This window comes from Streptomyces sp. NRRL F-5727, assembly GCF_000719555.1.
In the GTDB taxonomy this organism is placed as follows: domain Bacteria; phylum Actinomycetota; class Actinomycetes; order Streptomycetales; family Streptomycetaceae; genus Streptomyces.
Window position 1 is genome coordinate 56,800 of record NZ_JOGX01000008.1, and the last position, 55,220, is coordinate 112,019.

Annotated in this window: 55 protein-coding genes and 1 pseudogene (2 of these 56 only partly in view); 34 read left to right on the forward strand and 22 right to left on the reverse strand. The window is 74.4% G+C overall.

Features of this window, described 5'->3' with window-relative positions; genetic code table 11:
* The 3 genes in view from IF73_RS0108655 to IF73_RS0108665 are tightly spaced (at most 10 nt apart) and all read left to right on the forward strand, a layout consistent with a single transcriptional unit that may run on beyond the window.
* Positions 1-535 carry the 3' portion of an ABC transporter ATP-binding protein gene (locus IF73_RS0108655; protein ID WP_031005230.1) on the forward strand. Its footprint begins 260 nt before the window's first position, so 535 of the gene's 795 nt are visible here — the last part of the coding sequence; its start codon lies off the left edge, out of view; it ends in the stop codon at positions 533-535.
* On the forward strand, positions 522-1,409 hold the full coding sequence (locus tag IF73_RS0108660; RefSeq protein ID WP_031005232.1) for an ABC transporter permease: 888 nt from the start codon (positions 522-524) through the stop codon (positions 1,407-1,409). The genes IF73_RS0108655 and IF73_RS0108660 overlap by 14 nt, the downstream gene beginning before the upstream one ends.
* 10 nt (positions 1,410-1,419) lie before the next feature.
* The gene (locus IF73_RS0108665; protein WP_031005234.1) at positions 1,420-2,178 is read left to right on the forward strand and encodes a sirohydrochlorin chelatase; all 759 of its coding nucleotides are present in this window, start codon (positions 1,420-1,422) and stop codon (positions 2,176-2,178) included.
* A 3-nt stretch (positions 2,179-2,181) separates the two neighbouring features.
* On the opposite strand, the gene IF73_RS0108670 is transcribed toward IF73_RS0108665, so the two are convergent.
* Positions 2,182-2,736, reverse strand: coding sequence for a DUF1697 domain-containing protein (locus IF73_RS0108670; RefSeq protein WP_031005236.1), 555 nt, complete (start codon positions 2,734-2,736; stop codon positions 2,182-2,184).
* 196 nt (positions 2,737-2,932) lie between these two features.
* Here IF73_RS0108670 and IF73_RS0108675 point away from each other — a divergent pair, with 196 nt between their 5' ends.
* Complete coding sequence (locus tag IF73_RS0108675) at positions 2,933-3,790, forward strand: phosphotransferase enzyme family protein (RefSeq protein WP_031005238.1); 858 nt, start codon at positions 2,933-2,935, stop codon at positions 3,788-3,790.
* A 53-nt stretch (positions 3,791-3,843) separates the two neighbouring features.
* Complete coding sequence (locus IF73_RS0108680) at positions 3,844-4,674, forward strand: alpha/beta fold hydrolase (RefSeq protein ID WP_031005240.1); 831 nt, start codon at positions 3,844-3,846, stop codon at positions 4,672-4,674.
* Here the strand turns inward: IF73_RS0108680 and IF73_RS0108685 are convergent.
* The 3 genes and pseudogenes from IF73_RS0108685 to IF73_RS41925 all read right to left on the reverse strand — a co-directional run.
* Complete coding sequence (locus IF73_RS0108685) at positions 4,658-5,389, reverse strand: 3'-5' exonuclease (RefSeq protein WP_031005242.1); 732 nt, start codon at positions 5,387-5,389, stop codon at positions 4,658-4,660. The genes IF73_RS0108680 and IF73_RS0108685 overlap by 17 nt on opposite strands.
* 87 nt (positions 5,390-5,476) lie before the next feature.
* Positions 5,477-6,760 (reverse strand): SAV2148 family HEPN domain-containing protein, encoded by a 1,284-nt coding sequence (locus IF73_RS0108690; protein ID WP_031005245.1) that lies wholly within the window; start codon positions 6,758-6,760, stop codon positions 5,477-5,479.
* A gap of 131 nt (positions 6,761-6,891) precedes the next feature.
* Positions 6,892-7,092: pseudogene (locus IF73_RS41925) on the reverse strand (copper amine oxidase); the annotation flags it as partial.
* A gap of 419 nt (positions 7,093-7,511) precedes the next feature.
* Between IF73_RS41925 and glgX the strand changes: the two are divergent.
* The 3 genes from glgX to IF73_RS0108705 all read left to right on the forward strand — a co-directional run bounded on the left by glgX (position 7,512) and on the right by IF73_RS0108705 (position 12,532).
* Entirely contained in the window at positions 7,512-9,632 is a 2,121-nt protein-coding gene (glgX, locus tag IF73_RS0108695) for a glycogen debranching protein GlgX (protein ID WP_031005247.1), read from the forward strand.
* A gap of 290 nt (positions 9,633-9,922) precedes the next feature.
* Positions 9,923-12,274: a malto-oligosyltrehalose synthase gene (gene treY / locus IF73_RS0108700; protein WP_031005249.1), complete on the forward strand. Its 2,352-nt coding sequence runs from the start codon at positions 9,923-9,925 to the stop codon at positions 12,272-12,274.
* Between the two features lie 39 nt (positions 12,275-12,313).
* The gene (locus IF73_RS0108705) at positions 12,314-12,532 is read left to right on the forward strand and encodes a hypothetical protein (RefSeq protein WP_031005251.1); all 219 of its coding nucleotides are present in this window, start codon (positions 12,314-12,316) and stop codon (positions 12,530-12,532) included.
* Between the two features lie 40 nt (positions 12,533-12,572).
* Here the strand turns inward: IF73_RS0108705 and IF73_RS0108710 are convergent, their stop codons facing one another.
* The 3 genes from IF73_RS0108710 to IF73_RS0108720 all read right to left on the reverse strand — a co-directional run bounded on the left by IF73_RS0108710 (position 12,573) and on the right by IF73_RS0108720 (position 15,028).
* Entirely contained in the window at positions 12,573-13,076 is a 504-nt protein-coding gene (locus IF73_RS0108710) for a hypothetical protein (protein ID WP_031005253.1), read from the reverse strand.
* Between the two features lie 90 nt (positions 13,077-13,166).
* Entirely contained in the window at positions 13,167-14,225 is a 1,059-nt protein-coding gene (locus IF73_RS0108715; RefSeq protein ID WP_031005255.1) for a cytochrome P450, read from the reverse strand.
* A gap of 254 nt (positions 14,226-14,479) precedes the next feature.
* Positions 14,480-15,028, reverse strand: a complete 549-nt coding sequence (locus tag IF73_RS0108720) for a DUF1707 and FHA domain-containing protein (protein ID WP_031005257.1) — start codon at positions 15,026-15,028, stop codon at positions 14,480-14,482.
* 151 nt (positions 15,029-15,179) lie between these two features.
* Here IF73_RS0108720 and IF73_RS0108725 point away from each other — a divergent pair, with 151 nt between their 5' ends.
* Complete coding sequence (locus IF73_RS0108725; RefSeq protein ID WP_031005259.1) at positions 15,180-16,148, forward strand: GNAT family N-acetyltransferase; 969 nt, start codon at positions 15,180-15,182, stop codon at positions 16,146-16,148.
* Between the two features lie 68 nt (positions 16,149-16,216).
* Positions 16,217-17,968, forward strand: coding sequence for a malto-oligosyltrehalose trehalohydrolase (treZ, locus tag IF73_RS0108730; protein ID WP_031005261.1), 1,752 nt, complete (start codon positions 16,217-16,219; stop codon positions 17,966-17,968).
* Between the two features lie 7 nt (positions 17,969-17,975).
* Here the strand turns inward: treZ and IF73_RS0108735 are convergent, their stop codons facing one another.
* The 5 genes from IF73_RS0108735 to IF73_RS0108755 all read right to left on the reverse strand — a co-directional run bounded on the left by IF73_RS0108735 (position 17,976) and on the right by IF73_RS0108755 (position 22,577).
* Positions 17,976-19,106: an aminopeptidase P family protein gene (locus IF73_RS0108735; RefSeq protein ID WP_031005263.1), complete on the reverse strand. Its 1,131-nt coding sequence runs from the start codon at positions 19,104-19,106 to the stop codon at positions 17,976-17,978.
* A gap of 85 nt (positions 19,107-19,191) precedes the next feature.
* Positions 19,192-20,151, reverse strand: coding sequence for a hypothetical protein (locus IF73_RS0108740; RefSeq protein ID WP_031005265.1), 960 nt, complete (start codon positions 20,149-20,151; stop codon positions 19,192-19,194).
* 79 nt (positions 20,152-20,230) lie between these two features.
* Positions 20,231-20,767 (reverse strand): tetratricopeptide repeat protein, encoded by a 537-nt coding sequence (locus IF73_RS0108745; protein ID WP_031005267.1) that lies wholly within the window; start codon positions 20,765-20,767, stop codon positions 20,231-20,233.
* A 20-nt stretch (positions 20,768-20,787) separates the two neighbouring features.
* Positions 20,788-21,876, reverse strand: a complete 1,089-nt coding sequence (locus IF73_RS0108750) for a hypothetical protein (RefSeq protein WP_031005269.1) — start codon at positions 21,874-21,876, stop codon at positions 20,788-20,790.
* Positions 21,877-21,950: 74 nt separating this feature from the next.
* Entirely contained in the window at positions 21,951-22,577 is a 627-nt protein-coding gene (locus IF73_RS0108755; RefSeq protein WP_031005271.1) for a nucleoside/nucleotide kinase family protein, read from the reverse strand.
* A gap of 187 nt (positions 22,578-22,764) precedes the next feature.
* Between IF73_RS0108755 and IF73_RS0108760 the strand changes: the two genes are divergently transcribed.
* From IF73_RS0108760 to IF73_RS0108780, 3 genes are all read left to right on the forward strand, one after another.
* Complete coding sequence (locus IF73_RS0108760) at positions 22,765-23,187, forward strand: VOC family protein (protein ID WP_031005273.1); 423 nt, start codon at positions 22,765-22,767, stop codon at positions 23,185-23,187.
* Between the two features lie 526 nt (positions 23,188-23,713).
* A complete protein-coding gene (fusA, locus tag IF73_RS0108775) occupies positions 23,714-25,732 on the forward strand; it encodes an elongation factor G (protein WP_031005275.1) in 2,019 nt (672 codons plus the stop codon).
* Positions 25,733-25,812: 80 nt separating this feature from the next.
* Positions 25,813-26,169, forward strand: coding sequence for a hypothetical protein (locus tag IF73_RS0108780; RefSeq protein WP_031005277.1), 357 nt, complete (start codon positions 25,813-25,815; stop codon positions 26,167-26,169).
* Here the strand turns inward: IF73_RS0108780 and IF73_RS0108785 are convergent.
* Positions 26,156-26,599 carry an ATP-binding protein gene (locus IF73_RS0108785; protein ID WP_031005279.1) on the reverse strand — a complete coding sequence of 148 codons (444 nt, stop codon included), beginning with the start codon at positions 26,597-26,599 and terminating at the stop codon, positions 26,156-26,158. The genes IF73_RS0108780 and IF73_RS0108785 overlap by 14 nt on opposite strands.
* A gap of 148 nt (positions 26,600-26,747) precedes the next feature.
* Between IF73_RS0108785 and IF73_RS0108790 the strand changes: the two genes are divergently transcribed.
* The 3 genes from IF73_RS0108790 to IF73_RS0108800 all read left to right on the forward strand — a co-directional run bounded on the left by IF73_RS0108790 (position 26,748) and on the right by IF73_RS0108800 (position 28,678).
* Positions 26,748-27,581: a helix-turn-helix domain-containing protein gene (locus IF73_RS0108790; protein ID WP_031005281.1), complete on the forward strand. Its 834-nt coding sequence runs from the start codon at positions 26,748-26,750 to the stop codon at positions 27,579-27,581.
* Positions 27,578-27,817, forward strand: a complete 240-nt coding sequence (locus IF73_RS0108795) for a DUF397 domain-containing protein (protein WP_031005282.1) — start codon at positions 27,578-27,580, stop codon at positions 27,815-27,817. Before IF73_RS0108790 ends, IF73_RS0108795 begins: the two co-directional genes overlap by 4 nt.
* 84 nt (positions 27,818-27,901) lie before the next feature.
* The gene (locus IF73_RS0108800) at positions 27,902-28,678 is read left to right on the forward strand and encodes an SDR family NAD(P)-dependent oxidoreductase (RefSeq protein ID WP_031005284.1); all 777 of its coding nucleotides are present in this window, start codon (positions 27,902-27,904) and stop codon (positions 28,676-28,678) included.
* Positions 28,679-28,740: 62 nt separating this feature from the next.
* Here the strand turns inward: IF73_RS0108800 and IF73_RS0108805 are convergent, their stop codons facing one another.
* The gene (locus IF73_RS0108805; RefSeq protein WP_031005286.1) at positions 28,741-29,958 is read right to left on the reverse strand and encodes an endonuclease/exonuclease/phosphatase family protein; all 1,218 of its coding nucleotides are present in this window, start codon (positions 29,956-29,958) and stop codon (positions 28,741-28,743) included.
* A gap of 84 nt (positions 29,959-30,042) precedes the next feature.
* Between IF73_RS0108805 and IF73_RS0108810 the strand changes: the two genes are divergently transcribed.
* Both IF73_RS0108810 and IF73_RS0108815 read left to right on the forward strand, forming a co-directional pair.
* The gene (locus tag IF73_RS0108810) at positions 30,043-30,750 is read left to right on the forward strand and encodes an SDR family oxidoreductase (RefSeq protein ID WP_031005288.1); all 708 of its coding nucleotides are present in this window, start codon (positions 30,043-30,045) and stop codon (positions 30,748-30,750) included.
* Positions 30,751-31,099: 349 nt separating this feature from the next.
* Positions 31,100-32,140, forward strand: a complete 1,041-nt coding sequence (locus IF73_RS0108815) for an SGNH/GDSL hydrolase family protein (RefSeq protein ID WP_051716625.1) — start codon at positions 31,100-31,102, stop codon at positions 32,138-32,140.
* A 23-nt stretch (positions 32,141-32,163) separates the two neighbouring features.
* Here the strand turns inward: IF73_RS0108815 and IF73_RS37555 are convergent, their stop codons facing one another.
* A complete protein-coding gene (locus tag IF73_RS37555; protein ID WP_158821959.1) occupies positions 32,164-32,676 on the reverse strand; it encodes a GNAT family N-acetyltransferase in 513 nt (170 codons plus the stop codon).
* Between the two features lie 301 nt (positions 32,677-32,977).
* Here IF73_RS37555 and IF73_RS0108825 point away from each other — a divergent pair, with 301 nt between their 5' ends.
* Positions 32,978-34,015 carry an SGNH/GDSL hydrolase family protein gene (locus IF73_RS0108825; protein ID WP_031005292.1) on the forward strand — a complete coding sequence of 346 codons (1,038 nt, stop codon included), beginning with the start codon at positions 32,978-32,980 and terminating at the stop codon, positions 34,013-34,015.
* A gap of 65 nt (positions 34,016-34,080) precedes the next feature.
* Here the strand turns inward: IF73_RS0108825 and IF73_RS0108830 are convergent, their stop codons facing one another.
* Positions 34,081-34,734: a DsbA family protein gene (locus IF73_RS0108830; RefSeq protein WP_031005294.1), complete on the reverse strand. Its 654-nt coding sequence runs from the start codon at positions 34,732-34,734 to the stop codon at positions 34,081-34,083.
* 208 nt (positions 34,735-34,942) lie between these two features.
* Here IF73_RS0108830 and IF73_RS0108835 point away from each other — a divergent pair, with 208 nt between their 5' ends.
* The 9 genes from IF73_RS0108835 (at position 34,943) to IF73_RS0108880 (ending at position 46,154) form a co-directional block, all read left to right on the forward strand.
* Positions 34,943-35,260 (forward strand): GNAT family N-acetyltransferase, encoded by a 318-nt coding sequence (locus tag IF73_RS0108835; RefSeq protein ID WP_051716627.1) that lies wholly within the window; start codon positions 34,943-34,945, stop codon positions 35,258-35,260.
* 88 nt (positions 35,261-35,348) lie between these two features.
* A complete protein-coding gene (locus IF73_RS40930; RefSeq protein ID WP_031005298.1) occupies positions 35,349-37,556 on the forward strand; it encodes a hypothetical protein in 2,208 nt (735 codons plus the stop codon).
* Position 37,557: 1 nt separating this feature from the next.
* Positions 37,558-38,808 (forward strand): TRAFAC clade GTPase domain-containing protein, encoded by a 1,251-nt coding sequence (locus IF73_RS0108845; protein ID WP_031005300.1) that lies wholly within the window; start codon positions 37,558-37,560, stop codon positions 38,806-38,808.
* Positions 38,805-41,291, forward strand: coding sequence for a GTPase-associated protein 1-related protein (locus tag IF73_RS0108850; RefSeq protein WP_051716628.1), 2,487 nt, complete (start codon positions 38,805-38,807; stop codon positions 41,289-41,291). Before IF73_RS0108845 ends, IF73_RS0108850 begins: the two co-directional genes overlap by 4 nt.
* 7 nt (positions 41,292-41,298) lie before the next feature.
* Positions 41,299-42,903 carry a TRAFAC clade GTPase domain-containing protein gene (locus IF73_RS0108855; protein ID WP_031005311.1) on the forward strand — a complete coding sequence of 535 codons (1,605 nt, stop codon included), beginning with the start codon at positions 41,299-41,301 and terminating at the stop codon, positions 42,901-42,903.
* Complete coding sequence (locus IF73_RS0108860; protein ID WP_031005313.1) at positions 42,900-43,094, forward strand: hypothetical protein; 195 nt, start codon at positions 42,900-42,902, stop codon at positions 43,092-43,094. The genes IF73_RS0108855 and IF73_RS0108860 overlap by 4 nt, the downstream gene beginning before the upstream one ends.
* A gap of 74 nt (positions 43,095-43,168) precedes the next feature.
* Positions 43,169-43,843, forward strand: coding sequence for a vWA domain-containing protein (locus IF73_RS0108865; RefSeq protein WP_031005315.1), 675 nt, complete (start codon positions 43,169-43,171; stop codon positions 43,841-43,843).
* Positions 43,840-44,820, forward strand: coding sequence for a PP2C family serine/threonine-protein phosphatase (locus IF73_RS0108870; protein ID WP_234338193.1), 981 nt, complete (start codon positions 43,840-43,842; stop codon positions 44,818-44,820). Before IF73_RS0108865 ends, IF73_RS0108870 begins: the two co-directional genes overlap by 4 nt.
* Positions 44,817-46,154 (forward strand): protein kinase domain-containing protein, encoded by a 1,338-nt coding sequence (locus IF73_RS0108880; protein WP_031005454.1) that lies wholly within the window; start codon positions 44,817-44,819, stop codon positions 46,152-46,154. The genes IF73_RS0108870 and IF73_RS0108880 overlap by 4 nt, the downstream gene beginning before the upstream one ends.
* Before the next feature lie 230 nt (positions 46,155-46,384).
* Here IF73_RS0108880 and msrB read toward each other — a convergent pair whose 3' ends face one another.
* From msrB to IF73_RS0108905, 4 genes are all read right to left on the reverse strand, one after another.
* The gene (gene msrB, locus IF73_RS0108890; RefSeq protein ID WP_031005319.1) at positions 46,385-46,795 is read right to left on the reverse strand and encodes a peptide-methionine (R)-S-oxide reductase MsrB; all 411 of its coding nucleotides are present in this window, start codon (positions 46,793-46,795) and stop codon (positions 46,385-46,387) included.
* 15 nt (positions 46,796-46,810) lie between these two features.
* A complete protein-coding gene (gene murC / locus IF73_RS0108895) occupies positions 46,811-48,208 on the reverse strand; it encodes a UDP-N-acetylmuramate--L-alanine ligase (protein ID WP_031005321.1) in 1,398 nt (465 codons plus the stop codon).
* Positions 48,209-48,310: 102 nt separating this feature from the next.
* The gene (locus IF73_RS0108900) at positions 48,311-48,781 is read right to left on the reverse strand and encodes an indole-3-glycerol phosphate synthase (RefSeq protein ID WP_078867989.1); all 471 of its coding nucleotides are present in this window, start codon (positions 48,779-48,781) and stop codon (positions 48,311-48,313) included.
* Between the two features lie 106 nt (positions 48,782-48,887).
* Positions 48,888-49,673, reverse strand: a complete 786-nt coding sequence (locus tag IF73_RS0108905; protein ID WP_031005325.1) for a pyrimidine reductase family protein — start codon at positions 49,671-49,673, stop codon at positions 48,888-48,890.
* Positions 49,674-49,709: 36 nt separating this feature from the next.
* Between IF73_RS0108905 and zapE the strand changes: the two genes are divergently transcribed.
* The 5 genes from zapE to IF73_RS0108930 all read left to right on the forward strand — a co-directional run bounded on the left by zapE (position 49,710) and on the right by IF73_RS0108930 (position 54,717).
* A complete protein-coding gene (zapE, locus tag IF73_RS0108910; RefSeq protein ID WP_051716629.1) occupies positions 49,710-50,795 on the forward strand; it encodes a cell division protein ZapE in 1,086 nt (361 codons plus the stop codon).
* Positions 50,796-50,829: 34 nt separating this feature from the next.
* Entirely contained in the window at positions 50,830-51,255 is a 426-nt protein-coding gene (locus tag IF73_RS0108915; protein WP_031005329.1) for an OsmC family protein, read from the forward strand.
* Between the two features lie 136 nt (positions 51,256-51,391).
* Positions 51,392-52,765 (forward strand): alkaline phosphatase PhoX, encoded by a 1,374-nt coding sequence (locus tag IF73_RS0108920; protein ID WP_031005331.1) that lies wholly within the window; start codon positions 51,392-51,394, stop codon positions 52,763-52,765.
* Between the two features lie 89 nt (positions 52,766-52,854).
* Complete coding sequence (locus IF73_RS0108925; RefSeq protein ID WP_031005333.1) at positions 52,855-53,745, forward strand: PPK2 family polyphosphate kinase; 891 nt, start codon at positions 52,855-52,857, stop codon at positions 53,743-53,745.
* 93 nt (positions 53,746-53,838) lie between these two features.
* Positions 53,839-54,717 (forward strand): polysaccharide deacetylase family protein, encoded by an 879-nt coding sequence (locus IF73_RS0108930; protein WP_031005335.1) that lies wholly within the window; start codon positions 53,839-53,841, stop codon positions 54,715-54,717.
* Positions 54,718-54,739: 22 nt separating this feature from the next.
* On the opposite strand, the gene IF73_RS0108935 is transcribed toward IF73_RS0108930, so the two are convergent.
* Complete coding sequence (locus tag IF73_RS0108935; protein ID WP_031005337.1) at positions 54,740-54,928, reverse strand: hypothetical protein; 189 nt, start codon at positions 54,926-54,928, stop codon at positions 54,740-54,742.
* Between the two features lie 10 nt (positions 54,929-54,938).
* Positions 54,939-55,106: a hypothetical protein gene (locus IF73_RS40935; protein WP_158821961.1), complete on the reverse strand. Its 168-nt coding sequence runs from the start codon at positions 55,104-55,106 to the stop codon at positions 54,939-54,941.
* Between the two features lie 38 nt (positions 55,107-55,144).
* On the opposite strand from IF73_RS40935, the gene IF73_RS0108945 reads away from it, so the two are divergent.
* A protein-coding gene (locus tag IF73_RS0108945) for a peptidyl-tRNA hydrolase (protein WP_051716630.1) crosses the window boundary here: on the forward strand, positions 55,145-55,220 show its beginning. It continues 680 nt past the right edge of the window; the window shows 76 of its 756 coding nt (coding positions 1-76); its start codon is at positions 55,145-55,147; the stop codon falls past the right edge of the window.

Genomic DNA, 55,220 nt, shown 5'->3' on the forward strand with positions numbered 1-55,220 from the left:
CGCCCTGATGTTCCAGGAGCACGCCCTCTTCCCGTGGCTGACCGCGGGCAAGAACATCGAACTGGCCCTGCGGCTGCGCGGGATGCCGCGGGCCCTGCGCAAGGCGGAGGCCGAGCGGCTGCTCGAACTCGTCCGGCTCGGCGGCGCGTACGGCAAGCGGGTGCACGAGCTGTCCGGCGGCATGCGGCAGCGCGTGGCGCTGGCCCGGGCGCTGGCCCAGGACGGCCGGCTGCTGCTGATGGACGAGCCGTTCGCGGCGCTCGACGCCATCACCCGCGACGTGCTGCACGGCGAGCTCACCCGCATCTGGGAGGAGACGAACCTCTCGGTCCTCTTCGTCACCCACAACGTGCGCGAGGCCGTCCGGCTCGCCCAGCGGGTGGTCCTGCTCTCCTCCCGGCCCGGCCGGGTGGCCAAGGAGTGGACCGTGGACATCCCGCAGCCGCGTCGCATCGAGGACGCGGACGTGGCCGAGCTGTCCCTTGAGATCACTGAACACCTGCGTGGGGAGATCCGCCGCCATGGCCAGCACTGACACCGCCCCGAAGGGCAGGACGGACGACCTCGCCGGTCTGGAGGCCGGGCTCGACGCGCTCGACGCGGTCGAGATCCGCCGTACGCCGGTCCGCGAGGTCCTGGTCAAGAAGGTCCTCCCGCCCACCCTCGCCGTCGCCCTCGTCCTGGTCGTCTGGCAGGTCCTGGTCTCCGCGAAGATCACCGACGAGACCAAGCTGCCCGCGCCGTCCGCGGTCTGGGACGGTCTGACCGACATGTGGCTCCAGGGCACCCTGCTCGAAGTGATCTGGACCAGCGTCTCCCGCGGTCTGGCCGGCTTCCTGCTCGCCCTCGCCATCGGCACCCCGCTGGGTCTGCTGGTGGCCCGGGTGAAGTTCGTGCGCGCCGCGATCGGCCCGATCCTGTCCGGTCTCCAGTCGCTGCCGTCGGTGGCGTGGGTGCCGCCGGCCGTGCTCTGGTTCGGCCTGAACGACGCCATGATGTACACGGTGATCCTGCTCGGCGCCGTCCCGTCCATCGCCAACGGCCTGGTCTCCGGCGTGGACCAGGTGCCGCCGCTCTTCCTGCGGGCCGGCCGCACCCTCGGGGCCACCGGCCTCAAGGGCACCTGGCACGTGGTGCTCCCGGCCGCGCTGCCGGGGTACCTGGCCGGCCTGAAGCAGGGCTGGGCCTTCTCCTGGCGCTCGCTGATGGCGGCGGAGATCATCGCCTCCTCCCCCGACCTGGGCCTCGGCCTGGGCCAGCTCCTGGAGAACGGCCGCAACAACATCGACCTGCCGGGCGTCTTCCTGGCGATCCTGCTGATCCTGGTCGTCGGCATCGCCATCGACCTGCTCATCTTCAGCCCGCTGGAGCGCTGGGTGCTCCGCAGCCGCGGCCTCCTGGTGAAGTGAGCGACCGCCCATGACCCGCCCTGTCCTCCTCGTCATCGCCCACGGCAGCCGCGATCCGCGGCACGCGGCGACCGTCCAGGCGCTGGTGCGCCGGGCCGGCGCGCTGCGGCCGGGGCTGCGGGTGGAGACCGCGTTCCTGGACTTCAACCTGCCGTCGCCGGCGGGCGTCCTGGACCGGCTCGCCGCCGAGGGGGTACGGGACGTGGTGGCGCTGCCGCTGCTGCTGACCCGGGCCTTCCACGCCAAGGCCGACATCCCGGCCGTGCTGCGCCGGGCCCCGGCCGGGCTGCGGATCCGGCAGGCGGAGGTCCTCGGCCCGTCCCCGCTGCTCCTCGCGACGGTGGAACGGCGCCTGTACGAGGCCGGGCTGACGCCCGGCGACCAGAGCACCACCGGGGTCGTGCTGGCCTCGGCGGGCTCCACCGACCCGGAGGCGATCGCGGCGATCGCAGAAACGGCGCGGGAGCTGCGGCGCACCGGTTGGTGCTCCGTGCGACCCGCGTTCGCCTCCGCTGTGCAGGCCGGGGGTCTTCCCCGCACCGAGGACGCGGTACGGGCGCTGCGCGCCGAACCGGGCGTCCGCCGGGTGGCGGTGGCCCCGTACGTGATCGCGCCGGGCCGGCTGCCGGACCGGATCGCGGCCGGCGCGGCCGGGGCCGACGTCCTGGCCGAGGTCCTCGGCCCCTCCCCCGAACTGGCCCGGCTCCTCGTGGAGCGGTACGCGGAGGCGGTCCGCGCCCCGGAGCGGGTGGCGGTAGCGGCCGGCTGAGGGCTACCCCTCGGCGGTCATCTCGACCAGCTTGCGGACCGTGTTCCAGTTGCGCGCGGTCGCCACGACTCCCTTGTTGAGGGACGGGCGCAGCAGGGTCTCGGCGAGCTTGGAGCGGCCGAGGCCGTCGGGGGTGTGGAGGTACAGCACGCGGTCGCCGAGGGCGAAGGACTCGGGCGCGAAGGACTCCGCGTCGACCGAGGCGAAGCGGTCCGGGGTGACCGGCGCGGAGTAGTACACGGCGTGCAGCTGCTTCCCCTCCAGCTCGTCGGCGGGGAACGGGCAGGCGTCGGCGACGGCCGCGAGGTAGGCGCCGTCGCGGACCAGGCAGTCGCAGCGGAAGCCGAAGCGTCGCTCGATCGCCTCCTCGATCGCGGCCGCGAGCGTGTCCCCGGTGGTGTCCGCGTCGGTGGTGAAGACCGCGTTCCCGCTCTGGAGGTAGGTCCGCACGCCGGTGTGGCCGAGCTCTTCGAGGAGGGCGCGCAGTTCGGCCATGGGGAGCTTGCGGTGGCCGCTCACGTTGATGCCGCGGAGGAGGAGCGCGTACGTCGTCGTCATGCGGTCAGCGTAGAAGGCCACCGCGCCTCGTGGGGGGTGGCGCGGTGGCTGGTCCGAACCCTTCCCGATGGACGGCGGCCGGGGGAAGACCCTTCACTCATCTGTGACTTATTGAACAAGGTTTCGTAATGACGGGTGCCGCTGCCAGGGATGGGAGACTGCTCGCGCACACGTACCACCGGGTAGGGAGAGAGTGATGGACGAGGCGAGGGCCCGGGAGATCCTGGCCGCGGCGGGGCTGCCGGCCGGCGGGGCACGACTCCTCGCGCTGGGGGAGAACGCGGTCTTCGCCGTGGACGGTCTGGTCGTCAAGGTGGGCCGGTCCGCCGAGCTGTTCGAGCGGGCGGAGCGGGAGGTCGCGCTGGCCGACTGGCTCGCCGGGGCCGGGGTGCCGGCGGTGCGGGCCGCGGAGCGGAAGCCGCGGCTGGTCGAGGGCCATCCGCTGACCTTCTGGCATCCGCTGCCGGAGGCCGTCCGCCCGGCCGAGCCGCGGGACCTGGCGCCCCTCCTCGCCGCCGTGCACGCGCTGCCCGAGCCGGCCGGACTCACCCTGCCCCGGCGTGAGCTGCTGGGCGGCGTGGAGCGCTGGCTGCGGCTGGCCGGGGACGCGATCGACCCGGCGGACGCGGCCTTCCTGCGGGAGCGCCGGGACTCCTTCGCGCCGGCGGCCGCCGCGCTCACCCCGCACCTGCCCCCCGGCCCGATCCACGGCGACGCCCTGCCCCGGAACGTCCAGGTGGGCCCGGACGGGCCGGTCCTGATGGACCTGGAGACCTTCTCCTCCGACCTGCGCGAGCACGACCTGGTGGTGCTCGCGCTCTCCCGGGACCGGTACGGCCTGGACCCGGCGGCCTACGACGCCTTCACCGAGGCGTACGGCTGGGACGTGCGGGAGTGGGAGGGGTGCGCGGTGCTGCGCGGGGCGCGGGAGACCGCGAGCTGCGCCTGGGTGGCCCAGCACGCGCCGCACAACCCGAAGGCGCTGGCCGAGTTCGAGCGGCGGGTGGCCTCGCTGCGGGACGGCGATCCCGAGGTCCGCTGGTATCCGTTCTGACCGGGCTGACATCATGATCCCGTCGAACCGACCGAGGGGAACGGGGTGTTGAGATGCGGGTCGAGCTGACCGAGGTGACTCTGGACGTCGAGACGAGCGGCGAGGGACCGGTGGTCCTGCTGCTCCACGGCTTCCCCGACAGTCACGCGCTGTGGCGCCATCAGGTCCCGGCGCTGAACGCGGCCGGCTTCCGGACGGTCGCGCCGACCCTGCGCGGCTTCGGCGGCTCGGACCGTCCGGAGGGCGGCCACGAGGCGTACCACCCGGCGAAGCACGTCGGGGACATGCTGGAGCTGCTGGCCCGGCTGGAGGTGGACCGCTTCCATGTGGTGGGCCACGACTGGGGGTCGGGGGTCGCCCAGGGGCTCGCGTCGGTGGTGCCGGACCGGGTGCGGAGCCTGAGCCTGCTCTCGGTGGGGCACATCGGGGCGATCCGGGGTGCGGGCTGGGAGCAGCGGCAGCGCTCCTGGTACATGCTGCTGTTCCAGCTGGCGGGGCTCGCGGAGGACTGGCTCTCCCGGGACGACTACGCCCAGCTGCGCGAGATGCTGGCGGAGCACCCGGACGCGGAGTCCGTGATCGAGCCGCTGCGTGCCCCGGGCGCGCTGACGGCGGCGCTGAACATCTACCGCGCGGGCGTCCCGGCGGAGTCGCTGTTCGGTCCGGAGGGGCCGGTGGCACCGCTGCCGAAGGAGGTCCCGGTGATGGGTGTCTGGTCGACCGGGGACCGGTTCCTCACCGAGCGTTCGATGGCGGGGACGGGCGAGTTCACCGGCGGCCCGTGGCGGTACGAGCGGGTCGAGGAGGCGGGCCACTGGCTCCAGCTGGACCAGCCGGAGACGGTGAGCGAGCTGCTGCTCTCCTTCCTCAAGGAGCAGGGCTGACGGTCACCGGTTCGCCGCGCAGCGGCCACACCGGGTCGACGACCGCGTCCGGGTCGCCCTTGCGCCGCAGGAAGTCCTGGAAGTTCTCGGCCCAGGCGCGGTACCAGCCGATCTGCCGCTCGTGCAGTTCGGCCGGGTCGAGGGCGGCCACCTGCGGATGCCGGGCGGCTATCGCGAGGGCGACGCGGACGGCGGCGAGCGCGTCGGCGGACGCCTGGTGGGCGCTGGTGAGCTCGACGCCGTACTCGCCGCAGACCGCTTCCAGGGTCCGCTTGCCGCGCCGGTAGCGGTCGACGGCCCGGTCGATGGTGTACGGGTCGAGGACGGGCCCGATGCCGGCGCCGCCCCTCCGCTCGGCGAGCGAGGGCAGCCCGTGCCGCCGCAGCTCGGCGGAGAGCAGGGTGAGGTCGAAGGAGGCGTTGTAGGCGACGACGGGGACGCCCTGGGCCCAGTAGCCGGTCAGGGTGTCGGCGACCTCGTCGGCGACCTCGCGGACCGGGCGGCCCTCGGCGGCGGCCCGCTCGCTGCTGATGCCGTGGATGGCGGACGCCTGCTCGGGGATGCGGACACCGGGGTCGGCGAGCCAGTCCCGCTGCCGGACCACCGCTCCGCGGTGGACGCCGACGATCGACGCGGTGACGATGCGGGATTCGAGCGGGTCCGTCCCCGTCGTCTCCAGGTCGAAGCCGACCAGTGGTTCCCCATGCCAGGCCATCGGGTCCTCCTAACGTGATCTCCCCCGTGGTGCTCACACCCTCGCACGCGCCTCTGACAACGCGGCCGGAGGGGCGGGGCTCCGGGGTCAGGAAACGGGCCGGGAGTCCAGCCAGACGGACTCGAACTCCTCCCGGTAGGTCTCGAAGAGACCGTGGTCCGCGTCACGTCCGGGGCCGTCGGGGCGGACGACGGTCCGGCCGCCGCCGCGCAGCACGAGGACGGGGGCCTCCATGCCGCGGGCCCTGCGGAGGTAGGACTGGACGACGCCGACCCCGTCGGGGCCGTCGCCGTCGACGAGGTAGGCGGTGAAGCGGGGGGTCTCGTCGAAGACGTGGATCTGGAAGGCGTCGGGGTCGCGGAGCTTGGAGCGGACCCGGCGCATGTGCAGGATGTTCATCTCGACGGACCGGCTCAGCTCGCCCTTCCTGATGCCGAGCTCCCGCTCGCGGCGCTTGACGGCGCTGCTGGCGGGGTTGAGGAAGAGGAGCCGTATCCGGCAGCCGGACTCGGCGAGGCGGACCATGCGGCGGCCGGAGAAGTTCTGCACGAGCAGATTGAGACCTATGCCGGTGGCGTCGAGGCGGCGGGCGCCGCCGAAGAGGTCCTCGGCGGGGAGCTGGCGCTGGAGCCGGACGCGGTCGGGGTGGACGGAGACGACGTCGGCGTACCGGTCGCCGACGAGGTCCTCGACGGCGTCGACGGGCAGCCGGTCGGCGGAGGGGGCGCCGGCGCCGCTGCCGAGGATCTCCAGGATGCGGGCGGAGGCCCGTTCGGCCTGGGCGAGGACGGTGGGTGAGAGGGCCCGGTTGCGGGAGACGACGTTCCGGGTCACCTCCAGTTCGTCGAGGGCGAGTTCGACCTCGCGCCGGTCGTCGAAGTAGGGCTCGAAGCAGGGCCAGTGCTGCACCATCAGCTCGCGGAGCTGGGGCAGGGTGAGGAAGGAGAGGACGTTGTCGTCGGCGGGGTCGAGGAGGTAGCCCTTGCGGCGGGAGACCTCGCGGACGGCGACGGCCCGGCGGACCCATTCCTGGCCGGCCGGGCCGGCGGCGGCGACGACCCACTCGTCGCCGTGGACGGGTTCGTAGACCGGCCGGAGGACGGCGGCGACGACGGCCCGCATCCGCTGTTCGACGAGATTGAGCCAGATGTAGGCGCGGCCGGCGCGCTGGGCGCGGGTGCGGACCTCGCTCCACGCCTCGGCGCCCCAGTCGAGTTCGGCGCCGATCTCCACCGGGCGGACCACGGGGACCGCGCCGGGGGTGACGGTGCCCGGGGGGAGGATCACCGTGGGCGGCGCCTCTCCAGGGTCGGCCGGTCCCCCCTCGTGACCCGCGTCACCTGGGGGCAGCTCAAGACCTCCCGAGCTCACCCGCGCACCGCCTTCTGCTCTGGACGCGCCCGTCCCGATTCTTCCGACAAGATCAAGGAAGGGTACTCCGGGAGCGGGAGGCGGTGCAGCAGGATCGTCCGGCCGCTTGCCCAACTCGGCGTCGTCGGCCGTCCGTTCCGGGGGGCGAGATCGGGCGGAGTGAGGGGATTCATAGCGGTTGCGTCCCCGGGCGCGGGCTGGACGCCCTGCCGGTGGACGGGCATGGGCCGCCGGTCCTCGTCCCGGGCGACCGGGTGGAACCCGAAGTTGACCCATGCGGCCGGTTTGCTCGGAGTCTCCCCGTTGACCCATTTGTCCACGCCGTCAGCGGCGTTGGCGACGTTGGCCGGCGTTCGCCGAAGCGGACCCCGGGCGCCGCGGACCCTCCCGGCCGGGGACGGGGCGGGCGAGTCCGGCGCCGGTGCCGCGGTCGCCCTCGGCGGGGTCGCCCGTCGGCGCCGTCGGCGCCCTGCGGGGTGTCCGTCCCGCCGGCGGTGCGGGACGCGCCGGGCGCCCCGCGGGGAGGGGCGACACGCCCGCGGCGGCGGCCCCCGTCACCGCGGTGGCCGCTCCGGCCATCTCCTTCCCCAGGTGGCGGCGCGCTATTTCGTACACATTTCCCCCTCTATCCCCCGCTTGGCCCGCGGTCACCCGACAGGACGGGCGAGTTCCTGGGAGGTTGCGCCTCTTTCGGGCAGGATCTGGCCGAAGAGCACGCATGAACCCGGACAGAAGAGGAAGATTCGTATCCATGCAGGTCTGGCCGGGACAGGCGTACCCCTTGGGCGCCACCTATGACGGAGCGGGCACCAACTTCGCGGTCTTCTCGGAGGCGGCGCACCGCGTCGAGCTGTGTCTCATCGACGACGACGGCACGGAGACGTCCGTCGAACTGCGCGAGACGGACGCCTTCGTCCGGCACGCGTACCTGCCGGGCGTGATGCCCGGCCAGCGGTACGGCTTCCGGGTGCACGGGCCGTACGCGCCGGAGCGCGGGCTGCGCTGCAACCCGGCGAAGCTCCTCCTCGACCCGTACGCGCGGGCGATGTCGGGCTCGGTCGACTGGGGCGAGGCGGTGTACGGCTACCCCTTCGGGCGGCCCGACGCGCGCAACGACCTGGACTCGGCCGGGCGGACGATGACCTCGGTGGTGGTCAACCCGTACTTCGACTGGGGCGACGACCGGCGGCCGCGCACCGAGTACCACCACACGGTGATCTACGAGGCCCATGTGAAGGGCCTGACGATGCTCCACCCGGACCTCCCCGAGGAGCTGCGCGGCACGTACGCGGGGCTCGCGCACCCCTCGGTGATCGGCCATCTGAAGGAACTGGGCGTCACGGCCCTGGAGCTGATGCCGGTCCACCAGTTCGTGAACGACCACCGGCTGGTCGACGCCGGCCTCTCGAACTACTGGGGCTACAACACGATCGGCTTCTTCGCCCCGCACAACGCGTACGCCTCCTGGGGCGACCGCGGGCAGCAGGTCCTGGAGTTCAAGTCGGCGGTGCGGGCGCTGCACCAGGCCGGCATCGAGGTCATCCTCGACGTCGTCTACAACCACACGGCCGAGGGCAACCACCTGGGCCCGACGCTCTCCTTCCGGGGCCTGGACAACCCCTCGTACTACCGGCTCGCCGACGATCCCCGGTACTACATGGACACCACCGGCACCGGGAACTCGCTGCTCATGCGGTCCCCGCACGTACTCCAGCTGATCATGGACAGCCTGCGGTACTGGGTGACCGAGATGCACGTGGACGGGTTCCGCTTCGACCTGGCGGCCACCCTGGCCCGCCAGTTCCACGAGGTGGACCGGCTGTCGTCCTTCTTCGACCTGGTGCAGCAGGACCCGGTGGTGAGCCAGGTGAAGCTGATCGCGGAGCCGTGGGACGTCGGCGAGGGCGGCTACCAGGTGGGCAACTTCCCGCCGCTGTGGACCGAGTGGAACGGCAAGTACCGCGACTGCGTGCGGGACCTGTGGCGGGGCGAGCCGCGCACGCTGGCCGAGTTCGCCTCCCGCCTCACCGGCTCCTCCGACCTGTACCAGGACGACGGGCGGCGCCCGCTGGCCTCGGTCAACTTCGTGACCTGCCACGACGGTTTCACGCTGCGGGACCTGGTCTCGTACAACGAGAAGCGCAACGAGGCCAACGGGGAGGGCAACCGGGACGGCGAGAGCTACAACCGGTCCTGGAACTGCGGTCAGGAGGGCGAGACCGACGACGTCGGGATCATCGAGCTGCGGGCCCGGCAGATGCGCAACTTCCTGGCGACGCTGATGCTGTCGCAGGGCGTGCCGATGCTCAGCCACGGCGACGAGTTCGGGCGCACCCAGGGCGGCAACAACAACGCCTACTGCCAGGACAGCGAGATCTCCTGGGTGCGGTGGCCGAAGGAGAACAGCGAGGCGGAGGCGACGCTGCTGCGCTTCACCCGGGCGATGGTGCGGCTCCGCCGCGAGCACCCGGTCTTCCGGCGGCGCCGCTTCTTCCACGGCCGGCCGGTGGAGGGCACCCACGACGAGCTGACCGACATCGCCTGGTTCACGCCGGAGGGCGAGGAGATGACGGCCCGCGACTGGCAGGCGGCGCACGCCCGGGCGCTGACGGTCTTCCTCAACGGCAACGCGATCTCCGAGCCGGGGCCGCAGGGCGAGCGGATCGCCGACGACTCCTTCCTGCTGATGTTCAACGCCTCCTCGCAGGAGCTGGAGTTCGCGGTGCCGGACAGCCACGGGCGGTGCTGGCGGACGGTGGTGGACACCTCCGACCCGGAGGGGATGCCGCCGCAGGAGGGGCCGGAGATCGTGGCGGGCGAGCGGGTCACCCTCGCGCCGCTGAGCCTGACGGTGCTGCGCCGGCCGGCGTGACCGCCGCGGCCCGGAGGAGCGTCGTCACCCGGACGGCGTACGCGGGGCGGGCGGCCGCGTCCGTTCGGCGGCGCCCGTGCGGGTGGTGCTCGGCCTCCGGGCGGCGCCGGTCGCCGCATCTCCGTGTGGGCGGCCGTTCCGCGCGGGGCTGGGGGGACCCCCAGCCCCGGCGGAACGATCGCCCCCGACGAAGCGGCGGTGGCGGACGGCGGCCGGAAGCGGCGCGATGCACCCGAACGGGTGCATCGGGTGATGACACGGAGGCTTCCGTACGGGGTACGTACGTTCGCATGACGTCCCACCGCCACGCGCCCGCCGTCGTGCCCACCGCCACCTACCGGCTCCAGCTCCAGCCCGCGTTCCCGTTCGCCGCCGCCGAACGGGCCGTGCCGCACCTGGCCGGGCTGGGCGTCTCGCATCTGCACCTCTCCCCCGTCCTGGAGGCGGTGCCCGGCTCCGCCCACGGGTACGACGTCACCGACCACCGGTCGGTCCGGGCCGAGCTGGGCGGCGAGGCGGGGCTGCGCTCGCTCGCCGCCACCGCCCGCGCCCACGGCCTCGGCCTGGTGGTGGACCTGGTGCCCAACCACATGGCGGCCTCCCCGCGCCACAACCACGCGCTGCGGGAGGTCCTGCGGCACGGCCCGGACTCGCCGTACGCCCGCTGGTTCGACCTCGACCGGTCGGCCGGCGACGGCGACCGGCTGCTGCTCCCGGTGCTGCCCGCGCGGCTGTCGGAGGTACGGGACCGGCTGCGGGTGGAGGACGGCGTGCTGCGCCTGGACGGGCAGGAGTTCCCGCTCCGCGAGGGCACCGAGGGCCTGCCGCTGGACGAGCTCCTCGCCGCCCAGTGGTACCGGCTCGGCTGGTGGCGGCTGGCCCGCACCGAGCTGGGCTACCGGCGCTTCTTCACCGTGTCGGACCTGATCGGGGTGCGGGTGGAGGACCCGGAGGTGTTCGCGGCGAGCCACGCGAAGATCCTGGAGCTGGTCGCCGACGGGGTGATCGAGGGGCTGCGCATCGACCACCCGGACGGACTCGCGGACCCGCAGGGCTACCTGGAGCGGCTGGCGGAGGCGACCGGCGGCCGGTGCTGGACGGTGGTCGAGAAGATCCTCACCGGCCCCGAGACCCTGCCGGACGCCTGGCCGGTCGCCGGGACCACCGGCTACGACGCCCTGCGGCTGGTCGACGGCGTCCTCACCGACCCGGAGGGTGCCGCCGAACTCACCGACCTGTACCGGGAGTTCGCCGGCCGCTCGGCGGACCGGGGCGGCGAGTGGGAGGCGACCGCCCGGCGCGCCGCGTACGAGGTGGTGCGGCACGACCTGGCGGCCGAGACGGCCGTCCTGACCCGGGCGGCGGCCCGGCTGTGCGCCGCCGATCCGGCGCTCCAGGACCACGCGCCCTGGGCCCTGCGCACCGCGATCGAGGAACTGCTCGTCCGCGTGCCGGTCTACCGGCCCTACCGGACCGGCGCCGAGCGGGTGCTGACCCCCGAGGCGGCCCGGGGCGCGCGGGCCGCGTTCGCGGTGCCGGAGGAGGCCGCGGCCGTGGACACCGTCCGGGGCCTGCTCCTCGGCACCCACGGCGACTCCCCCGGACACCGGGCGTTCCGGGCCCGGTTCGCCCAGACGTCCTCGGCGCTGCGGGCCAAGTCCACCGAGGACACCGCCTTCTACCGGTACGCCCCGCTGCTCTCGGCCAACGAGGTCGGCGGCGATCCGGGCCGGCCTGCCGTCGGCGTCGCGGAGTTCCACGCCGCCTGCGCGCGGCTGGCCCGCGACTGGCCGGCCGGCGGCACGGTCCTCACCACCCACGACACCAAGCGCAGTGCGGACGTGCGGGCGGCGATCGCGGTGCTCGCCCAGTGTCCGGACGTGTGGGCCGGGTTGCTGGCCGAGGTCGCCGGGATCCCGGCGCCGGACCCGCACCTCGCCTGGACGGCCTGGCAGACCGCCTTCGGCTTCGGCACCCCGGACCCGGAGCGGATCGGCCCCGCGGTGCTCAAGGCGGTGCGGGAGGAGGGGCTGCGGACCTCCTGGACCGAGCAGGACCCGGCGTACGAGCGGGCGGTGGCCGACTTCGTCGCCGCCGGGCCCGGTCGCGTACCACTGCGGACGGCGTCCGAGGCGGCGTTCGCGCTGGAGCCGCACATCCGGGCGCACGCGGACGGCGCGGCGCTGGTCCAGCTGACCATGCCGGGCGTGCCGGAGCTGTACCAGCACACCGAGCGGGAGTACCGGGCGCTGGTCGACCCGGACAACCGGGCCCCGTTCGCGCCGGGCCCGGACGACGGGCGGACGGCGCTGGTCCGGGCCGCGCTGCGGCTGCGCCGGGAGCGTCCGGCGGCCTTCGGCCCGGGCGGGACCTATCTGCCGCTGGCGGCCGAGGGCCCGGGGGCCGCGCACTGTCTGGCCTTCGCCCGCTCGGGCGAGGTGGTCACCGCGGTGACCCGGCTCTCGCTGCGGCTCGCGGAGGCGGGCGGCTGGCGGGACACGGAGCTGGTGCTGCCGGACGGGCGGTGGGCCGATGTCCTCGACGGGGTACGGGAGTTCACCGGCGGCCCGGCGAGCGAGCTGAAGCTGGCGGAGCTGTTCGCGGACCGCCCGGTCGCCCTCCTCGCGCGGATCCGGTCCTGACCGCATACTGGCGAGCACGAGCAACAGGGGGGGAAGCCGATGGCGATGGGAATTCTGTTCGGGGTCCTGGGGGGACTCGTCGTGGTGCTGGTGGTGGTGCTGACGCGCCGCGGCAGGTCCACGACGGAGCACGCGGAGGGGCTGCGCATCGAGGAGCGGGCCCGCCTCCAGGCGTCCCAGGACCGCGTCTCGTACAACGCGTGGGCGGTGCACAACGCGCCGCCGAACCAGTCCGACGCCTACCGGCGGCGCGGCTGACGGGAGCGGGGCGGGGGCCCGAGGGCCCCCGCCGGTCGGGTCAGATGCGGCTGGCGCGCGTGACCTCGCACTTGGTGTACTCGGAGCCGTCGCCGGTGCCCGGGTACGGGGTGGTGAGCTCGGCGGTCTCGGAGGCGCCCGCCGCGACGGCGATGCCGGCCTTGAACGCGGTCGCGGAGGTCGCGCCGGCGCCGGTGAACTTCATGGTGACGGAGTAGTCGTAGTCGAGCGCTCCGTCGTTCTTCACCGTGATCCGGGCGGTGAGGTTCTTGGTCGCCGGGTCGTAGGCGCACTTGTCGATGGTGACGTCGCGGGACGCCTTGTCGGCGCTGCCGCCGCCGCCGGGGACGGAGCCGCCGGAGCTGGAGCCGGAGCCGTCGTTGTCGTGGCTGCCGCCGCTGGAGCTGGAGCTGGAGCTGGAGCTGGAGCTGGAGCTCGAACCGCTGCTGCCGTCGCAGCCGGCGCCGTTCGAACCGCGGGCGCCGGTGAGGGCGAAGACGGCGATGCCGAAGACGGCGATCGCGCGGGCATGACGAAGCTTCACTTGATCGTTCCCCGTTGGAAGTCGTGCGTGCGAAAAGGACTCGTTTGACGAGCGCACGTCACCCTAGCAGCGGGGCGGCACCGTGAAGAATCAGCCGTTCGGCAGGACCACCAGCGTGCGCGGGGCCCGGGTGATGAGCCCGGTCTGCGCCGGGCGGAAGCCGTCGGCCAGCCGCAGCCGGGGCATCGCCTGGAAGAGCGCGCGGACCGCGTACTCCGCCTCCAGGCCGGCCAGGATCACCGCCGGGCAGAAGCCGGGGCCGTAGGTGAGCTGGTGCGGGTCGTCGCGGAGCGGGTCGAAGCGGTCCGGCTCGCGGAACCGCTCCGGGTCCCGTCCGGCCGCGCCGATGAGCAGCGCGACCGAGGAGCCGCCGGGCAGCACCCCGCCGCTGACCGGCACGTCCTCGCGGGTGCGCCGGACGGCGATCTGCACCGGCGGGTCGCGGCGCAGCGACTCCGCCCACGCCCGGGCCACCAGGCCCGCCGGGGCGTCGCGCAGGGCGGCGACCTGGTCGGGGTCGGCGAGGACGTTGCCGAGGAAGGAGGCCAGCGCCTTCTCCCGGACCGCGATCTGCCCGCCGCACTCCCCGGCCAGCGCCGTCGCGGCCCGGCCCCGTACCAGCCGCATCATGTCCAGGTACGGGACGCCGACGGCGGCGGCGACGGTGCCGGCCGGCAGCCAGTGGCAGAAGTCGGCCACCAGGTCGGCCCGTTCGCGGCCGGCGATCCGGCGGGCCAGCACGAAGGCGGTGCGTTCCGCCACGGACCGCAGCTCGCCGAGGTCCACGTCGGTGTGGGCCCGGGCGCAGGCCGGGTCGCCGGGCCGGTGGCCGTGGGTGAAGCGGGGGTCGGTGAGGGCGGTGGCCACGTCGGCGTACCGGCTGAGGACCCAGGCCCGCAGCAGCGGGTCGTAGGTGAGCGGGAACTCCTCGCGCAGCCTGCGGTGCACGGGGTGCGGGTCGAGGGCGGCGCCGGGGTCCAGCGGGCTCGGGGCGACGGTCCGCCCGCCGGGCGGCGCGGTCGGGTCGGCCACGGGCCGCACCCGTCCGGGCCCTGCGGCGGCCCGTCCGGCGGGGGCCATGGCGGGCACCCGCTCCCAGGGCCCCTCGCCCGTCCGGCCTTCCGTGTCGCGGCTCGGCTCGTCGCGCATCGTGCCCCCTGTCGTTCGGCCCCCGGCCGGCTCGTACGGTTCGATCGACTCGATCGGCCGGATCGGCTCGACCGGTGCGATCGGTGCGTACGGCTCGTCCGGCGGTGACGGACCGCGGCCGGAGTCGTGGCGCGCGTCCCCCCAGCCCATCACCCGCGCCCCCGCACCGCCCGTCACGTTCCGCCGAACGGGTGAGGGCGCACCCGCCCTGACCTGGCCGGTCGGCCGAGGCGCGTCCGTCGGCGGAGAGCGCGTCAGTCGACGGAGAGCCGGAAGCTCATCTCGCCGAAGCCGACGACGTCACCGGCCCGCACCACGACGGCACCGACGACCCGGCGGCCGTTGACGGTGGTGCCGTTGGTGGAGCCGAGGTCGCGCAGCACCCACAGCCCGCTCTGCATCGAGAGCTCGGCGTGCAGCCGGGACGCCGTCTCGTGGCTGAGCCGCAGCCCGTTCACCGGGTCGCGGCCGATCCGCAGCGGGTACGGCCCCGGCTGCGGCAGCAGCAGCTTCGGCAGCCGCTCGGCGTGCCAGGCGCGGCGGAGGCGGGCGGTGAAGCCCGAGACGGCCTCGACGGCGCCGATCACCCGCCGGCTCCAGCCGCTCTCGCCGCGCAGGTCGGCGGTGAGCACGGCGAGTTCGTCGGGGCGGCGGGCCTGGAGGGCCCGCTCCATCCGGAAGAGGAAGGTGTCGTGCGAGAGTCGGCCCTGTGCGGCGCCCTCCCGGAGCAGCACCAGCGCGCGGTCCCGCTCGGCGTCGGTCAGCCGGGGGGAGGGCGCCGGAGGCTCGTAAGGGGTCGTCACACCGTGATTGTCCGTGCGCCCGGGCCGGGCTGTCCAGAAGCGGCCCGTCCCGGGGGCGTACCGGCTCCGGCACAAATCCCCGCGCCACCGTCACAAGATCACTGTTACGGTCTGCGGGCTCGCTCACACAGACCCCTGGGGGAACCACCGCATGACCGACGGCCTCGTCGTCCGCCCGCTCGCCGGGCCCGAGGAACTGGACCTGTTCCTCGGCCTCACGTACACGCTCGACCACGAACTCGCCGACGACCTCGGCACCGGCCGCCGCCGCCCGGAGTGGCTCTGGGTGGCCCTCCGCGACGGCCGGCTGCTCGGCCGGATCGCCTGGTGGACCAAGAAGGACGGCGGCGAACCGCTCGCCCTCGACTTCTTCGACCTCGACCCGGAGCTGCCGGCCGAGGAGGCGGCGGAGGTGGGCCGGCGGCTGCTGCGCACCGCCATGGCCGCCGTCGTACCGGCCGGCACCGTGCCGCCGGAGTTCAACCGCTATCTGCCCGCCGACTGGCGGGAGGTCCCGGAGACCCGCGACCGGGTGGAGCTGCTGCTCTCCCTCCTCGCGGAGACGGGGGGCCGGCCGCTGGTCGAGCGGCTGCGCCTGGAGTGGCTGCCCGGCACCCCGGTGGCGGAGCGCACCGGCCGGCTCGTGTTCCGCCCGGTGCGGGACCGGGAGGACCTGCTGGCGCTGATGACCCCGGTGATGGAGGGGACGCTCGACGCGCACGGGCAGGCCGACCTGGGCGAGGGGCTGTCCCTCCGAGAGGCCGCCGAGCGCCACTACGACGAGGAGTTCCCGCACTACACCTCGCCGCGCGAGTGGTGGCAGGTGGCGGAACTGGCGGGCACGGGCGAGCCGGTCGGCTTCGTGATCCCCGCCCGCAACTCCTACAACCCGATCATCGCCTACATCGGGGTGCTGCCCGCCCACCGGGGCCACGGGTACATCGACGAGATCCTCGCCGAGGGCACCCGGATCCTCGCCGACGCGGGCGTGCCGCGCGTGCGGGCCGCGACCGACCTGGGGAACGTGCCGATGGCGGCGGCGTTCGCCCGCGCCGGATACGTGAACTTCCAGCGCCAGATCGACTACGTGTGGGACGCACCGGGCGCGTCGCGGTCCTGACTGCCAGGATGGGAGCGACGTAGCCGACCGCACCGACGACCGTACCGACGTCTGCGAGGAGATCCGCCGTGCTCTTCGAGGTCTGGGCACCGCACGCCCGCGACCGGGTGACCCTGGAGATCGACGGCAGCGGGCACCCGCTGGACCGGGACCCGCTGCGGGAGGGCTGGTGGACCGGCACCGTGCCGGCCGCCGACGGCGACCGGTACGGCTTCCGTATCGACGGCGGTCCCGTCCGACCCGATCCGCGCGGCCGCAGGCTGCCGGACGGGCCGGACGGGCTCAGCGCCGTCGTCGACCACGCGGCCTACGCCTGGCGCCACGAGCCGCCCCGGCTGCGGCTGCGCGGCGCGGTCCTGTACGAGCTGCACGTCGGCACCTTCACCCCGGAGGGCACCCTCGACGCCGCCGCGGCCCGGCTCGGGGAGCTCGCCGGGCTCGGCATCACCCATGTGGAGCTGATGCCGCTCTGCCCGTTCCCCGGGGTGCGCGGCTGGGGGTACGACGGGGTGGCGCCGTGGGCGGTGCACGAGCCGTACGGCGGGCCCGCGGCGCTGAAGCGGTTCACCGACACCGCGCACGGCCTGGGCATGGGCGTCGTCCTCGACGTGGTCCACAACCACCTGGGCCCGTCCGGCAACTACCTCCCGGTCTACGGGCCGTACTTCACCGAGACCCACCACACGCCGTGGGGCGCGGCGGTGAACCTGGACGCGCCGGGTTCGGACGAGGTGCGGGCGTACTTCCTGGGCAGCGCGCTCGCCTGGCTGCGGGACTACCGGATCGACGGGCTGCGGCTCGACGCGGTGCACGCGCTCGCCGACGACCGCGCCCTCACCTTCCTGGAGGAACTGTCGGCGGCGGTCGACGAGTTGGCGAAGGAGCAGGGCCGCCAGCACTTCCTGATCGCCGAGTCCGACCTCGCCGACCCGCGCACCACCACCCCGCGCGCGCTCGGCGGCCTCGGCCTGCACGCGCAGTGGAACGACGACTTCCACCACGCCCTGCACTGCGCGCTGACGGGTGAGTCGCAGGGCTACTACGCCGACTTCGCGCGCGCCCCGATGGCCGCGCTCGCCAAGACCCTCACCCGGGTGTTCTTCCACGACGGCACGTACTCCTCCTTCCGCGGCCGGCACCACGGCCGCCCGGTGGACCGGGAGCGCACCCCCGCCCACCGCTTCCTGGGCTATGCGCAGACCCACGACCAGATCGGCAACCGGGCGCTGGGGGACCGCCTTTCGGCCTCCCTCTCCCCCGGCCTGCTGGCCTGCGCGGCGACGCTGGTGCTCACCGGCCCGTCGGTGCCGATGCTGTTCATGGGCGAGGAGTGGGGCGCCCGCACCCCCTGGCAGTACTTCACCGACCACACCGATCCGGAGCTGGCGGAGGCCGTCCGTCGGGGCAGGCGACGGGAGTTCGCGGCGCACGGCTGGGACGAGTCCGAGGTGCCCGATCCGCAGGACCCGGCGACCCGGGACCGCTCGGTGCTCGACCGGACGGAGCGCGAGCGGGACCCGCACCGGCGGCTGCTCGCCTGGCACCGGGAGCTGATCGCGCTGCGCCGCACGCTGCCGGACCTGACCGACCCGGACCTGGGCGGGGTGAAGGTGGCCTTCGACGAGGAGGCCCGCTGGCTGGTCTTCCGGCGGGGTGACGTCCGGGTCGCGGTCAACCTGGGCAAGGAGCCGGCCGCGATCCCGCTGGGCTCCAACGGCCGGGACCGGGTCCTCGCCGCCTGGGAGCCGACCGAGGCGCCCGCCCGGGACGGGCTGCTGCGCCTCGGCGGCGAGTCGGCGGTGGTCCTCGCCGACGGGTAGCGGCCCGTCAGTCGACGAGGGCCATCTCGTGCGGGGTGTTGTTGAAGCGGTGGCCGGTGCCGTCCTCGGTCAGGGTGACGATGTCCTCGATGCGGACGCCGAAGCGGCCCGGCAGGTAGACGCCGGGTTCGATGGAGAAGCACATGCCGGGGACGACGGGCCGCTCCTCGCCCTCGATCATGTAGGGCGGTTCGTGGGTGGTGACGCCGATGCCGTGGCCGGTGCGGTGGATGAAGTACTCGCCGTACCCGGCGTCGGTGATGACCTTGCGGGCGGCACGGTCCACGTCCTGGCAGGCGATGCCGGACTTCACGGCCTCGAAGCCGGCCTGCTGGGCCTCGCGGACGAGGTCGTGGATCCGGCGCTCCTCGTCGGTGGGTTCGCCGACGTGGACGGTGCGGGTGGTGTCGGAGCCGTAGCCGTGCTTGAGGCCGCCGAAGTCGAGGACGACCATGTCGCCGCGTTCGATGACCCGCTCGCCGGCCTCGTGGTGCGGGTTGGCGCCGTTGGGTCCGGAGCCGACGACGGTGAAGTCGACCTGGGAGTGGCCGAACTCCAGGAGCAGCGCGGCGAGGTCGGCGGCGACCTCGGTCTCGCGGCGGCCCGCGAACCGGACCTTGAGGATCTCCCCGTACGCCCGGTCGGCGGCGGCCCCGGCGGCGGCGATCCGGGCCAGCTCGTGCGCGTCCTTCACGGCCCGCAGCATCGGCAGGGCCTCGGTGAGGGAGACGTACGAGGTGGACGGCAGGGCCTGCTGGAGGCCGAGGAGGTGCATGGCCCAGGCGTTGTCGCTGACGCCGAAGCGCCCCTCGACGTCGAGGAGCGGGGCGGTGACGGCGTACGGGTCCTTGCCGTCGGTCCAGTCGCGGAGGGTCAGCGCGGGCGCGCCGACGGCCTTCTCCGCGTCGGGGGCCTCCAGGGTGGGGACGACGAGGACGGGGTCCTGGCCGGGGGCGACGACGAGGACGGTGAGCCGTTCGGTGATCGCGGTCGGCTGGTAGCCGGTGAGGTAGACGAGGTCGGGGCCGGGGGCGACGAGCAGCCCGGCGAGTCCGGCGTCGGCGGCGGAGGCGGCCGCCCGGTCCATCCGGGCCCGGTAGTCGTCGGCGGTGAAGGGGGTGGGGGCGTCGGTCGGCATGGGGGCTCCTTCGCGGCGGCGGGCGGGCGGCGTCCTCCAGCATCCTGCCCGCCGGGCCCGGCCGCCGCGACCGGGCCGGGTGCCGTCAGCGCGGGCCCGGCCCCTGGGCGATCAGCCGTTCGAGCAGGTCCTGGAAGTCGTCGCCGACGACGATCCGCAGCTCGCCGCGCTCCTCGTCGTGCTCGCTGAGCTGGGTGAGGGTGCCGTCCCGCCACCAGAAGACGTAGGGGCTGATGGCGCCCGGCGTGTCCTCGTACTCGGAGGCGGCGAAGGAGGCCATCGCGCCGAGCGCGGGGATGATCGTGGTGTCCCGGATGGGGTGGAACGCGATCTGGTGCCGGAAGGGCACCGCGACGAGGGCGCCGTGTTCGCCGAGCGGCAGGCCGGTGACCCGCTGGGCCAGGGCGTCGAGGTCGAGGACCCGGCTGGCGGTGTAGAAGGAGTCGCCGACGACGACCTCGAAGGTCATGCCGTCGGCGTCGCGGACGGTCTCGTGCTCCTCGACGGGCAGTCCGCGCAGGTTCTTCAGGGCGCGGGCGCGCAGCTGGGCGGGGTCGCCGATCCGGTCGAGGGCGTCGTCGGTGAGCATCATGACGCTCTCCGGCAGGTCGAGCGCCAGCACCTCGTAGAGCCCGGGGGCGAGCGTCCGGGCGTAGCCGAAGGCGCCGGGGTCGATGCCCTCGGCGTTGACGACCCGGGGGTAGAGCTGGGCGCGGATCTGCTCGGGCGGCAGCGTGTCGAGGGCGGACGGGCCGTCCAGGGTCCGCACCACGAGGGTGACGTGCCGGCGGATCAGCTCGGGCCAGACGCGGGGGCCGCGCCGGTCCCGGTGGCAGACGGCGGCGAGGTTGCCGAGGCCGAAGCGGCGCTGCCTGTCGTCCTGGACGGAGGCCGCGTAGACGGTGACCTCCAGGCCGAGTTCGGCGAACGCCTCGCGGACGGTGGCCCGGAAGAGCGCGGCCTCGCGCTCGGAGAAGTAGGCGAACTCCGGATCCCTCGGCGCGTCCTCGCCGTCCCGCCTGGGTCTCCTGCGCAGCCACCCCACGTCAGCCCGCCTTCCGTCGCCGTTGCGTTCAGCGTAGCGAGTGGGCGCCCGCCTCCACCGGCCGCCCTGCGAAGTCGGCTCAGGAGCCGTCGGGGGCGGTGAGGAGGGCGCGGGCGTAGTGGGCGAGGGAGCGGTTGTAGCGGGGCAGCAGCGGGGCGAGGGCGCCGAGGGCGAGCGAGGCGGCCTCCCGGTCGCGGCCGGTGTCGGCGAGCGCGAGGGCGAGGAAGGCGTCGACGGCCGGGGCGAGCGCCCGCTCGTCGGCGTCGAGCCGTTCGGCGGGCAGGCCCCGCTCGACGGTGAGCAGGTCCACGCTCCGGTCGGGCCGCCCGAGGTTCCGCAGGCTGCTCGCCAGCTGGATGACGGCCCGGCGGCGGCGCAGCCCGGTGAGGCCGAGTCCGAGCGCGCGCTCGTAGAAGGTGACGGCCTCGACGGGCAGCCCGGTGGAGTCGTGGGCGGCGCCCTGCTCGAAGAGGGCGGCTGCGTCGTCCTCTCCCCGCTCGGCGGCGAGGTCCGCGATCCGGGCCCGGAAGTCCTCGGGCCCGTACGCGTCGATCTGCTCCCAGAGGGCGGCGACCCGCTCCTCCCATCCGGCGACGCCGGCGCGCTCGTCGTTCATGGCGTCACCCTACTCGGCGGTCAGTCGCCGCCTCCGCCGCCACCGCCGTCGCCGCCACCGCCGCCTCCGCCGTCGCTCCCGCCGTCACCGCCGCCGGAGTCGCCCGCGTCGCCGCCGTCGGAGCCCCAGCCGTCGCCGCCGCCGGGTTCGTTGTCGGCGCTGCTGGTGCCGAGGTTGCTGAACCAGGGACGCAGCCAGTCGGTGTCCGTGGCGGCGGGCTCGTAGCCCTCGCTCGGGCGCCACTGGGCGGGGAAGCGGGCGAGTCCTGTGGTGTCGCCGAGGCCGAAGGCGGCGGAGAAGGCGTGCGCCATGACCGCGTCCAGCGGGTCGGAGGTCTCCAGACCGACGGGTCCGAGCGGCAGCAGGAGCTCGTCGGGCCGGGCGGAGGAGCGGCGGCGCGGGGGCCGGGCGAGCAGGGCGACCTGCCGGCCGTCGCGGAACAGTCGCGAGCTGGTCGCGCTCTGCCGCCACAGCTCCCAGCGCTGACCGGGGAGTTCGGCCTGCACGAAGCTCCGGGACTTGCGGAGCTTGCGCCGCTCCAGGTGCAGCTCGGCCGGGGTGTCGCCGACGGTGAGCGTGAGGCCGCGGGAGGGGTGGGCCTCGTCGGGGTGGAAGCCGAAGGGCGCCCGGATCCGTACGACGGGGGCGTACGGGCCCCACACGTCGACCCGGACCAGGCGCCGGTCGACGGCGACGGTGACGTCCCCGGTGGGCCCGGGCGCGGTCCGCCGGGCCAGCCACAGCGGCACGCCCTCGGCGGCGGCCCGCCGCCCCAGCTCGGCGACCCGCTCGGGACCGCCGCTCAGCCGGACGGCGAGCTCTCCCAGCTGCCGCGCGAAGTCGGCGGCCCGGCGCACCTTGAGCGGGGTGCTGGTGCCGGAGACGCGCGTCAGCGGGACGACGCCGGCTCCTTCCTCCAGCCGTTCCAGGGGGCGCTCGGACCCGCCGCCGCCGAGCCACTGCCCGCGCCGGTACGCCTCGGCCATCGCGGCCAGGTTCAGCTCGCCGAGCGGCGTGGTCCGGCCGCCCCTGCGGATGCCCGTCTCGGTCAGTTCGACCGTCCTGGCCAGCGGGTTCCGCGACCGCTCGCCGTACAGAATCTCCGTCACCCGTTCCCCCTGTCGTCAGGTACATGGTGACGGACGACGATGACCGGCGGCTGGTTCCCCTGCCCGTGGGCCGGTCAGCCCAGGGGGACGACGAGGTCGGCGCGGTGGCGGCCCGCCGCGACCAGCCGGGCGTTGGCCTCGTCGGAGCGGGCCACCCACTCCTCCGCCTCGGGTGCGGCCTTGCCGAAGCGGACGTGTCGGGCGACGAGCCGGGGGACGCGGACGGCGTCGGGCAGGTCGAGGTACCAGACCTCGTCGAGGAGGGGCCGGACGGCGGCCCAGGAACCGTCCTCGTGGAGGAGGTAGTTGCCCTCGGTGACGACGAGCGGGATCCCGGGCGGGACGGCGATCGACCCGGCGACCGGCTCCTCCAGGGCGCGGTCGAAGGCGGGCGCGTAGACGACGGTGCCGGCCTCGGGGGTCCGCAGCCGGGCGAGCAGGGCCGCGTACCCGGCGGCGTCGAAGGTGTCGGGCGCGCCCTTGCGCCCGGCGCGTCCGAGCCGCGCCAGCTCGGCCCCGGCGAGGTGGAAGCCGTCCATCGGCACGAGCACGGCGAGCCCGTCGAGCCGCTCGACGAGCCGCCCGGCGAGCGTGGACTTCCCGGCCCCGGGCGGCCCGGCGAGCCCCAGCACACGCCGTCCCCCGCGCCGGGCGAGCCCGCGCGCCCGCTCGACGAGCCGGTCGAACCCCTCTGCGTCCATGGGTGGGATTCTCGCACCGCGCGCCCGCCGGGCACCCCTCGCGCGGACCCCCGTCCCGCCCTGTCCGGACCCGCCTCCGTCCCTCCCCCGACCCTCGTGCCGACCCTCGCCGGGTCGAGGGTCGGGGCGGCGGCGACGCGGGTCCGCGCGGGTGGGTTCCGTCCGGTTCGCCCATTACGTTGGGGTGATGCCGTCCATCGCACTCGTCACGCTCCTCGTCCGTGATTACGACGAGGCCATCGCCTTCTACACCGACGCCCTCGGCTTCGACCTCGTCGAGGACACCGACCGGGGCAACGGCACCCGCTGGGTCGTCGTCCGCCCGCGCGGTGCCGGCGGCCTCGGCGGGATCGGGAACGCGGGTCTGCTGCTGGCCCGTGCCCGGAACGACGACGAGGAGGCCGCCGTCGGCAACCAGTCGGGCGGCCGGGTCGCCTTCTTCCTGCACACCGACGACTTCGCCCGCGACCACGAGCGGATGACGGCCGCCGGGGTGAAGTTCCTGGAGGAGCCCCGGCACGAGCCGTACGGCTCCGTCGCCGTCTTCGAGGACCTGTACGGCAACCGCTGGGACCTCCTCCAGCCGGCGGACGCGCCCGCCGGCATGTGAGGGCGCCTCCCGGTACGGGGGAGCGCTACCGGGACATGAGGCCGGAGCCGCCCCTGCCGCCCTCGACGCGGACGACGGGGGCGTGGCGGTCCGCGTTCCCCTCCGGGCCGCCCCGCTGCACCACCGTCCATGGGTCCCCCGTCCTCGTGCGCGTGTCTCGCACGCGCGTCGGCGTGCGCCCGTGAAGCACACGCGCCCCTCCGGGACAGACGAGATACGGCCACCCGCGCCGACGCGGGAAAAACCGGTGTCGCGGGCCGCGCCCCGCTCCCTACACTCCCGTCACGGCGCACCGAACCGCCGCGCCGCCGCGAGCCGTTCGACCGAGCCGGGAGGAGCCGACCATGCGTCACCAGTACGCCGTCGCCGTCCTCCCCCGTGCCCGCCGGTACGACGTGATCCTCGCCTCTTCCGCCTGCCGGTGACGGCTGCGCGCCCGTCATCGCAGGCCCGCTGACGCCTTCCCGCGTCCGGGAATCGCGCTGCCCTGTCTTCGTCTCCACGCAGCAGCGAAAGGCACACCACCGTGCGCTCCCTTCCGAACCCCCAGGTCCGCAACCTCGGCATCCTCGCCCACGTCGACGCGGGCAAGACCACCGTCACCGAGCGGATCCTCTTCCTGACCGGCGCCGTCCACAAGCGGGGCGAGGTCCACGACGGCACCACCGTCACCGACTTCGACCCGCAGGAGCGGGAGCGGGGCATCACGATCTCCGCCGCCGCCGTCACCTGCTCCTGGGCCGGTCACGAGCTCACGCTCATCGACACGCCCGGCCACGTCGACTTCTCCGACGAGGTCGAGCGCGCGCTCCGCGTCCTCGACGGCGCCGTGGCCGTCTTCGACGCGGTCGCGGGCGTCGAGCCGCAGAGCGAGTCGGTGTGGCGGCAGGCCGACCGGTACGGGGTGCCCAGGATCGCGTTCGTCAACAAGATGGACCGGGCGGGCGCCGACCTGGACGCGGCCGTCGCCTCGATCCGGGCCCGCCTCGGCACCGTCCCGCTCCCCGTCCAGCTGCCCCTCGGCCGGGAGGACGACTTCCGGGGCGTCGTGGACCTGGTCCGGATGCGGGCGTACGGGTGGGAGGACGGCACTTTCGCCGAGACCGACGTCCCGGCAGCCCACCGGGACGAGGCCGTGCGCCGCCGACGCCTCCTGGAGGAGGCGGTGGCGGAGCTGCATCCGGACGCCCTGGACGAGTTCTGCGTCACCGGCTCGCTGGCGGAGGGGACGCTGGTCCGGGCGCTGCGGGAGTTGACCCTGCAGGGCGCGGCCGTGGTGGTGCTGTGCGGTGCGGCGTACCGCGACCGGGGGGTGGAACCGCTCCTCGACGCGGTCGTCGCCTATCTGCCCGCCCCCGCCGACCGGCCGCCGGTCGGCGGGGGCGAGCGGGCGGCCGACCCGGACGCGCCGCTCGTGGCGCTCGCGTTCAAGGTGAGCGCGGCGCCGACCGGCCGGATGACGTACGTCCGCGTCTACGCGGGCACGCTCCGCCAGGGCTCCACCGTGCTCGACACGGCCACCGGCCGGACCGAGCGGATCTCCCGCGTGCTGCGCGTGCAGGCCGACCGGACGGTCGACGTGCCCGGTGCGGCCGCCGGGGAGATCGTCGCCGTGGTCGGTCCGAAGACCGTCCGCGCCGGGGCCACCCTGTGCGCCCCGGAGGCGCCGGTCGTCCTCGAACCGCCGGTGCCCGCCGCCCCGGTGGTCTCGGTGGCCGTGGAGGCGCGCCGCTCCACCGACACCGGCCGGCTGGCGACGGCCCTCGCCCGGCTCGCCGAGGAGGACCCGTCGCTGGTGGTGCGGACCGACCCGGAGACGGGCCAGACCGTGCTGTCGGGCCTCGGCGAGCTGCACCTGGAGGTCGCGGTGGAGAAGCTGCGGCGCGAGCGCGGCCTGGAGGTCACGGCGGGCCGCCCGCAGGTCGCGTACCGCGAGACGGTGACGAAGGGCGTGACGGGCCTGCTGTACCGGCACGTCAAACAGGACGGCGGCGCGGGCCAGTTCGCCCACGTCGTCATCGACGTCCAGCCCCTGTCCGGAGCGGACGGAGCGGAGGGAGAGGAGGAGTTCGTGTTCACGTCGACGGTCACCGGCGGGCGGGTCCCGCAGGAGTACGTCCGCGCGGTCGAGGCCGGCTGCCGGGACGCGCTCGCCGACGGCCCGCTCGGCGGCCACCCGGTGACGGGCGTCCGCGTCACGCTGACGGACGGGGCGACGCACCCGAAGGACTCGTCGGAGCTCGCGTTCCGCGCCGCCGGCCGGTTCGCGCTCCGCGAGGCGCTCCGGTCGAGCGTCCTGGCGCTGCTCGAACCGGTCGCCGAGGTGACGGTGACCGTGCCCGGCGACTCCGTCGGCACGGTCCTCGGCGACCTCGCGGCCCGCCGGGGCCGGGTCACCGACTCCGAGGTCCGCGGCGGTACGTCGGTGGTGACGGCGACGGTCCCGCTGGCCGAACTCTTCGGCTACGCGACCCGCCTCCGCGGCCGCACCCAGGGCCGCGGCACCTTCACCACCCGCCCGGCCGGCTACGCCCCGGCGCCGTAGCTCCACCGCCGGGGGCACGCTCGCTCCTCGAACCGTCAGCGAGCGTGCCTCCGGCGCGAGTTGCGCACCGCCTGCCGCGGGTGAACCTGGTGGAGGAGGGACCGGAGCGGCTTCCCTCCGGGGGGCGTCACGATCCCTCCGACCGGAACGGAGCACCGCCATGGTTCTGGTTCGACCACCTCGCATCGCTGAACGAGACCCGCTGTCTCGACGGGAACACGGGCACCGGCACGGTCCAGCTCGCGAAGAACACCGACCTACCGTTCACCGGCACCCGCCGGCTGCGCTCGGTCCCGGGCGACCGGCTCGTCTTCACCTGCCTGGGCGTCTCCCACGGGCCGAGGACGCTCGACGGCCGGCCGGGGCCCGACTCCGTGCAACTCAGGCCGCACACCGACTTCCCGGGAACGAGGCGGGAGACCGTCACACCCTTCTGAGGTCCAGCTCGGCCCGCACCGTCTTCCCGACCGGTACGCGGTCGAGCACCTCCCACCGCGTGGCCAGCGCGCCGACGAGCACCAGCCCCCGCCCGCCCTCGTCGAGCGGCCCCGCCGCCGTCCGGGCCTCCGGCCGCCGCTCGCCCCGGGTGTCGGAGACGTCGATCCGCAGGTGCAGCCCGGGCGAGTACAGCAGCGCCAGCTCACAGTCCCGCCTCGGGACACGCCCGTGCAGGACCGCGTTGGCGGCGAGCTCGGCGACGATCAGCGCGGAGGTGTCGGACAGCTCGGCGCCGTACGGGACACCCCACTCGTGGAGCTGGTGGAGGGCCAGCCGGCGGGCCATGCGGGCGCCGCGTGGCGTGGAGCTGAAGCGTTGCGCGAACATACGTACGGTGACGGGTCGTCTGCGCGCCATGGGGATCGTCATGTGGCCAATTTCGCGGCGATCATGGCGAGTTACCAGCTACTCGACTCGTACGCTGCGGCCTGTACGGGTCACCTCGCTGGACTGTACCGGTGACAGTCCGTGAACCTGGATGGGTTCAACGCGAGCACGCTGTGCGGGAGGTGGCGGGGTGACGGACGACGTTCCCAAGGGAAGCGCACCGGAGACGTCAGAGAGCCTGAAGGCTTTCGGGGAAGTGGTCAAGGTCTTCCGCAAGCGGGCGGGCCTGACCCAGGAACAGTTCGCGCCGAAGGTGGGCTACTCGGTGCCGATGGTGGCGTCGATCGAGCAGGGCCGCCGACTGCCGTCGAAGGGGTTCGTGGAGAAGGCGGAGGAGGTGCTGGACGCGTTCGGGGTGATCCGGGCGGCGGCGAAGCATCTGACGCGCAGGGCGGGGTTGGCGAAGTGGTTCGAGGAGTGGGCGGAGCTGGAGCCGCTTGCGGTGACGCTGTACACCTTCGAGAGCAGGATGGTCCCGGAGCTGTTCCAAACGCCTGCGTACGCCCGCACGCTCTTCGAGAAGCAGATCCCGGCGATGAGCGACGACAAGATCGAGTCGAACCTGGTCACCCGTGTGGAGCGGGCGAGCATCCTCACGGAACGCCCGGAAACGATCTACAGCTTTGTCGTCGAGGAACACGCCCTGCGTCGCCAGGTGGCCAGCGCGGAGGTCATGCGGGAGCAGATCGACCACATCCTCGCCTTCGGCGAACGCCGCAATATCGACGTCCAGATCATGCCGCAGTCACGCGGGTACCACGCCGGCCTCGGCGGCCCCTTGTGCCTCTTGGAGACCGAGGACAACGCCTGGTACGCCTACTGCGAAGGGCAGGGAACCGGCCAGCTCAGCTCCGACCCCAAAGAGGTCAGCATGCTCCAGCAGCGGTATGCCAGGATGCGGGCACAGGCTCTGTCTGTCGAGGCATCCGTGGGCCTGTTGCGGGAGATCCGAGGAGCACTATGAGCACGACTGAACTGGCCTGGTTCAAGAGCAGCCACAGCACCGGGGACGGCGGCAACTGCCTGGAGGTCGCCCTCTCCTGGCACAAGTCCAGCTACAGCAGCGGCGACGGTGACAACTGTGTCGAGGTCGCCACCTGCCCCTCCACCGTCCACGTCCGCGACTCCAAGGTTCCGGACGGCCCGCAGTTCACCGTGGCGCCGGCCGCCTGGACGGAGTTCGTCGCCCAGCTCGCCTGAGGGGCGGCTGTGTCAGGATGCGTGTACCTGCCCCCTACCGCACACGGGCGGGCCGGTACACGCACGTCCTGAGGAGCGACACGCATGAGCAGCGACTACCTCTCCGGCCTCTTCTCCCTGGAGGGCCGCACCGCCCTGGTCACGGGCGGGAGTTCCGGCATCGGCCGGGCGATCGCGGGCGCGCTGGCGCGGGCCGGGGCGAGCGTGGTGGTGCTGGCGCGCGGGGAGGCGGAGCTGGTCGCGACCGTCGAGGAGCTGACGGCCGACGGGTGCCGCGCCGCCTGGGTGAGCGCGGACCTGGGAACCCGCGACGGGATCAAGGCGGGCGCGGAGGCGGCCACCGAGGCGTTCGGGGAGCCGGACATCGTGGTCAACTCGGCCGGGATCAACCTGCGCCCGCCCTTCGGCGAGCTGGGCGAGGAGGTCTGGGACACCACGATGACGGTGAACCTGGAGGCGCCGTTCCTGCTGGGGCAGCGGTTCGGGCCGGGGATGGCCGAGCGCGGCTTCGGCCGGTTCATCCACGTGACCTCCCAGCAGGCGCACCGGGCGTTCGTGCAGAGCGGGGCGTACGGGGTGTCCAAGGGCGCGCTGGAGTCGCTGGCGCGCTCGCAGGCCGAGGCGTGGTCCCCGTACGGCGTCACCGCCAACACGCTGGTTCCCGGCTTCGTGATGACCGCCCTGAACCGGCGGCTGTCCTCGGACCCGGAGAAGGTCGCGGCGCTGGCGGCCCGCACGATGGTGGGCCGCAACGGCCTGGCCGAGGACTTCGCGGGCGCGGCCGTCTTCCTCGCGAGCAGCGCCTCCGCGTACGTCACGGGCCACTCGCTCTTCGTCGACGGCGGCTTCTCGGTGCACTGACGCCGCTCGACGGACGGCCCGCGCCGCAGGGGATGCGGCGCGGGCCGTCCCTGTCCGGAGGGTCAGGGTTCGACGGTGACCGTCGACCACCCGCGGTAGAAGGCGTGGTCCGACAGCTTCAGGTACTTGCCGTTGGCGTCCTTGGCGGCGTCGGCCTTGTTGTACGTGATCTTCGTGCGCGCGGCGTCGCTGAAGTACAGGGGGTACACACCGCCGCTGAGCGTGCCGGTCGTCGTGGCCTCGGAGAAGAAGAGGTGGTCGATCTTGCTGTTGCGCTGGTCGTCATCGAGCGTCGACAGGTCGAGGAGGGTGGACTCGCCGCTGCGGCAGGTCGTGGAGGGGGCGACGCAGTCCGGCTCCGGCATGGTCCAGAGGGCGGGGTCGGGGCCGGTGCCGTCGGGGTCCCTGTCGTCGGTGGTGTCGGCTTCGTAGAACCGGCCGATGCCCCCGCCGGGCGCGGCGGTGGAACGGTAGAAGCTGTCCAGGGCCGGGCCCTTGTGCGGCTGCGGGACGGAGTTGAAGTCCCCGCCCACCACGACGACCTTGCCGGCGTCGATGTCCTCGTCGAGTTCGGAGGCGAGACGCGCCGCCTGCGCGGAGCGGGCCCGGTCGTTGACGCCCTCGGGGTCGTCCCAGGCGCGCAGGTGCACGCTGCAGCCCTTCACCTTGCCGGGGACGCCGGTGAGGGTCGCGTCATGGCAGAGGGCGTTGAACGTCCGCGGCAGCGGGATGGGGTTGCCGCTGGAGTCGATCTGGTGGCTCTCGCCGCCGAGGGGGATCTCGTCCTTCGGGCCCAGTGCCCCACGGGCACCGAGGACCTGGCCGACCCAGCAGCGCCTGTCGTCGTTGTTCGGGTCGCTGTCCTCGTTCACCACGCAGTTGGACTGACCACAGCTCGGGTAGTTGGTGAGCAGAGGCGTGAAGCTGAACTCGTAGGTACCCGCGTACTTGCTCTGGAACCACTCGAACTGCGAGTAGCACACCTCCTGGAGCATGATCAGGTGCACCGGCGCGAACCTGGTGATCTCGTTCTCGACGTGCTGCAGCAGGTCGGTGCCGCCCTTGTTGCAGTAGCCGCCGCACATGTTGAAGGTGACCGACCGGAGCTGGACCTGGGTTCCGGGCCCGGCGTCGGCCGCCGCGTCCGTCGTCGTGCGCTCCGTCTGCGTCACCGCCGGGCGGTCCGCCCGCAGCCAGTCCGCCCCGCTCTGGGCCAGACCCGCCATCAGGACGACGGAGAGGGCGACCGCGAAGGCCGCCAGAATCCCGCGTATTCTCATCGCTTTCCTTGTGTCGAACTCGGCAAAGACGATGAGTCTATGCACCGCGTGAACATGTCATGTGGGCAGGTGAGGGGAGAGCGCATGGGCACCGTGGCACCGGTGTCGCTGGTCACGGGCGGCAACCGTGGCATCGGCCGCGAGACCGCGCGGCAGCTCGCCGGGCTCGGGCACACCGTCCTGCTGTCCGCCCGCCGTCCGGAGGACGCCGAACGGGCCGTCGCCGAGCTGGCCCCGGAGGTGCCCGGCACGCTGGTGCCGTGCCGGCTGGACGTGACCGACGCCGAGGACGTCCGCGCCCTCGCCCGGCGCGTGGAGGAGGAGTTCGGACGCCTCGACGTCCTCGTCAACAACGCGGCCGTCAACTACGACACCACCCGGCGGGCCGCCACGGTCGACCTCGACGAGGTCCGCCACACCCTGGAGACCAACCTCTTCGGCGCCTGGCGGACCGCGCAGGCGTTCCTGCCGCTGCTGCGCCGGTCGTCCCGTCCCCGCGTGGTGAACGTGTCCAGCGAGTCCGGCTCGCTGGCGAGCATGTCCGGCGGCACCCCGGCGTACGGCGTCTCGAAGGCCGCCCTCAACGCCCTGACCCGCAAACTGGCCGACGAACTGCGCGCCGACCGGATCCTGGTCAACGCCGTCTGCCCGGGCTGGATCGCCACCGACATGGGCGGCCCGGGCGGCGACCCCGTCGACGAGGGCGCCGCGAGTGTCGTCTGGGCCGCGACCCTGCCCGACTCCGGCCCGACCGGCGGCTTCTTCCGGCACGGGGAACCCCTGGCCTGGTGACGGCGGCGCCACAGCCATGACGAACTGTCGCTTTTCGGCCGGTTCGAGACGAACGACCGCGCCGGCTCCTGCACATGTTCGCGAGGGCCGCTCACACGTGCGACAGAAGCGGCCGTGCGTCGGCGTCCGGCTCGTACCGCAGCCGCACCGACCTTCCCCGTTCGGGTCGTGATCGTTCCCGGTCTCGGCAGCCGGCCCCTCTCGCGCACCCCTGCCGAGCAGGGGAGATCAGTCGACTTGGCAAGGGTGGCCAAGATCGCCCGGTTGCGTTCGACCACCACTGGAGTATCTCGCTCCGCTTATGACTGAATACCCGGCGTCACCTCTCGCTCTCCGAAAGGGCACAGCCATGTCTTCCGTCATGCGCAAGACGCCGACCACCCCCAGGGCTCGACGGCTGGCCGCCGCAGCCGTCGCGCTGGGCGGCTGCCTGACCCTCGCCGTCCCGGCGGCAACCGCCGGCGCGGCACCCGCCGACCCGGTGAAGACCGTCTTCTTCGGCGACTCCTACACCGCCAACTACGGCATCGCCCCCGTCAACGACCAGGACAACGTGAAGCTCTTCTGCTTCCAGGCGACGCAGAACTACCCCGCCGTCGCCACCCGGAGCCTGGCGAGCAAGGGCGTCACGCTCGACGTCCAGTCGGACGTCTCCTGCGGAGGCGCGCTCGTCGAACACTTCTGGAAGGAGCAGCAGCTGCTCGGCGGCGCGAGCGTTCCGGCTCAGCAGGGCGCGCTGAAGGAGGACACCCAGCTGGTTGTGGGCGGTGTGGGCGGCAACACGGTGGGCTTCACCAGCATCATCAAGCAGTGCTCCGCCAGGCTCCGGGGCGACGAGGGGGCGCTGCTGCCCGGCTCGCCGGTGGACCCGGAGTCGCCCGCGGCCGAGTGCAAGACCTTCTTCGAGTCGGGAGACGGAAAGGCTTGGCTGGACTACCAGTTCGAGCGGGTCGAAGGGGACCTGGCGGAGATGTTCCAGCGCATGGCCTATTTCGCTCCGGACGCCGAGCGCGTCCTGGTCGGCTACCCCCGGCTCGTGCCCACGGACACGGCCACGTGCCTGACCGCGGCCCCCGGCCAGACGGAACTGCCGTTCGCCGACATCCCCCAGGACGCGCTGCCGGTCCTGGACCAGGTCCAGAAGCGGCTGGACGACGTCATGAAGCAGGCCGCCGCGGACGACGAGGCCGCCTTCGTGGGCCTCTACGACCACACGGGGAACAACACGGCGTGCGACGGCGCCGACCGGGGCATCGGCGGCCTGCTGGAGAACTCCAAGCTCGAACTCCTCGGCCAGGCGCTCCCGTGGTACGCACACCCCAACGAGAAGGGCCGCGATTTCCAGGCCCAGCGCGTGGCCGCCAAGATCGAGGAAGTCCTCAACCGCTGACCGGCGACACCGCCGCGTCTCCCCTAGGTGCGCGGTCGGTAGGCGAAGCCGTTCAGGGGTGCGAGGACCTTCCAGCCCAGCGTCTCGTAGAGGGCGCGGCCCGGGACGGTCGCGCCCAGGAGGCCCTGGGGCACTCCGTGGGCGAGCGCCGCGTCGGTGAGGGTGCCCATCACCACCGTCCCCAAGCCCCGGCGCCGGTGGGACGGTTCGGTGACGATCTGGTCGTAGACGCAGGCGGTGTCGGTCAGTCCGGCGAGGCCGGACGCGGCGAGTTCCCCGTCCGCTCCCAGGACCCGCACCGAGACGACCCCCTCGGCGGTCTCGACGGTGGCGGTGTAGCCCTCCGGCATCCGCACGTCCGACGGGCGCAGGTCGACGGCCATGAGGAAGCAGGGGTCGACGGGCTCCCACGGGGGCGGGAACCACGGGGCCATGGCGTCCTGCGGCAGGAACGCCTTGACGACCGTGGTGGGTTCGGTGATCGAGTCGACGAGCGCGCGGGCGGTGACGGCGTCCGTGCCGTCCCCGAGGAGCACGTGCCGCACGGTCTAGGTCGGCTGTCCGACCTCGAGGCGCAGCCCCCAGGGCACGTCCACGGGCTGGGGGATCCGCCGGCACACGGCCCATCCCTCGGCCCACCGCCGTCCTGTCTCCGTCATGGGCCGCACTTTACGGGGAGACCGGCGGCGGCATCGATGATGTGATCATTTAGCTCGATCGGGGGTGATCCACCCGATTCGCGGAACTGATCGTTCCGCAACCTGGATGATCTTGATCGTTGCCTTCGCCCGGGGCCACATGCCGCCTCGGGCGTCATTTGCCGATCCTGGAGGATCCATGCGACACCCCGTCTCCCGCCTGCGCCTGCGCGCCCTCACCGTGGGGCTCGCGCTGGCCGCGTCCGCCCTCCTGCCCGCCGGCTCCGCCGGTGCGGCCGACCCGTACGAGTGGGCCGCGCTGGGCGACTCGTACACCGCCGGCGGCTTCGTCGGCGACCCGCTGCCCGCCCTCGGCGACCCGGCGCGGGACGGCTGCGACCGCACCAGCGACGCCTACCCCGGCCTGGTCGAGCGGGAGCTGGAGGAGTTCCCGCCCGGCAGGGCCGTCCACCTGACCAACGTCAGCTGCGGCAACGCCACCATCAAGAACATCGCCACCGAGAAGCAGACGCCGATCAGCCCGGTCCAGCCGCCCGCCGGCGGCTGGACCGCCGTGGACACGCAGATCAAGCGGGCCGGCCTGAACGCCGAGACCGACGTCGTCACCATCGGCGTCGGCGGCAACAGCCTGCCCTTCGGCGGCATGCTCCTCAAGTGCCTCGAAGAGGGCGCCTCGGCCACCGGCTCCTGCCGCGAGCACTACACCAACCCGCCGGAGGGAGAGGAGAGCATCCAGCAGAAGCTCGACCGGGTCCAGGACGAGTACATCGAGATGCTGGCCGCGGTGCACGAGGCCGCGCCCAACGCCAAGGTGATCACCGTCGGTTACCCGGCCGTCCTGCCGGAGGACGGCAGTGACTGCAACCGTCTCGCCCTCACCGAGCTCAGCCTGATCAAGCACGCGGACGTCGACTGGCTCCGCGAGGACGTGCTGAAGCAGCTGAACCACAGGATCCAGCAGGTCACGAACTTCTTCGGCGACCGCTACGTCGACGTCTACTCCTCCAGCATGGGCCACGACGCCTGCCAGCCCGCCGAGGAGAAGTGGGTCGAGGGCATCTGCGGCGACGCCGCCGACTACTGGACCACCAGCGTCGGCGCGCTGAACTGCGCCGTCGTCGGCAAGCGCGCCACCCTGGTCCACCCGAACGCGGCCGGGTACGCCAACACCGCCGCGCACGTGGAGCGCGCCATCCGCATCGCCCTCCTCAGCTAGCCGGCCGAACCCCGCACCGGAGCCCCGGGACCCGCGCGCACGCGCGGCCCGGGGCTCTCCCCTTCCTACGCGAAGGAGAGACGTCCGGTGCGCTCCCGCTTCAGCTCGAAGAAGTGCGGGTTCCCCGCCAGGACGCGGACCGCGTCGAAGAGCTCCGCGGCCTGCTCGCCGCGCGGGATGGCGTTGAGCACCGGGCCGAAGAAGGGGGTGCCGTCGAGGTGGAGGGTGGGCGTGCCGACGTAGCCGCCCGAGGCCGGGTCCGTGCCGGCGTCGTGGCTCCGCTGGAGACCGGCGTCGTACGCGTCGGTGTGCGCGGCGGCGGCCAGTTGGGCGGGGAGGCCGAGCTCGGCCAGCACCTCGGCGGTCACCCGGTCGAAGTCCTTGTCGCCGCCCTGGTGGATGCGGGTCCCGTACGCCGTGTACAGGTCACGGAGGATCCCGTCGCCGCTCCGCTCGGCCGCCGCCACGGCGACCCGCGCCGGACCGAGCGAACGGTCGACCAGGTCCCGGTACCAGTCGGGGAGTTCGTTGCCCACGTTGTGCAGGTACAGGCTCATGACGTGGAAGCGGACGTCCAGGTCCCGCAGCCGCTCCACCTCCAGGATCCACCGGGAGGTGATCCACGCGAACGGGCAGGCGGGGTCGAACCAGAAGTCCACCCGGGTGCGGGTGGCGGCGGTCGCGGGGGCGAGGGGGCGAGGGGCTGCGTCGATCGTCATAATGTCCAGCCTGCCGCGCGGGCGGCCCAGAAGCATGGGCAACTTCCGTACCGTCTCACTGGGCCACTTCGCGCGCGTGCGCCTGCCCGCGCGCCCGTGCGCCCGCGCGTGCTTCGATGCCGCATGAAGATCGACAGCGCTCGCGCCGCCGTCCGGCCCCGGACCGACGCCGACCTCGCGGCCCCGGGAGCACGACGGGGCGCCCGGGGTGGGGAGCGCGGCCACGGGCAGGGGCGTCGACCAGGCCGCCATGGTCAACCGGCTGTACGTGTCCCCCGCCGCGCGCGGCCACGGCGCCGGCGCGCCGCTGCCGGCCGAGGCGGTCGCCCCGGCCCGGGCCCTCGGCCTGCGGGCGGTGCCCGACGTGGCCGCCCACGACACCGCGGCGACCGCCCTGTACGAGCGGCTCGGTCGGCACCGGATGGCGACGGTCGCGCAGGACTGGGGGCCGCACGGGCTGGTGGACGTCCACTGCTGCGCGGCACCCGACCCGCACCCTCCGCATTCGGTCGGGCACCCTCGGTGAGCCGCATCAAAGGGCCTGCGCCTGGCCTTTTCTTCTGCTGAGATGTACCCCTTGCGAAGCGGGGAGCGCGAGCGCGAAGGGTCGGGGGATGCGGCGGGGGTTCGGTGAACGGCTGGGCCTGCCCGGCGCCCTGGGTCCGTTACCGCTCGCCCCGCTGGTGACCGAGTACCGCGAACTGACGGAGACGCAGACGGCGGCGGGGTTACGGTACGCGGGCGAGGCGCTGACGGACCCTCAGGACGCGGCTGACGGAAGCGCGTTCGTCTCCGTGCTCGACGGGGTCGCGCTGTGCTCCCCGCGCCGGCGGCGGCTGCTCGACGGGGCCGCCCTGGACGCCCTCGCCGACGCGCGTCCCGCGCACGCGCCGGTGCTGCGGCTGCTCGCCGCGATCCGGCGGCGCGACCCGGCGCTGCTCCGGCGGGTCCTCCTCTACCAGCTCCTCCCCCTGCTCCGGCAGGGCGCCACCGGCCTCGGGCTCGACCCCGCCGAGGTCCGCCTGCTGACGAAGGCGCTGCCGTCCGTGCCGGTCCTGGACGACCGGCAGCGGAAGGCAGCCGAATCGCTCGCCCGGCTCTGGTCGACGCGGCGGCTGCGCGGCTGCGACCGCGCGGTGGCGGCCGTCGGGCCGGGCGCGCTGTACGCCGATCCGTGGCTCGCCGCCTTCGACGTGCGGCTGCACCGGCAGCTCGACCGCTGCGACCGGATGCTCGCCGAGGCGGCGGCCGGCACCGACCCCGCCGAGGCCGAGGCCCGCTATCTGCGGGTCCTGGCCGTCGCCGCCGACGACGACGAGGCCGTGCGGGGGCTGATCCGGCTCGGCACCGCGCCGGACGGCGGCGACTCCGGGCTGACCGCCCGGCCCGTCGGCGGCGGCGCGGTGACGCTCTCCTGGCCCGACACGCCGGGCGTCCGCTGGCGGGTCCTCCGCGACGGCCCCGCCCTGGACCGGCCGGACCCGGTGCGCGGCGCCGTCGGCGCGGGCGGGGCCGTCTGCGCCGCCGTGGACACCGACCCGCCGGTGGGGCTCCGGGTGCGGTACGCCGCCTTCCCCGTACGGGACGGGCAGCCCACGGCGGCGCCGTTCGTGTCGCGGGCGCTGCTGGTCGCGCCCGCCGTCGAGGACGTCACCGTCGAGGACGGGCCGGCGCGGCTCACCGTCCGGTGGCGGCTCCCCCGTACCGCCACCGGCGTCGTCGTGGCCCTCGCCGGACCCCGCGCCGCCGCCGGCCGCCACACCCTCGGCCGCGTCGAGCAGCACGTCTTCACCGGTCTGGAACCCGGCGCGTACACGGTTCGCCTGACGGCCCGTCACCCCTCGCCCGCCGGCGGGACCGTGGACGCGCCGGAGGTGGCGGGGAGCGGCACCGTGCACGCGTGGCCCCGGCTGCTCACCGGGCTCACCGCCGAGCCCGGGCCCGCGGAAGGGGTGCGGTTCGCCGGGCACGGCGGCGAGGGCGCCGAGGTGCGGCTCGTGGTGTGGCCCGAAGGGGCCGCGCCCGCGCCCGGGACCGAGCTGCGCACCGCCGACCTGCCCGCGCCGCTGCCCTGGGCCCGGTACGGGGACCCCGGCTTCACCACGCCGGACGACGCCTTCGCCGGGCTCGTCAGCGCGGCGACCGTGCTCGGCGAGCGGGCGCTCGCCGGACCGGGGGTGCGGCTCGACGTGCCGGGCCCGGCGGGCGCGCCCCGGGCCGTGCGCGAACCCGGCGGGCGGGTGCGGCTGTTCTTCGACTGGCCGTCCGGGGCCGGGACCGTGCGCGCCGCCTGGGACGGCGGCGACCTGACCGCCAGCCGCAGCCGGTACGTCCGGGAAGGGCTCCGGCTGCCGCTCGGCCCCGGCCCGGCGCGCGTCACGCTCCAGCCGCTCGCGCCCGACGAGCGGCCCGGCTCCGCCGTCCCCGTCCGCCGGGCGCCCGTCGCGGTGGACGTGCCCGGGGAGGCCGTGGTGCGCTACCGGCTGCTGACCCGGCGGCGCCGGCTCGGCCGCCGGGCCGTGCCGTACGCCGTCGAGATCAGCGCGCACGGTCACGACCCGGCCGTGCCGCTGCCCTCCTTCGTCCTCGTCCACCGGGGCGGCGACCGGGCCTCCGCCCGGCCCCGGCACGCCGAGGACGGCACCGAACTGCTCAGGGTCGACGGCGCGAAGCTCGCCGCCGCCCCGCTCCAGACCCGGGCGCTCCCGCCGGCCCCCGACCTCTCCCGCCCGCCGTACGCGCTCCGCGCCTTCCTGCTGGGCGACGGCGCCGGAGCCGTACGACTCGAAGAACCCGCCCTCACGACCCTGGTGGTGCGCTGACATGACGACGGTCATCTGCCCCTACTGCTTTCATCGCGCGCAGGCCGCACGGCTCCCGTACCGCTGTCTGATGGCGCGGACCGGGCTGCGCGGCGGCTCGCCCTGCGATCCCGAACGGGACGACCGCTGGGCGAGCTTCACGGGCGCGACCCACGCCCCGGCGGCCTACCTGAAGGGCCCGGTCTTCGTCGCGCCGCGGTCCTTCGGCGGGCTGCGCGGACCCGGGCCGCGCGCCGAGTGCCCGCACTGCGGGGTGCCCACCCCGGTCCGGGTGTGCGCCAACTGCCACAGCGACCTGCCCAGCGACTACTGCGAGCAGGACAGCCGGATCATCGCCCTGGTCGGCGCGAAGGCGTCCGGCAAGAGCACCTACGTCTCCGTCCTCGTCAACGAGCTCCGCCACCGGGTGGGGCAGGCGTACGGGGCGGCGCTCGCCGCCATGGGCGACGAGAGCCAGCGGCGCGACCGGGAGATGGCCGAGGACCTGTACGAGCGGCTGCGGCTGCCCGACGCCACCATCCCGTCCGCCGTCGGCTTCAACGACCCGCTGCTGTACCGGCTGAGCCTGCCCCGCAAGGGCTTCGGACGCGACGGCAGCCGGCACACGGCGCTGGTCTTCTTCGACGCGGCCGGCGAGGACCTCAAGTCGGCCGAGGCGATGAACCGCTACACCCAGTACCTGAGCGCCGCCCACGGCATCGTGCTGCTCGTCGACCCCCTCCAGCTCGGCGCCGTCCGCGACACCCTCGGGAACGCCGACGGGCCGATGCCCGCCAAGGACATCCCCGCCCTCCAGATCGCCGCCGACATCGCCACCCAGCTCCGCTCGCACGGACACGGCGGCTCCCGCGGCCGGGTCGGGATCCCGCTCGCCGTCGCCGTCACCAAGACGGACACCGTGCGCGGACTGCTCGACCCCCACTCGCCGCTCCTCGGCAACGCCCCGCACTCCGGCGGCCGGTTCGACGAGGCCGACCGGCTCGCCGTCCACGAGGAGACCCGCTCGCTCCTGGAGGGCTGGGACTCGGGGGCGCTCTGGCGGCAGCTTGAGCGGGACTTCTCCGACGTGTCCCTCTTCGGGCTCTCCGCGCTCGGCGCGCCACCGCCCGCCGACGCCCCCGCCGACGTGCCCGCCGCCGGACCCCAGCCGATCCGGGTCGAGGACCCGCTGCTGTGGCTGCTCGCCCGGCGCGGGCTGCTGCCCGTCGCCCGGCCGCCGCGCGAGAACGGCAAGGGGGTGCCGGCCGCGTGAGCCTCCTCCAGATGCACTACACCTCGGCGCCGCCCGGCCCCGACGGCTCCGGCTTCCGCTTCACCGCCGTCAGCCCCGGCGTACCGCACTCCGTACTGCGCGAGGCCGAACAGCTCGTCGGGTACGAGCCGCCCCGGGACGCCCCCGCCCGCCCGTCCGAGGCCGAACTCGCCACGTTCCCCGAGATGTTCGGCTTCGCCCGGCTCTCCGACGGCAGCGGGCTGCTCAGCCGCACCGTCTACACCGGCGCCGACTACAGCGGCCGGTGGGGCAACTTCCACGCCCACGCCGTCCTCGTACCCGCCGGCGAACCACTCCCCGGCGACCTGCCGCCGATCGCGCTGTGGGGCGCGGCCGAGTGGACCGACCGCTCACCCGAGGCCGGCACCCCGCCCGCCCCGCTGGCCCGGCTCACCCCCCGGCTCCCCGCCGGAATCGGCGACGAACTGGCCCGGTTCGCCTCCGCGTCGGGGCCCCGGCTCGCCGCCGTCCTCGCCGACCTGCGGCGCGTCACCGAGGACCCCGCCGCCCCGCAGGTGGTGCTCGCCGAGAGCGACACCCGGAGGGTCGCCCACTGGCTGCTGCTCGCCTCCGCGGCGCTGCCCCGGGACGCCGCCCGCGGCCTCACCTTCACCACCTACACCCGGCGGCCCCAGCACGCCCGCCAGCAGGTCGTCGGCGTCCGCCCCGAGGACGCCCGGGCCGTGACCGGGCAGCCGCACCGGTACGCCGTCCACGACCGCACCGACAGCCACGCCGAGCCGCCCGCCACCGCGGACCTGTGGGCGCTCACCGCCGCCGCCGTCTGGGCGGCCGGCGCCGACGCGCTCTTCAAGCGGGCCGAGGACCTGCCCGGCGCCGAGCCGTTCGCCGTCGGGCCGCTCGCCACGCTCGCGCTCGCCGACGGCGTGCCCGTCCCCGCCGACGCGTACGCCCCGGCCGCCGCCTGGACGACCGGCCACCACCACGCCCTCGGCGAGGACGAGCTGGAGTCCTTCCTGCGGGCCGTCTGCGCCGAGGGCCGCCCCGGCTCCCTCGCCCCGGACGCCCTCGCCGCCCTGCTCGGCGCGCTCCGCGACACCGTCCCGCTCGCCGTGACCGCCCCGATCACCGCCCGGCTCGTCGAGGCCGCCGTCCGGGACCCCGCCCTCGCGCCGCCGCCGCTGCCGCCGGGCGCGCTGCCGGAGCCGTACCGCGGCCGGCTCACCGACGGGCTCGGGGAGGACGTCCGGGCCGGACTCGGCACGCCCGGCACCCCGCTGCCCCGCACCGCCGGACTGCTGCGGATCGCCGCGACCCTCGGCATCGACCACGACGACCTGATCCCCGGGCTCGCCGACCGGCTGTGCCGGCGGATCATGGACGGCGCCACCACGACGGGCTCCGGCACCGGAGCCGTACCGGAACTCCTCGACGTCCTGGACGAGTCCGCGCCGCTGCGGATCGCGCTCCTCGACCTGCTGGAGGCCCGGGCCGCCGACCATCCGGCGGCCGTGGCCGCCGCGCTGCGCACCGCCCGGCTGCCGCGCGACGGGCTCGGACACCGACCCCACCTGCGGATGTGCGCGGCCCTCGACACCTCCGGGGCCCGGGCCGGGAACCGGACGCCCGCCCTGCACGCGCTGCTGCGCGCCTCCGGCGGATCCCACCTGGTCACCCCGCTGCTGCTGCGCACCGCGGTGAGCCTGCTCTGGCAGGACCGCGCGCCGACGGCCGAGGAGGCGTCCCAGCTCCTCGGCGAGAGCGGCGCCGAGGTCCACCAGCTCGCCGGCACCTGGAACGACCTGGTGAGCGCCGCCGTCGACGCCCCCGCCGACGACACCGCCGCGCCCACCCTCGCCAAGCAGCTCCTCAGGTACGGGCGGGACGCGGTGGGCCGCGCCGCCTACCACGACCTGGCGCTGCTCGCCCACGTCCACACCATGGAGCACGCCGACACCGACCCGAGCGCCCCCCACGGCAACCTCGTCGAACGCGCCCGGTCCCTCTCCTCCCAGGCCCGCCCGGCCACCCAGCAGCGGGCCGCACGGGCCCTCGCCCGGCTGCTGCTGCGGGCCGACCGGCCCGCCCGGGAGCTCCAGGCCCTCGCGTACAGCAACGACCCGGGCCTGATCGACGCCTACGCCGACGCGGCCCGCTCCCCCGTCCTCACCGACTTCCTCACCGTCCCGTCCCGCCTCGCCGACTGCTACCTCGCCTGGAACCTGCACCAGGGCGCGGGCCCGGTCTGGAACCTGACCCGCCGCACCCTGCTGGAGGAGGTGCTGCGGCCCGCCGCGCGGAAGATGCCCGACGACCAGCTGCGGCTCGCCGCCGAGCACGTCGGACGGTACGGCGCCGCCCACCGGGAGCTCTTCGAGGAGTGGGCCCGGCCGGCCGGCGGCGTGAAGCAGCTCCTCCGCCGGATCGGCGGACGCCGGCAGGAGCGGCCCCGGGAACCGCGGTGGGGCGACGTCGAACCGCCCCGGGACGGGGGGAGGTGACCGCGCGATGGACGGTGGAGACCTGACCTGGCTGATCGTCGTCGTGGTGGCCGCGGTGTGGGCCGTCACGGCCCTCGTGGTCTGCGTGTTCCGGGCGTTCTGGAAACTGCTCGCCGCCACCTCGCGGGCGGCCGTCACCGCGCTCGGTCCGCTCGGCGCCGGCCGAGCGGACCAGCGGGTGATCCCGATCGGCGCCGAGCCCGCCCACCCCTCGTACTGGGCCCGGCAGTTGTGGATCGACACGGCCGGCGTCGTCGGCGCCGGGCTGAGGACCCCGTGGCGGGTCTGGCACCACCACTGGATGAAGCGGGTGGTCGCCCGGCTGTTCCAGGGGCGGCGGCCGACCGGCGGACAGCGCGGGGGCAACCCGTTCACCCGGGCGTGGCTCTGGCTGATGGCCCCCGGCACGGCGCTCGGCGCGACCGTCGCCGTGCTGCTCGTCGCGGTGCTGCACACCGCCGCGCTGCTCCTCTTCGGGGTGCTCGTCGGCCTCCTGTGGGCCGGCTGGGCCGCCGCCGTCGGGCTGCTGCGCGGGGCGGAGCGGGCCCGGCTGCTCCTCTTCCGGATCCGGCCGGTCTGCCCGCACCCCGGCTGCCACCGGCCGGTGCCGCTGGCCGCCCACCGCTGCCCGCACTGCCCCACCGCGACCCACCGGGAGCTGCGGCCCGGACGGTACGGCGTCTTCCGGCACACCTGCGAGTGCGGGCAGCGGCTGCCCGCCTCCCCGCTCACCGGCCGCGGCCGGATCGCCGCCGAATGCCCCTCCTGCGACCGGCCGCTGCCGCCCGCGGCGGCGACCACCCGGGTGGTCCACGTGCCGCTGATCGGCGCCTCCTCCTCCGGCAAGACCATGCTGATGGCCGCCGTGGTCGCCGGACTGCGGTCCTGGGCGACGAACGGGAGGCTCACCCTCGACTACGCCTCCGACGCCGACCGGCACGACAGCGCCCTCCTCGACCAGCGGCTGCGGGACGACGACTGGGCGCTGAAGACCCAGGGCGACCAGCGGGCCTGGATGATCCTCGTCGGCAAGGGCCGGCAGCGCCGGCTGCTCTACCTGTACGACCCGATGGGCGAGGCGCTCCAGGGCGCCGACCGGCTGCGCGAGCAGCAGTACCTCGCCCACGCCGACGGCGTCCTCTTCGTGGTCGACGTCCTCGCCGACCGGGCCGTACGGCAGCGCATCGCCGACGCCGACGGCACGGTCGCCGCCGAGGCCCGGCCCGCCGCCCAGGGACCCGTCGAGACCTTCGACGGGCTCAGCGGCGAACTCACCGCACTCGTCGGACGGAGGGGGAGACTGCCCGTGGCCGTCGTCGTCACCAAACGGGACGTGCTGGACCGGATCCCGTCGCTGCCGCCCGCGGGCGCCGAGGTCGACACCTGGCTGACCACGCTCGGCCTCGGCGGGCTCGTCCGCAACTTCACCCACCAGTTCAGGACCGCCCGCTACTGGTCCGTCAGCGCCTTCACCGCCACCGGCACCGGCGCCCTCGACCCCGAGGGCCGGCGGGCCGCCGAGCCCGTGCTCTGGCTGCTCGCCCGGTCCGGGCTGCGGGTCGGCGCGCTGGTCGACGCGCGGGACGGCGGAGCGGGGGTGCGCGGCCGATGACCGTGGTCACCCCCCGGGTCTCCCGCTCCCGCAAGGCCGTCCTCGTCCTGCTGCGGACGGCCACCGGCCTCGTCCTCGCGGCGGCGGCGCTCGGCGCGGTCTACGGACTGCCCGGGCTCGTCGACGCGATCGTCCGGCTCGCCGGGGACGTCCCCGGCCTCTGGGAGGAGCTGACGGCCGACAGCCCCTGACCCGCCTTCCGTCCCCTTCCCTTCCCCTATCCCTGTTCCAGGAGGACATCGTGACCGACCTCCCCGGCGGTGCCATGGCGAACCGCCCGGTGCACTTCATCTGGCTGCTCGACACCTCGTACTCGATGCTCGGCGAGAAGATCGGACAGCTCAACTACGCGATCCGGGAGGCGATCCCGGAGATGCAGTCGGTGGCCCGCGACAACCCGGCCGCCCAGCTCCTGCTCCGCACCATCACCTTCTCGACCACCGCCCGCTGGCACCACAAGGACCCGGTCGAGGTGGACTCCTTCACCTGGCAGGACGTGGCCCCCGACGGCACCACCAACCTCGGCGAGGCGCTCCACCTGGTCGCCGGCGAGCTGCGGACCCCGCCCATGCCGGAGCGGGCCCTCAAGCCGGTGATCGCGCTGGTCTCCGACGGCGCCCCGACCGACGACTGGCGGGCCGGGCTGCGTGCCATCGAGGCCACCCCGTGGGGCCGCAAGGCCGTCCGGGTGGCCATCGCGATCGGCGCGGACGCCGACCGGGGCGTCCTCCAGGAGTTCCTGGCCAACCCGGAGCTGCGCCCGCTGGACGCCAACAGCCCCAAGCAGCTCGCCGCCGCGATCCGCTGGGCGTCGACGGCCGCGGTGAAGGCCGCCTCGCAGCCCGTCGCCGGGGGCCACGTGGGCGACGGCCCCACCAAGCCCGCCGCCCCCTACGCGCCGCCGGTCCTCGCCGACGACGACGAAGACGACGTGTGGTGAGCCCCCTGGCGGACTGGGAGACACTCTGCGAGAGCGTCCAGGGGCTCGGCAAGAAGCTCAACCAGGACCGGGGCCGGGTGCGGGGCACGGGATCGGCGGAGGACCCCCTGATCCTCACCGTGGCGGACGGGCACGGCTCCGCGTCCTACCCGCGCAGCGACGTCGGGGCGCACTTCGCCGCGGCCCTCTTCGTCGACAAGGGGCGGGAGTTCGGCAGCTGCCTCGGCCCCGGCAGCCCCGGGGGCCGGCTGAGCCGGCTGCACGACTACGCCCGGTACGAGCTGCCGGAGCGGCTGGTGCGGGACTGGCAGACGCGGGTGTGGGAGCACTGGCACCGCCAGCCCGGCCCGGAGGGGGCGGACGCGCCCCGGGAGGACGTGCTGCGGCTGTACGGCTCCACGCTCGTGGGGGCCGTCGTGGTCCCCGGCCTGTTCGTCGCCTGGCAGTTGGGCGACGGGGAGCTCACGGTTGTGGACGAGGGCGGGCGGGTGCGGCTGCCGCTCGCCCCGGAGCGGGCCGAACTCGGGGACGAGACGGCCTCCTTGTGCCTGCCGGAGGCGTGGCGGCTGGTCCGGGTGCACTGGGAGCCGCTGCCCGACCCGGAGCGGGGGCCCCGGCTGCTCGCGCTGTCGACGGACGGCCTGTCGAAGAGCTTCGCCTCGGACGCGGGGTTCACCGCGTTCACGGCGGGGCTGTACGAGCGGCTGGCCGGCCGGGGCGTGCCGGGGATCGCCGAGGACGTGCCGCGCTGGCTGGCGGAGGCGTCCCGGCACTCCGGCGACGACACCACCCTGGCCCTCGCCCACCGCGCGGAGCGGGACGACGACCCCAGGGCGGCGTGGGCGTCGGCGCCGGAGGCGGCGCGGCCCTGGGGCCCGGAGCCCGCGGCGGAACCGGAGCCGGGGCCCGTGGCGGAGCCGGACGCCGGGGTGCCGGACGGCACGACGAACGACGACGAGGAGACGGAACGACGATGAGTGGCATGCTCGACAACGGGGACACCCTGACGACCGACACCGGGGAGACGCTCGTCGTCGACCGCCTGCTCGGCCAGGGCGGCCAGGGCGAGGTCTACCGGGTGACGCTTCCGGACGGCTCCGCCAAGGCGCTCAAGTGGTACTACCCCGAGAGCGCGACCCCGCAGCAGCGGCAGGTGGTCGAGGACCTGGTGGCCCGGGACTTCAAGGACGACCGCTTCCTGTGGCCGACCGCGTTCGTCGGCGCGGCCCAGGACCGCTTCGGCTATCTGATGGACGTGCGGCCGGACCGCTTCCGCGGGCTGCCCGAGCTGTTCCGGCGGACGGTCACCACCAGCTTCCGCGAGCTGCTGACCGCGTGCCTGTACACGGTGGAGGCGTACCAGGCGCTGCACTCGCGCGGGATCGCCTACCGGGACATCTCCTGGGGCAACATCTTCTTCGACCCGGCCACCGGCGAGGTGCTGGTCTGCGACAACGACAACGCGGTGGTGGAGGGCGACCAGAGCGGCATCTCCGGCACGATGGGCTTCATGGCGCCCGAGCTGGTGCGCGGCGACCCGGGGGCCATGCCGGGCACGCAGAGCGACCTGCACTCGCTGTCGGTGCTGCTGTTCATGTTCCTGACGAACCACCACCCCTTCAAGGGCAGGCGCGAGTTGGCGATCCGCTGCCTGGACGAGCACGCGGAGCGCAAGCTGTACGGGCGCGACCCGCTCTTCCTCTTCGACCCGGACGACCCGGACAACCGCCCGGACCCGGTGGAGCACACGACCGTGCTGGCGCTGTGGCCGCTGGTCCCGCCGTCGCTCCAGCGGCTGTTCACGCAGAACTTCACGGTCGGGCTGCGGGAGCCGTCGGCGCGGGTCCGCGAGTCGCAGTGGCGGGACGCGCTGCGGGCGGCCCGGGACGCGGTCGTGGAGTGCCCGAACTGCGGTCGGCAGAACATGACCGAGCCGGGCACGGCGACGCCCGGGAACTGCTGGAAGGACGCGGCGCCGCTGGTGCTGCCGCCCCGGCTCGTGGTGACCACCCCGCCGCCCCGGACGGAGCGGCACGTCCTGCTGGGACGGGCGGCGCGGATCCACCGCCACCACCTGGCGGCCGAGCCGACCCGGCACGACTACTCGGACGGCAGCCTCGTCGCCGAGCTGGTCGAGCACCCGCAGAAGCCGGGCCGGTACGGGCTCGCCAACCGCTCGGCGGACGCCTGGACCGGCACCCGCTCCGACGGCACCAGCCAGCGGATCGTGCCGGGCCAGACGGTGCCGCTGCGCTCCGGCCTCGCGCTCGAACTGGCCGACGGGGCCCGGGCCGTGGTCCGCGCCCGCTGACCCGGACGGCGCCGCGCGGGCCGCTCAGCCGCCGAGGAGGGCCGTGATCCGCTGGACCAGGGCCATGCCGCCGCTGCCGACCGTCACGTACGGCTCGACGGCGGCGAGCGCGGTGCGCACCCGGCCCTGGTCGACCGGGCGGCCCTCCTTCTCGGCGCCGGCGAGTTCGTCCCGTACGGCCTCCGCGCGGGCGAACCGGACGCCCTAGGGGGACCGACCGCAGACGTGTGTCAGGCGTCTTCCGCGGGCTTCAGGCGCAGCGAGATGGAGTTGATGCAGTACCGCTGGTCCGTGGGGGTCGGGTAGCCCTCGCCCTCGAAGACGTGGCCCAGGTGGGAGCCGCAGCGGGCGCAGCGGACCTCCGTGCGGACCATGCCGTGGGAGGTGTCGGCGAGCAGCTCGACGGCGTCGCTGTCCTTCGGGTCGAAGAAGGACGGCCAGCCGCAGTGCGACTCGAACTTCTCCTTCGACGTGAAGAGCTCGGCCCCGCAGCCGCGGCAGGAGTAGACGCCCTCCGTCCTGGTGTCCGTGTACTCACCGCGGAAGGCGGGCTCGGTGCCGGCCAGCCGGAGCACCTGGTACTCCGACGGGGTCAGCTGCGCCTGCCACTCCTCGTCCGACTTCTCGACCTCGTACGCCATCGTGCGTCCACTCCCTCAGTTCGCCAGGCGGGCCAGGATCCGCGGACCGAGGTCCGTGACGTCGCCCGCGCCCATGGTCAGAACGAAGTCACCGGGGCGGACCATTCCCGCGATCACCTCGGGGACGGCGGTCTTGTCGTGGACGGCGGTGACGTCGGCGCCGGCCGCGCGGGCCGCGTCGAGGATCAGCTCGCTGGTGACGCCGGGGATCGGGTCCTCGCGGGCCGGGTAGATGTCGAGGACCACGGAGGCGTCGGCGAGGGCGAGGGCGTCGCCCATCTCCTTGCCCAGCTCCTGGGTGCGGGAGAAGAGGTGCGGCTGGAAGACGACGAGGAGGCGGGAGCCCGCGGCGGCGCCGCGCATGGCCTCCAGGTCGGCGGTCATCTCGGTGGGGTGGTGCGCGTACGAGTCGATGACCTGGACGCCGGCGGCCTCGCCCTTGAGCTGGAGGCGGCGGCCGACGCCGGTGTAGGCGGTGAGGGCCTGGGCGAGGGCGGCCGGGTCGAGGCCCGCGCGGGCGCCGGCGGCGAGGGCCGCGGCGGCGTTGTGGGCGTAGTGGCGGCCGGGGACGGAGACGGTGAAGGTGTGCTCGGTGCCGTCGAGGGCGACGGTGACCTCGCTCTTCATCCCGTTCGGGACGATCTTGAGGATGCGGGCGTCGGAGTCCTCGCCCTCGCCGACGGTGACGATGGCGAGGTCCTGGCGGCCCTCGGCGGCGACGCGGCGGGCCAGCTCGCGGGCGCCGGCGTGCTCGCCGACGACGAGGGTGCCGCCGGGGCGGATCTTCGCGGCGAACTTCTCGAAGGACTCGTAGATCTCGTCCATGGAGGCGTAGTTCGCGTGGTGGTCGAGCTCGACGTTGAGGACGATCGCGACCCGGGGGTCGTACTTCTGGAAGCTGCGGTCGCTCTCGTCCGCCTCGGCGACGAACACCTCGCCGGCGCCGTGCCGGGCGTTGGTGCCGGGGCCGGCGAGGTCGCCGCCGATCGCGTACGAGGGGTCGGCGCCGAGCTCGGTGAGGGCGACGGCCAGCATCGAGGTGGTGGTGGTCTTGCCGTGGGTGCCGGCGACGGCGATCGCGGTCAGCCCGTCCATGAGGGAGGCGAGCGCGTCGGAGCGGTGCACGACCGGGATGCCGAGCTCGGCGGCGCGGGCCAGCTCGGGGTTGTCGGCGCGGATGGCGCTGGAGACGACGACGGCGGAGGCGTCGTCGGCGAGGTGGTCGGCGGCGTGGCCGATGTGCACGGTGACGCCGTGGGCGCGGAGCGCCTCGGCGGTCGGGGAGTCCTTGGCGTCGCTGCCGGCGACCTTGGCGCCGCGCTGGGCGAGGATCTTCGCGATGCCCGACATTCCGGCACCGCCGATGCCGATGAAGTGCGGCCGTTCCATGGCGGCAGGGATGGCGGGTGCCATGCGGTTCTCTCCCCGGGTGTGCGTACGACGTGTCGGCTCCAGCCTAGTGGCTGGAACCGGAGGGCCCGGGGACGCGGCGCGCCCCGGGCCCTCCGCCCGCCGTCACTCGCTGTGCGCGAACAGCTTCAGGACGGGGACGCCGACCTTGTGGCGGGCGCGGGAGGCCCAGTCGCGGTGGAAGAACTCCTCCACGTAGTGCGGGGCGGTGAGGACGATCACCTCGTCCGCCTCCGCCTCGTCGACGACGGCCTTCATCTTGTCGAGGGGGTGGTCCTCGACCACCTGTCCGACCGCTTCGCAGCCCGCCTCTCTCAGGGCCCTGAGCGAGTGCTCCAGGGCCAGCTCGGCCGGCTTGCGGGCCTCCTTCCCCTCCGGTTCGTCGCCCTCCCGGGTCGCCTCCTTGAGCTCACCCATGGCGACGTCGTCGATGGCGCGCAGCAGGAGATCGGCCTGGTCACCGCGCGGCTGCATGAGCACGATGAAGGACACGGTCTCGTCGCCGTGCAGGGTGGTGACGAATTCCACGTCCATGGACGTCAGGGGCTTCTCGATCATCAGAACGCTTGTGAACACCTCAGGAGCCCTTCTGCGGAAACCATCCTTCCCCGTGACCGCACGGGGACTGCGACTGTGATTGTGCCCAGCCGACGCTAAGCGGAACGGGAAATTCCGCCGATTGTCAGATCCGACGGTAGCGGCTGAAGAGGAAGCCGTCCTGCTCCAGCAGAGAAGCCAGCCCAAAGCGTGTCGGAAGGGCGAGCGAAGGCCCGTGGGCGATCCGCTGGGCATCACCCGCGGTCATGGTCGGGGAGACCGTCAGGCACAGCTCGTCGAGCACCCCGGCGGCGGTGAACTGGCCGAGCAGCCGGGGCCCGCCCTCGGTGAGCTGCCGGCGCAGCCCGCGCTCGGCGAGGAGCGCGACCGCGCGGGCCGGGTCCACGGCGGCCCCGTCGCCGGCGAGCAGCACCTCGACGCCCGCGGCCCGCGCGGCGGCGATCCGGTCGGCGGGGGCGCCCGCGCCGGTCACGATCAGGGTCGGGACCAGCGGGGAGGTGTAGAGGGGGAGCGCGAGGTCCAGGTCGAGCGAGGCGGTCACGACCGCGATCGCGGGAGCGGGGCCCTGGCCGGCGGCGGCACGCCGGGCGGCGAAGACCTCCCGGGCCCGGGCCGGCCGGTACCCCTCCAGACGCACCGTCTCGGCCCCGACCACCACGACGTCCGCGAGCCCCCGCAGGGTGCCGAAGATCCGCATGTCGGTGTCGGAGGAGAGCGGCTGCGAGCGGCCCTCGTGCTGGCCCGCCCCGTCGAGCGAGGAGACCATGTTGGCCCGCAGCCAGCGCTCCTCCCCCTCCGGGTACGCGTAGGCGTCGGCCAGCTCGTCGAGGGACCACTCCCGGTCGGCGCCGGCGTCGCTGACCTGGGTCTTCGAGGCTGTCATGTCCGTCACAGGGAAGAGCTGTCGCATTCTCGCAGTCTGACACGGCGCTTACAGTGGGGAACTGTGTCGACCCGTGCCCTGAACGAAGCCGCCTCCGCAGCGGCGACCCCGCTCTCGCTGTGCTCGCGCGAGCCCCACGTCCCCGCCGACCGGCTGGTCGCGGAGATGGTCCCGCCGCCGCGCTTCGACTCGGTGCGCTTCGACACGTACCTCCCCGACCCGAACCAGCCCAGCCAGTGCGAGGCCGTCAAGGCGCTCTCCGGCTTCGCCGAGTCCCTCGGCGGGGCGCACGCGACCGGCGCCGGCCGGCGCCGCTGGTTCGCCCGCAAGCCCGCCGCCCCGGCCGCCCCGCGCGGGGTCTACCTCGACGGCGGCTACGGCGTCGGCAAGACCCACCTGCTCGCCTCCCTGTGGCACGCCACGCCCGCCGAACCCGCGCTGAAGGCGTTCGGCACCTTCGTGGAGCTGACGAACCTGGTCGGCGCGCTCGGCTTCCAGCAGACCGTGCAGACGCTGAGCGGACACCGCCTCCTCTGCATCGACGAGTTCGAGCTGGACGACCCGGGCGACACCGTCCTCGTCTCCAGCCTGCTGGGCAAGCTGGTCGAGGCCGGCGTGGCGCTCGCCGCCACCTCGAACACGCTGCCGGGCAAGCTCGGCGAGGGCCGCTTCGCCGCCGCCGACTTCCTCCGCGAGATCCAGGGCCTCTCCGCGCACTTCCGGCCGCTGCGGATCGACGGCGAGGACTACCGCCACCGGGGCCTGCCCGAGGCCCCCGCGCCCCACTCCGACCAGGTCGTCACGGAGGCCGCGTACCGCGTCCCGGGCGCCTCCCTCGACGACTTCCCGCACCTCCTCGCCCACCTGGCCAAGGTCCACCCGAGCCGGTACGGCGCCCTCACCGACGACCTGACGGCGGTCTGCCTCACCGACGTCGGCCCGGTCCCGGACCAGTCGACCGCGCTGCGGCTCGTCGTCCTCGCCGACCGCCTCTACGACCGCGAGATACCGGTGCTCGCCTCCGGACTCCCGTTCGACCGGTTGTTCAGCGAGGAGATGCTGAACGGCGGCTACCGCAAGAAGTACTTCCGCGCCATCTCCCGGCTCACCGCCCTGGCACGGGACGCAAAGGGGCTCGTGGCGCAGTAGGTTGGGGGCCATACCCGATCGAAAGGGATCCACCATGGCCACCGTCCGTCACGCCCACACCGTCTGGCAGGGCGACCTCCTCAAGGGCTCCGGCGTCGTCACCCTCGACTCGTCCGGACTCGGCTCGTACGACGTCTCCTGGCCGGCCCGTGCCGAGGAGCCGAACGGCAAGACCAGCCCCGAGGAGCTCATCGCCGCCGCGCACTCCTCCTGCTTCTCCATGGCCTTCTCCAACGGCCTGGCCAAGGCGGGCAACCCGCCCACCCGCCTGGAGACCAAGGCGGACGTCACCTTCCAGCCGGGCGAGGGCATCACCGGCATCCACCTCACCGTGCGCGGCGAGGTCCCCGGTCTGGACGCGGACCAGTTCCAGTCCCTCGCCGAGGAGGCCAAGAAGAACTGCCCGGTCAGCCAGGCGCTCACCGGCACGACGATCACGCTGACGGCCGAACTGGCCTGACGTCCCGTCACCCTGTTTCCACAGGGGCGGAATTAGGCCATCCGAGGCCCCGTGGACCCGCGTCACGGCATCACGCAGACCACCGCGTGGTACATGAAGCGGGTCCACACCTGTTCCGGCGGGAAGGCCCTCCTCCATGGCAGTGACACGACGTCAGATCCTGGCCCGCACCGGCGCGTCCGTCGCCGGGATCGCCTTCACCGGCGCCCTGGCCGACCTCTTCGCCGGCTCCCCCGCCGCCGCCGAACCGCGCGGCGGATACGGCCCGCTCCTCCCCGACCCGGCCGGTCTGCTCGACCTCCCCGCCGGCTTCTCCTACCGGGTCCTCTCCCGCGAGGGCGACCCGCTCCGCTCCGGCGAGGGCACGGTCCCCGGCCGCTTCGACGGCATGAGCGCCTTCGCGGGCCCGCGCGGCGGCGTCCGCCTCGTCCGCAACCACGAGAACCGCCCCGACGCGCCGCTCGCCGTCCCGCACGCGCCCGGCCTGGTCTACGACCGGGGCGGCAGGGGCGGCTGCACCGTCCTCGGCCTCGACGCCACCGGCGAGGTGCTCCAGGGCGCGGCCGGCGAGCGCGTCGGCATCGCCGGCACCGCGGTCAACTGCGCGGGCGGCCCCACCCCCTGGGGCACCTGGCTGACCTGCGAGGAGACCGAGGACAAGGCGGGCAGCAAGGGGTACGAGAAGGACCACGGCTTCGTCTTCGAGGTCGACCCGGCCGACCCGCTCCGCACCGGGGCCGTGCCGCTCACCGCGCTGGGCCGCTTCGCGCACGAGGCCGTCGCCGTCGACCCGTACACCGGGATCGTCTACGAGACGGAGGACGCCTTCGACCGCCCCTTCGGCCTCTTCTACCGCTTCCTCCCCGAGCGCCCCCTCGGCGGCACCGGCTCGCTGCGCGCCGGCGGCACCCTGGAGGCCCTGCGCGTGCCCGGCGTGCCGGACCTGTCGGTCGTCCAGGAGGCCGGGGCGGTCTTCGACTCCGTCGAGTGGGTGCCGGTGCCGGACCCGCAGGCGGTCTCGACGCCCATCCGCTTCCAGGACTTCGGGCGGGGCGGGATCACCCACGCGCAGAAGCTGGAGGGCTGCTACTGGGGCGGCCGCTGCGTCTACTTCGTCTCCTCCTTCGCCCGGGCCTCCGACGGCTCCGGCGCCACCCACTACGGGCAGGTGTGGAAGTACGACCCGCACCGCCGACGGCTCACCCTCGCCGTCGTCTTCGGCCCGGACACCGACCTCCGGCTGCCCGGCGAGTCCCCCGACAACATCTGCCTGGCCCCCACCGGCGGCCTGATGGTCTGCGAGGACGGCGACGGCGCCCAGCACGTCTTCGGGGTGAGCCGGCGGGGCGAGGTGTACGCCGTCGCCAGGGGTGCTCAAGACATCGGCGACCCCGGGGCGCCGGAGTGGGGCGAGTTCGCGGGCGTCACCTTCTCCCCCGACGGCGCCACGATGTACGTGAACTGCTACACCCCCGGCACCACCTTCGCCGTCACCGGCCCCTGGCGCTGACCCCCGGTCCGCCCGGGGCGCACTCGCGGACTCCCCCGATCCGGCGCAGGATCGGGGGAGGGCGAGCAGCACGGCGGAAGGGGCGCGCGGTGGCGAAGAAGGACGGGAAGCAGGGTGGGGCCGGGCGGGCCGGGTCCCTCGGCGAGGCGCTGCGGCTGCCGCCGGGCGAGCCCGTCGACCTCTCCGCGTACGACCCCCGGGCCACCCCGCGCGCCCCGGAGGGCGGCCCCGACCGCAAGACGACCGGGCGCGCCGCCACCGCCCTCCTGGGCCCGCGGCTCGCCGGCCTCCAGGAGCGGCTGTACGCGTCGAGCACGGCCGGCGACCGGCGCCGGGTGCTCCTCGTCCTCCAGGGCATGGACACCAGCGGCAAGGGCGGCACGGTCAAGCACGTCATCGGCACCCTCAACCCCTCCGGCTGCCGGATCCACGCCTTCAAGGCACCCACGCCGGAGGAGCGCGCCCACCCCTTCCTGTGGCGGATCACCCGGGCGCTGCCGCTGCCGGGCGAGATCGGCATCTTCGACCGCTCGCACTACGAGGACGTCCTCATCGCCCGGGTCCGCGAGCTGGTCCCGCGCGAGGAGGTCGAGCGGCGCTACGAGGAGATCGGACGCTTCGAGCGCGCGCTCACCGACGAGGGCGTGACGGTCGTGAAGGTCTTCCTGCACCTGTCGTACGAGGAGCAGCGCAGCCGCCTCCTGGAGCGCCTGGACAACCCGGAGAAGCACTGGAAGTTCGACCCGGGCGACATCGAGGAGCGGACCCGCTGGCCCGCCTACCAGGAGGCGTACGAGCTGGCGCTGGAGCGCTGCTCGACCCCCGCCACGCCCTGGTACCTGGTCCCGGCGGACCGCAAGTGGTACCGGAACTGGGCCGTCAGCACGCTGCTCCTGGAGCATCTGGAGGCGCTGGACCCGCAGTACCCGGCGGGCGGCTTCGACGTGGCGGAGTGCCGGCGGCTGCTGCTCGCGACCTGAGCCGCGCAGCCCTGAGCCCTGACGGGTGACGCGGCGCGCCGCGCCCCGGGGTCCGACGGCGGGGCTTCACATCCGATCGGATAACTTCCGTTCGTGACCATTTCTGTACGTAAAGTGGCGGCGCTCGGTCTGCTCGGCGCCGTTCTCGTCGGCTGCGGCGGGGGCGCCGACACCGCTTCGCCCGTCGTGGACCGGACCTCCGCCGCGGCGACGGCCGAGCCGACCGCGGCCCCGGGTGCCAAGCCCGCGAAGCCCGCGCCCGCCGCGCCGCCCACGATGGCGGCCGGGCCCCAGGGGCGTACGCCCGTCTACGAACGGCGGACCGGCCGGGGTACCGAGAAGGTGGTCGCGCTCACCTTCGACGCCGACATGACCGCCGACCAGGGCCCCCGGGCGGCGCGCGGCGAGCGCTTCGACAACCCGGAGCTCATCGCGACCCTGCGCCGGCTGAAGGTGGACGCGACGATCTTCATGACCGGCCGCTGGGCGGAGGAGTACCCCGACCAGGTCCGCTCCATCGGCACCGACCCCCGCTTCGAGATCGCCAACCACTCCTACAGCCACTACGCCTTCGCCGAGCCCTGCTACGGCCTGCCGACCGTGGCGAAGCCGGACATGGCGGCGGACGTGCGGCGCGCCTTCGACTCCTTCCGGGACGCGGGCGCCGTCAACGTCGTGCCCTACTTCCGCTTCCCCGGCGGCTGTCACGACGACACCGCGCTGGACGCGCTCGCCCCGGCCCGGGTCACCGCCGTCCAGTGGGACGTGGTCGGCGGGGACGCCTTCGCGAAGGACCCGGACGCGGTGGCGGAGCAGGTGCTCTCCGGGGTCCGCCCGGGCTCGCTGGTCGTCCTCCACTGCACCCGCAGCGCCGCCCCCGCCACGGAGCGCGCGATCCGCCGGATCGTCCCCGAACTCCGCGCCCGCGGCTACCGCTTCGTGAAGGTCTCCGAGCTGATGCGCGCGGGCTGAGCGGGCGGGGCCGGGCCTCCGGTCAGCCGGAGCAGGCGGTGCGCTGGGCCTCCTGCCACTCGCAGACCGGGCACAGGACGACGCCCTTGACCGACGCGGCGTACTCCGTCGGCTCCAGGCACAGCACGCACCGCGCGTAGGGGCCCTCGGCCGCCTTCGGCGGACGGGGCGCGGGCTCGGGGGTGCAGAAGGCGCCGGATTCCGTGGTCATGACACCGAGGCTACTCCGGTACCGGTCCCGGTCCGGTACGGCTCCGGCCCCGGCCCTCACTCCAGGCGCGCGGCCGCCCGGTGAGGGCGCGGGCGGTGGCGGCCAGGACCCCGGCGGGCAGGGCGTCCGGGCCGCTCGTCCCGGCGAGGTCGCCGGTCGCCGTCACCGCCGCGGCCACACGATCGGGCTGTCGGACCGCGGTGGCAGACTTGCCGCGTGAGCAGCCACGACACCGAACCGAACACCGAACCGCGCACGGATCCGAGCGCCGATCCCCGGGACGACAAGCCGC

Excerpts from the sequence above, each read along its gene's own strand:
- IF73_RS0108660 (WP_031005232.1), top strand. The coding sequence starts at position 522 with ATGGCCAGCACTGACACCGCCCCGAAGGGCAGGACGGACGACCTCGCC.
- IF73_RS0108665 (WP_031005234.1), top strand. The coding sequence starts at position 1,420 with ATGACCCGCCCTGTCCTCCTCGTCATCGCCCACGGCAGCCGCGATCCG.
- IF73_RS0108670 (WP_031005236.1), bottom strand. The coding sequence starts at position 2,736 with ATGACGACGACGTACGCGCTCCTCCTCCGCGGCATCAACGTGAGCGGC.
- IF73_RS0108675 (WP_031005238.1), top strand. The coding sequence starts at position 2,933 with ATGGACGAGGCGAGGGCCCGGGAGATCCTGGCCGCGGCGGGGCTGCCG.
- IF73_RS0108680 (WP_031005240.1), top strand. The coding sequence starts at position 3,844 with ATGCGGGTCGAGCTGACCGAGGTGACTCTGGACGTCGAGACGAGCGGC.
- IF73_RS0108685 (WP_031005242.1), bottom strand. The coding sequence starts at position 5,389 with ATGGCCTGGCATGGGGAACCACTGGTCGGCTTCGACCTGGAGACGACG.
- glgX (WP_031005247.1), top strand. The coding sequence starts at position 7,512 with ATGCAGGTCTGGCCGGGACAGGCGTACCCCTTGGGCGCCACCTATGAC.
- treY (WP_031005249.1), top strand. The coding sequence starts at position 9,923 with ATGACGTCCCACCGCCACGCGCCCGCCGTCGTGCCCACCGCCACCTAC.
- IF73_RS0108705 (WP_031005251.1), top strand. The coding sequence starts at position 12,314 with ATGGCGATGGGAATTCTGTTCGGGGTCCTGGGGGGACTCGTCGTGGTG.
- IF73_RS0108715 (WP_031005255.1), bottom strand. The coding sequence starts at position 14,225 with ATGCGCGACGAGCCGAGCCGCGACACGGAAGGCCGGACGGGCGAGGGG.
- IF73_RS0108725 (WP_031005259.1), top strand. The coding sequence starts at position 15,180 with ATGACCGACGGCCTCGTCGTCCGCCCGCTCGCCGGGCCCGAGGAACTG.
- IF73_RS0108735 (WP_031005263.1), bottom strand. The coding sequence starts at position 19,106 with ATGCCGACCGACGCCCCCACCCCCTTCACCGCCGACGACTACCGGGCC.
- IF73_RS0108745 (WP_031005267.1), bottom strand. The coding sequence starts at position 20,767 with ATGAACGACGAGCGCGCCGGCGTCGCCGGATGGGAGGAGCGGGTCGCC.
- IF73_RS0108755 (WP_031005271.1), bottom strand. The coding sequence starts at position 22,577 with ATGGACGCAGAGGGGTTCGACCGGCTCGTCGAGCGGGCGCGCGGGCTC.
- IF73_RS0108760 (WP_031005273.1), top strand. The coding sequence starts at position 22,765 with ATGCCGTCCATCGCACTCGTCACGCTCCTCGTCCGTGATTACGACGAG.
- IF73_RS0108785 (WP_031005279.1), bottom strand. The coding sequence starts at position 26,599 with ATGACGATCCCCATGGCGCGCAGACGACCCGTCACCGTACGTATGTTC.
- IF73_RS0108795 (WP_031005282.1), top strand. The coding sequence starts at position 27,578 with ATGAGCACGACTGAACTGGCCTGGTTCAAGAGCAGCCACAGCACCGGG.
- IF73_RS0108800 (WP_031005284.1), top strand. The coding sequence starts at position 27,902 with ATGAGCAGCGACTACCTCTCCGGCCTCTTCTCCCTGGAGGGCCGCACC.
- IF73_RS0108805 (WP_031005286.1), bottom strand. The coding sequence starts at position 29,958 with ATGAGAATACGCGGGATTCTGGCGGCCTTCGCGGTCGCCCTCTCCGTC.
- IF73_RS0108810 (WP_031005288.1), top strand. The coding sequence starts at position 30,043 with ATGGGCACCGTGGCACCGGTGTCGCTGGTCACGGGCGGCAACCGTGGC.
- IF73_RS0108815 (WP_051716625.1), top strand. The coding sequence starts at position 31,100 with ATGTCTTCCGTCATGCGCAAGACGCCGACCACCCCCAGGGCTCGACGG.
- IF73_RS0108825 (WP_031005292.1), top strand. The coding sequence starts at position 32,978 with ATGCGACACCCCGTCTCCCGCCTGCGCCTGCGCGCCCTCACCGTGGGG.
- IF73_RS0108830 (WP_031005294.1), bottom strand. The coding sequence starts at position 34,734 with ATGACGATCGACGCAGCCCCTCGCCCCCTCGCCCCCGCGACCGCCGCC.
- IF73_RS40930 (WP_031005298.1), top strand. The coding sequence starts at position 35,349 with ATGCGGCGGGGGTTCGGTGAACGGCTGGGCCTGCCCGGCGCCCTGGGT.
- IF73_RS0108845 (WP_031005300.1), top strand. The coding sequence starts at position 37,558 with ATGACGACGGTCATCTGCCCCTACTGCTTTCATCGCGCGCAGGCCGCA.
- IF73_RS0108855 (WP_031005311.1), top strand. The coding sequence starts at position 41,299 with ATGGACGGTGGAGACCTGACCTGGCTGATCGTCGTCGTGGTGGCCGCG.
- IF73_RS0108860 (WP_031005313.1), top strand. The coding sequence starts at position 42,900 with ATGACCGTGGTCACCCCCCGGGTCTCCCGCTCCCGCAAGGCCGTCCTC.
- IF73_RS0108865 (WP_031005315.1), top strand. The coding sequence starts at position 43,169 with ATGGCGAACCGCCCGGTGCACTTCATCTGGCTGCTCGACACCTCGTAC.
- IF73_RS0108880 (WP_031005454.1), top strand. The coding sequence starts at position 44,817 with ATGAGTGGCATGCTCGACAACGGGGACACCCTGACGACCGACACCGGG.
- msrB (WP_031005319.1), bottom strand. The coding sequence starts at position 46,795 with ATGGCGTACGAGGTCGAGAAGTCGGACGAGGAGTGGCAGGCGCAGCTG.
- murC (WP_031005321.1), bottom strand. The coding sequence starts at position 48,208 with ATGGCACCCGCCATCCCTGCCGCCATGGAACGGCCGCACTTCATCGGC.
- IF73_RS0108905 (WP_031005325.1), bottom strand. The coding sequence starts at position 49,673 with ATGCGACAGCTCTTCCCTGTGACGGACATGACAGCCTCGAAGACCCAG.
- IF73_RS0108915 (WP_031005329.1), top strand. The coding sequence starts at position 50,830 with ATGGCCACCGTCCGTCACGCCCACACCGTCTGGCAGGGCGACCTCCTC.
- IF73_RS0108920 (WP_031005331.1), top strand. The coding sequence starts at position 51,392 with ATGGCAGTGACACGACGTCAGATCCTGGCCCGCACCGGCGCGTCCGTC.
- IF73_RS0108935 (WP_031005337.1), bottom strand. The coding sequence starts at position 54,928 with ATGACCACGGAATCCGGCGCCTTCTGCACCCCCGAGCCCGCGCCCCGT.